The sequence below is a fragment of the Herminiimonas contaminans genome (genome assembly GCF_015645465.1).
GTDB classification, from domain to species: Bacteria; Pseudomonadota; Gammaproteobacteria; order Burkholderiales; family Burkholderiaceae_D; genus Oxalicibacterium; species Oxalicibacterium contaminans.
The window spans coordinates 1-57,671 of record NZ_JADOEL010000004.1; the positions used below are offsets into that span (position 1 = coordinate 1).

A 57,671-nucleotide genomic window follows, 5' to 3' on the forward strand; every position below is an offset into this window, starting at 1 on the left:
TTCTGCTTGCTTAAGGATGGCAATAATCTGGCTTTCCGAAAAACGCGACTTCTTCATGTAAAACTTCCTCAATTTCGATTGGAGAAAATTCTACTTTCAAATTCACTTCTTTTCCGGGGGGATTACCGTACTGCTTCTTTGCATGGGTATGCTTCGGAGCCCATTAATAGGCAATTGCGTGTGCCCTCGAGTTAAGCGAATGTTCGAAACAGAATCGCACCAAGGCCATAAAGCAAGGAATCTTGAGACGTCCATCTTTGCGTTTCCGAATGCGACTTAATTTCTATGCTGTGCCCTCCAAGATGCACATCAAGCGGCGGCTGTAAATGTATCAGGAAAAGACCAATAGTCTTGCATTAAAACATTAAAATATTCGCAACATTAGCAAAGAATTGATGCATCTCTATACTTAATTACTGCTTCATCCTTTTCGCTAGCCAATCGTGGTTAGATTGGCTAGCGCACTTTCAAGGTAAGTATGTGGGCCTGCTTTGAAAACCATGCTGATATGAGAAACGCGTGTTTATAAGGAATAACAGCAATTCGCAATGGCGTTAAATATTCGTTAATTGTATTTTAACGAAATCTTCATATTTCCATTGACAGTGGGTATCCGCTGGCCTATTTTGAAGCTAAGTAGTCGCCCTTAAAGGGGAGTAGCTTTACTGCAGAAGCCGTCATTACGGGATTTCCCCGGCCTGCAGGCAACGGCAACGTTGTAGCGAGACCTTTACCGATAGCAGGTAAAGGTTTTTTTTCGCGCAAATCTTTTCTGCATGCCGGCGGGCGAAGGTGGTCGGTCGCTTGCGAGGAGGAGACATGGACATGTTCTCGGCGGAATTCTTCTCGGCTTTGCTCGCGATCATCATCATCGATCTGGTACTGGCCGGTGATAACGCGATAGTGATAGCCCTGGTTGCGCGCAAGCTGCCGCACCATTTGCAACGCATCACCATCATCGGCGGTACGGTCGGCGCAGTTGCAGTGCGGATTGCCATGACGGTCGCGATAGTCTGGCTGTTGAATGTGCCTGGTTTGCTGCTGATAGGTGGTTTGCTGCTGGTCTGGATCGCCTACAAATTACTGGCGCCGGCCCAGGCAGAAAAGAAACATGGTGAGTTGTCGGGTTCGCGTGTCGGCTTGTGGGCTGCGATCCGCACCATCATCGTGGCAGATGCAGTGATGGGCATGGATAACGTATTGGGTGTAGCCGGTGCAGCACATGGTGATTTTCTGCTGGTGGTGCTAGGCCTGCTGATCAGTGTGCCGATTATGGTGTTGGGCAGCACGCTGATTTTGAAATGGGTCGAGCGCTATCCGGTCATCATTTATATAGGTGCAGGTGTGCTGGCGTGGACGGCGGCAACGATGATTTCGAATGAAGCGATGGTGCTGGAATATTTGCTGGAGAACAGAGTAGTGGAATGGTTGCTGTATGGCCTGATTGTAGGCGGGGTCATACTAAGTGGTTTGCTGAGGAATGCGCCTATCAAATCGACAAGCGGGGAGGCAACACCAAAACATCCATAAGAACACAGTTCACATCAACCGTTAACGTTTATACATTGCGAGGAAAGTATCATGCTAAACATTCTCATACCCGTAGATGGTTCGCGGAATGCACTGCGTGCAGTGGAATACGTTATTCAATATCGTGCCATGCATGACGAATTGATCAACGTGAAACTGGCGAATGTCCAACCGCGTCTGTCGAGATACATCACACGTTTTGTGCCTTCCGGTAACGTGCGTTTGCTGCAAGAAGAACGTGCCGAGCAAGCATTGCAAGGCGCTGTAGATATGCTGAGCAAAGCAGGAGTCGAGCACTCGGTTCATATACGCAAAGGTGATGCCGCTGAAGGCATAGTCGCTTGTGCACAAGAAACCGCGGCGCAGAAAATCGTGATGGGCACCACACGCAAGAATGCCTTGTCGCGTTTCTTCGAAGGCTCGGTCGTCAACAAAGTGATGGCGATGACTGAACTGCCTGTCGAAGTAATTGCGAAAGAAAACGGCAGCAAGCTGGAACGCTTCGGCATCCCGGTTGGTGTTGGCCTGGCATTCTTATGGTTAGCTATCGAATGAGGGATGCGTTCCCGAACTCACTCAATCTCAAGTTGTACCCAAGCCGGCGTTGATGCCGGCTTTTTTTATGCGCAAATTTATCTGCATTAGCTTATTCATTATCTAAATGCGCTTACGTCGCCTGCATGCAGCGTGACAAGCGCGTATATATCACTCACGCCGCAAAGCAAGACGTAGCAACGATCTCGCGCCTCCCATCGAATCAGGTCGGGCATATCTCACGTCTCATATCTATACGCATTTACTGTTGCGCCAATTTCAGAAAGTGGAATTTAGATATGAGGGAAAGCGGATATAGAAGTGAAATTTTGTTGGTATTGAATCGGAAAACACGATGCTATTCTGGCCTCGCTGGGGATACGGCAGTGTCTGCTTTTATCAGAGCAGGCTGACGATCATGGAGTCCAAGCTTCATGCCACAGCATACCAGCCCGGGTCATGAGCAGAGTTCACGGCGCTGGCGAGGTAGTGGATAACACGTGATGCGTGTCTATATCCCCAAATATTCATCGTAGAAATTTCGGTAATGAAGATAGCGCGCTGAACGAACAACTGTTCGCGGCGTATGGAGAAATAAAATGGATTTCGCCTTAGACAGACAACAGCAGTACTCGAACAAATCTATCGCCAGTATAGGCGTGACCGTCTTGCTGCATCTACTGATCGGTTATGCGCTGGTGACAGGCCTCGCACGTGATGTCATCAATGTCATCAGCAAGCCGATAGAGACCCGCATCATCGAAGAAGTGAAGTTGCCGCCACCGCCGCCGCAAGTCAAAACACCCCCGCCACCCAAATTCGTCAAACCACCTCCAGCATATGTTCCGCCACCTGAAGTGCAGGTGAATGTACAGCCTCAGCCTAATGTGATTGCAACTGTCAGCAGCGCGCCACCTGAACCATACGTTCCTCCTGCACCGACTCCTGCCGTCGCAAAAGTCGGTCTGGCTTGCCCGGACTCAACCCGCATCCGCCAATCGCTGGAATATCCACGTCAGGCATTGCAAAACAATATCTCCGGCAATGTGTTGGTGCAGTTTGTAGTCGGCACCAATGGCCAATCGCGAGACTTCAGCCTGATTCGTTCTGCTCACCCAGTGCTTAATCGTGCTGCGCTGGATGCGGCACAACGTTTCAACTGCGTGGGTCAGGGGCGTGAAGTTGTGGTGCAAGTACCTTTCGAATTCAAAGTTGAGTAGCGGGCGATCACCGGTAGTTGAGTGCGCCATCCGTCTTCAACTGCCTACTACCTTTATCTTCAGCTTTGTGCTGTGCAATTTTTAATTGGAGAAATCATGTTTAGCCGTAATCGTTTATCCGCAGTTGCCGTCTTCCTGGCAATTTTCTTTAGTGCTCCTGCTTACTCCGCTGGCAATACAGCGGCACCTGCCGTCGCTGCGGCGCCAGCCATCGTCGCCGCACAGGCCGCATCTGGCAGCGCTGCAGCACAAGCAGGTGAACATGGCAAGGAAGCGAATCCTTACGGCATCTCCGCGTTGTGGAATGGCAGTGATTTCGTCGCCAAAGGTACCTTGCTGATCCTCCTGCTGTTCTCGATCGGCAGCTGGTACATCATCGTCGCCAAGCTGCTGGCACAACGCAAGTTGCACAAACAGGCACGTGATACCGAACGCACCTTCTGGGATGCCGGCACGGTACGTCAAGGCCTGGATACTTTGGAAAGCGGCACGCCTTTCCATTTCATCGGTACCCTGGCATTGAAAGCAACCGAACATCACAGTGGCTTGCTGGCGCATGTGGATTTCAATACCTGGGTAGTACAGTCCCTGCACAGCTCGGTCGATACCGTGAAGAACCGCCTGCAGGATGGCCTGGCTTTCCTCGCGACGGTAGGCTCCACCGCGCCGTTCGTCGGTTTGTTCGGTACGGTCTGGGGTATTTATCACGCGTTGACAGCAATCGGTCTGTCCGGCCAGGCATCGATCGATAAAGTAGCGGGCCCGGTAGGTGAGGCGTTGATCATGACCGCGATTGGTCTGGCAGTGGCGGTGCCGGCAGTGCTGGGCTACAACTTGCTGGTACGTCGTAACAAAGCCGCGCTGGAAAAAGTGCAAGACTTCAGCTCCACCCTGCACGCTGTACTGCTCAGCTCCGCGCCGTCCAAAGCGAGCTAAATCATGGCGCTTACTTTTGGCAATGGCGGGGAAGAAGATAACGTGGTGTCAGAGATCAACACCACGCCGCTGGTCGACGTGATGCTGGTGCTGCTGATTATCTTCCTGATTACGATCCCGGTCGTCACCAATACGATAGCAGTGAATCTGCCACACGAAGAAAACCATGTGCGCGAAACCAAGCCGGAAAACATCAATCTGTCGGTTGATAAAAACGGCAAGATTTACTGGGATCAGGAATCGATAGCAGGTGCCGAAGCACTGACCAACCGTCTCAAAACTGTCGCCGTGCAACAGCCGCAACCAGAGATCCAGATACGTGGCGATGGCGATGCGAAGTATGAAGCAATCGGCCGTGTGATCTTTGCCTGCCAGCGTGCCGGTATCGTCAAGATAGGTTTCATCACCGAGCCAGCGCCGCGCGGTGCATAAATTCAAGTAAAGGATAAATCATGGGCATGAGCGTAGGCTCAGGCAGTGGCTCCGGCGAACCGGAAGTCATGTCGGAAATGAATACCACGCCGCTGATCGACGTGATGCTGGTTTTACTTATCATGCTGATCATCACGATACCGATCCAGCTGCATAATGTAGAGCTCAATCTGCCAGCCGGTAATCCACCACCGCAAACGGTAATTCCGGAAGTGGTTCAGGTCGATATCAATGCGGCAGGAGTGGTAAGCTGGAACGGCGAAACCATCGCAGATCGTGAAGTGCTGGACAGCAAGTTGTCCGGTGCGGCAGCGCAAGATGTGCAACCGGAACTGCACCTGCGTGCAGATCGCAATGCGCCATACAAGGCGGTGGCAGCGGTATTGGCGTCGGCACAGCGATTGGGCGCGAACAAGCTGGGTCTGGTTGGCAACGAACAATTTGCCCAATAGACTCTGGAACTATCTTGGGAAGAAAGCACGATAACGATGGCTGAAGTACTGAGTTTCAACAAACAGGGTGGCAAGGCAGATATCTATGCGGAGTTATTACCGCAGATAGCAGCATTGCTGGCGGCGGAGTCTGACCTGATTGCTAACCAGGCCAATATCGCAGCCGTCCTGCATCAGGCCTTCGGCTTTCACTGGGTAGGCTTTTATCGTGTGCAAAAGGACGAGCTGGTGCTTGGACCTTTCCAGGGGCCACTTGCCTGCACCCGCATCGCCAAAGGCAAGGGCGTATGCGGCAGCGCCTGGCAGCAGTCGGCAACCATCGTGGTACCGGATGTAGATCAGTTCCCTGGCCACATCGCATGCAGTTCCTTGTCTCGTTCCGAAATCGTTGTTCCTTACTTCGACCGTAACGGCGAGGTCGCGGGCGTACTGGATGTAGATAGTGAATATCCGGATGCATTTTCCGCCCTCGACCAATTGTGGCTGGAGAAAATCGCCGCATTACTCATCTAGATTTTACCTATAAACAAGGCGTGTAGTTTTTCATACGCGCCCACACCAATCATCGCATCCCGCAGTGCCTACCGGAGCCCATATATGCGCATCCGGCTACACCTTGCGCGCATGCTTTTACTTCAGAAAGATTTGTACTCATGGGACTGAAAGATTATCGTAACTTCGGACGCACCGGCGTCAAGATCTCACCACTGACTTTGGGCTGCATGATGTTCGGCAACAAGACCGAGCTGGATGACACGATACGCATTATTGATCGTGCAATTGATGCAGGCATCAACATCATCGATACCGCGAATGTCTATGCACGTGGTCGCAGTGAAGAGTTCACAGGTGAAGCACTGAAGCGCAATGGCAAGCGCAAGGATATCTTCCTTGCGTCCAAAGTCCATCTGCCCATGCATGATACCGATGGCAATCTGCGTGGGAGTTCGCGTCGTCATATCATCCAGCAGGTGGAAGACAGCCTGCGTCGCCTGCAAACAGATTATCTCGATCTGTATCAGATACACAGACCGGAACCGAGCACCGCGATAGATGAAACACTGCGTGCGCTGGATGACCTGGTGAAGTCGGGCAAGGTGCGCTACATAGGCTCGACGACATTCGCAGGCTGGCAGGTAGTCGAAGCGCTGTGGGCCAGCAAGGAGCTGGGCCTGAATCGCTTTGTGTCGGAACAGCCACCGTACAATCTGCTGGATAGACGCATAGAACGCGAGCTACTGCCTGTGGCGGAAACCTTTGGATTGGCAGTGATCCCGTGGAGCCCGATCGGTGGAGGTTTGTTGTCCGGCAAGTATCGCAAAGGCCAGCCTTTGCCACTGGACTCGCGTTACACCAATCCGAATCCTATGCAGGCGCGCCGCTTTGTCGATCGGGTGTTTGATGTGATTGAACCCTTGTCCGAGCTGGCAGCAGAAAAAGGTTTGCCATTGTCGCAACTGGCATTGGCCTGGGTTGCGCAGCAGCGTGGTGTTACCAGCGCCATCACCGGCCCTCGCACGCTGGAGCAACTGGAAGATGCATTGAAGGCGATAGAAGTGACGCTGACGCCTGAGGACTTGCAACGCATAGATGCCATCATTCCGCCTGGCACACATGTCGGTCCGTTCTATGAAGCTAATTTCGGCGCGAGTGCTTATCGCTGGTAACGCTCAGTCGGTGCGGTGCATGCAGCCAGCCTGTATGCACCGACTGATACTCCCTTGTCCTATCCACATATAAAGCTAAGCATTGCACCAGAGGAGTTTGAACTCCGAACCTAAGCGGAATATTGAAATGAAATTTGCTTGGTTCTTTAGCGAGCAATGAATTGATATTGTTCTCCGGTCGGACTGCTTAAGCCTCGCTATCACCAGCGATCCCGCTGCGTGATCGACGACAGAATAACCATCCCAGAAGTCTCTGCCGGTTTGCCGTATGTATCACGGTGCGCCGCTGCTATGGCTTTTTCACGCGCTAACAATTGTTGTACCCATCAGAGAATCCGGAATCAAGTATGAGCAAGAAGATACGCCTGAATGCTTTCAATATGAATTGTGTAGGCCATATACATCACGGCCTGTGGAAGCATCCGCGCGATAACTCCAGCGACTACACCAAACCGGAGTACTGGACTGAGCTGGCCAAGCTGCTGGAGCGAGGTTTGTTCGATGGCGTCTTCCTGGCCGATATCGTCGGTGTCTACGATGTGCTGGGTGACGGCATAGAAGCGACCGCACGTGAAGCGGTGCAGCTGCCGGTGAACGATCCGCTGTATGTCGTGCCGCTAATGGCGCAAGCGACCAAGCACCTGGGCTTTGGTGTTACTTGCAATCTCACGTATGAGCAGCCGTATCTGTTCGCACGTCGTCTCGCCACGCTGGATCATTTGAGTAATGGCCGCGTTGGCTGGAACATCGTGACCGGTTACCTCGATAGTGCGGCCCGGGCGATGGGATTGAAACAACAGATAGACCATGATGATCGTTATGAACGCGGCGATGATTTCATGGAAGTGTTTTACAAGTTGCTGGAAGGCAGTTGGGAAGACGACGCCGTCGTGCGCGACAAAGTGCGTGGCGTGTATGCCGATCCGAAGAAGATACATCGTATCCATCATGACGGTCCTTACTACAAGGTCGATGGTGTTTATAACCTGACCGAACCTTCGCTGCAGCGTACGCCGGTGCTGTACCAGGCGGGTGCCTCGCAACGCGGCAATGAATTTGCTGCCAAGCATGCCGAATGCGTATTCACAGGTGCGCCGAATCGTGAACTGCTGGCTAAAGGCATTGCAAATATACGTCGCCTGGCAGTGGGCGCCGGTCGGCAGCCGAATGACATCCTGGTCTTCTCCGGTCTCACCGTCGTGGTCGATAGCAATGAGAAGGCAGCACGTGAGAAGTATGAAGACTATAAGCAATACGCCAGTGCGGAAGGCTCGCTCGCGCATATGGCCAGCGGTCAGAGTATAGACCTCGAAAAACTCGAACTGGACGAAGAGATCACGCCGGAGAAACTGGAAGCGCTGTATCCGGGACGCCTGAAGCGGGTAGGTAGTGCGCGTGGCCGCAACTTCCTGGAAGGAACAACCCGCCGCAAGCTGTTGCAAAGCCGCGGCTTCGGCGCGCAGAACTCGGCGATAGTCGGCACACCCTCGCAAGTCGCAGATGAAATTGCCAAGTACGTAGAAGAAACAGATGTCGACGGCTTCAACCTGACACGTACCGTCGCACCGGAAACCTATCGCGACTTCATCGACCTGGTCATCCCTGAATTGCAAAGCCGTGGCCTGTACAAGGAAGCATATGAAGAAGGCAGCCTGCGGCAGAAGCTGTTTGGCCGTGGTGCCAAGCTGCCGGATAGCCATACCGCTGCGCAGTACCGGACCTGGAAATAACAAGCAAACAAGCACGGGCGATTGAGCGCCATTCTTAGCACGACAAGGAGTATCGTATGAGTACATCAAATACATTGCAGTACACCGACCACGGCGTAGTCCATCTGATCCGCAGTGATGAAGAAGCGCTGGCGACAGCGCAGGTACTCGCGGATGAATTTGCGCAGGAAGCATCGGTGCGAGATCGTGAACGACGCCTGCCGTTTGCCGAGCTGAAGCAAATCACGCAAAGCGGCTTGTGGGGTATCACCGTGCCGAAAGAATATGGCGGTGCTGGTGTGTCCTACGTCACGCTGGCGCAGATCTTCGCTATCTTTTCGAAGGCAGATGGCTCTATCGGGCAGATCCCGCAGAATCACTACTTCGTCATCGAGCTGATACGTGAGCACGGTAGCGACGAACAAAAGAAATTCTTCTTTGAGCGCATACTGGCCGGGGATCACTTCGGTAACGCGCTGGTAGAACTGAATGTGAAGAAGCCCGAAGACCGCAAGGTCAGCCTGTTTGCAGATGGCGACGAACACTATCGCGCGACCGTGCGTAAATACTATGCAACCGGTTCGCTGTATGCCGACTGGATACCGACCGCGTTGAATAGCGAAGACAAGGAAGAGCATCACCTCGCTTTCTTCTCGCGTCACGCAGAAGGCCTGACGATTATTGATGACTGGGCCGGGCTAGGACAACGTACTACCGCCAGCGGTAGCGTGATCCTGGACAACGCACGGATAGCGAAGAATCTGGTCGTGTCGCACCGTGAGAAGAAAGAACACGTCTCACCGGTCGGCCCTACCGGACAGATCATGCATGCAGCCATCGATACCGGCATTGCACGCGCAGCATTCGAAGCAACGATCGCATTTATCCGCGGGCGTAATCCGAAGAAAGCGGATGCAGCGCCGGATGCAGCATGGGAAGAAGATCAATTAACCATCCGTGAGATCGGTGACTTGTCGGTCGCCTTGCATGGCGCGGAAGCCTTGCTCGAACGCGCAGGCAGGATTATTGATCATGCGTATGTAACTGGTTTGCAGGCGGACTGGACCAAGGCATCTATTGCTGTGTCCGAAGTGCGTGCGGCCAGTACCCATGCAGCATTGCTGATTACGAATAAACTGTTTGAATTCTCTGGCACGCAAGCGACCGCCAGCAAGCACAATCTGGATCGCTACTGGCGCGACGCACGTACGCATACCTTGCACGATTCGGTGCGCTGGCGTTTGTACGATGTAGGCAACTATTATCTGAACGACAAAGTGCCGCTGCGCCGACGTTTTAACCAGATAGAGAAAAAGGCGGAAGAGCAAGCAGCAAATGCCGTCGCTGATGCGAATGTGATGGCAGCGAAGAATGAAGCACTGGCCAGCGTCTGATGGTTGAGAAAGACATCAGGTGCTGGTTCTTACCAACCTGATGGAAATAAATAAAGAGGTGTGAGATGCAATACGAAAATTTAGGAAAAAGCGGTTTGAAAGTATCGCGTCTGTGTCTGGGCACCATGATGTTTGGCGGTGCGAGTGACGAACAAACTTCGCATCAGATTATTCAACATGCGCATGAGCACGGTATCAATTTCATCGATACCGCAGATATCTACACCGGTGGCGAATCGGAGCGTGTAGTCGGCAGGGGTATCGCCGCACAACGCGATAAGTGGGTGTTGGCAACCAAGGTCGGAAATGGTTCCGATAAATGGCCGAATGAAAAAGGCTTGTCGCGTCGCCGCATCATCCAGGCAGTAGAGCAAAGCCTGCAGCGCCTGGGTACTGACTATATCGATATCTACTACCTGCACCGACCTGACCCGGCCACGCCTTTGCACGAAACTGTACGCGCACTCGGTGACCTGATTGCACAGGGCAAGATACGTTACTTCGGCTTATCCAACTTCAGTGCGTGGCAGCTGGCTGAAGTCGTACATCTGAGCAAGGAACTGGGCGTAGCGCCGCCTATCGTCTCGCAACCGTATTACAACGCTGCGAATCGCATGCCGGAAGTAGAGCATCTGCCTGCCTGCAATTTCCACGGCCTGGGCGTGGTGTCATATAGCCCGCTGGCACGCGGTGTACTGACCGGTAAATACCTGCCAGGCAATGAGCCGGATCAAAACAGTCGGGTCGGGCGTGGTGATAAACGTGCACTGCAAACCGAGTGGCGTCCGGAATCCATCGCACTGGCGCAAGCATTGCATGAGCATGCGCAAGCACATGGCACGACCAACGTTGCACTGGCATTGGCATGGGTACTCAATAATCGTCTGGTGACATCTGTCATCGGCGGCCCACGCACTTTTGAGCAGTGGCAAGCCTACCTGGATGCCTTGAACTATCGCTACACGGCGGAAGACGAAGCCTTGTTTGATCGCCTGGTGCCACCTGGCCACCCGAGCACACCCGGCTACACCGACCCGGAGTATCCGGTCATCGGTCGCGTTCCGCGCAATGCGCTTTGATCTTTCCTGAAGCGGAAGTATCAGCAGAATTCGCGGCAGGCTTGCATAGCAGTAGTACCAGGCAGTTAATTTTTTAGTCACACTATTTTGTGGATAGCCGTTCTATGAGTATTTCCTCCGCTCCTTCTGCTGACGACAGTGACGCTCCATCTGTCGCCCAGCCAGCAAACACTGCAACAAACAAGGCAAAGAAGCCGCGACCTAAAGCCTTGCCGCATCACTCGGAAGAGATTGACGTGCAGGCCATGCCGCAAGTACTGGGCCGCTTGACCAGGTTGGCGGTACGTTACCCATGGCATTGCACCTTCGCGATCCTGGCGGCGCTGGGTGCAGCCGTTTTCAACTTGCTGATGCCGCTGCTGCTTGGACATGCGGTGGATCAGGCCGGTCACTTGCTGGTAAATGCCCAGCTGGGTGCTGATGTGGTGCGCAAGGCCTTGCTGGTCACTGGCAGCCTGATCGTACTGGTCTGTGCCGTGCGCGGCATACTGACCGGATTGCAGGGTTATCTGGGTGAGACGCTGGCGCAAAAAGTTGGTTACGACCTGCGCATGGCTTTCTATGAAAAGCTGCAACGACTCAGCTTCAGCTATCACGACAAGATACACACCGGCGATCTGATCGCACGTGGCATGCTGGATCTGGAAGGCGTGCGTGCCTTCCTGGAATTCGGTGTGTTGCGTGTGATTACCCTGAGCTTGCTGCTGGGTGTAGGCTCATGGCGCTTGCTGAGCATAGATGTCACGCTGGGTTTGCTGGCATTAAGCTTTGTGCCGTTCGTCGCGTGGAATGCGGCGCGTACCGGCCTGCGTTTGCGTGTGAGCTGGCAGCGCTTGCAAAAGATGATGTCAGAGATGACGCTCAACATGGAAGAGAACCTGCAAGGTGTGCGTGTGGTACGTGCTTTCACTTCACGCTTGCATGAGATGGCCAAGTTCGACAAAATCTCCGACGTCGCACTGCGTCTATCGAATCAACGCATCACTGAGCGCATGGGCAATATGAGTGCGATGGTGCTGGCTTACTACACGTCTATGGCATTGGTGCTATGGGTAGGCGGCCAGCGTGTAGCCAGCGGCGCATTGACGGTCGGTTCGCTGACGGAGTTCCTGACCTTCATTACCATCCTGCAGCAACCGTTGCGCCAGATCGGCATGATCGTCAATGCCAGTGCCCGTGCGACAGGTTCCGGTGCACGCCTGTTCGAAGTACTGGATACCGACCCGGAAATCAAGGATGCATCGCAAGCGCATGAATTACAGCTCGATCAAGGTTTGTTGCGCTTTGACTCGGTCAGCTTTGCATACGGCCATGGACCGAATGACAGGACGATACTGCACGACGTCAGCTTCGAAGTGAAGAAAGGCGAAGTATTGGGCATAGTGGGCGCGCCGGGTAGCGGCAAGTCTACGCTGGCGCATTTGATCCCGCGTTTCTATGAAGTGAGCTCGGGCAGCATCACCATCGATGGTCAGGACTTGCGCTCACTCAAGCTTGCTTCACTGCGCAGTGCAGTCAGCCTGGTGCAACAGGAAAATTTCCTCTTCGATACTGCGGTACATAACAACGTTGCTTACTCCGAACCACAAGCCGGTGAAGAGCGCGTGATTGCTGCGGCATCGGTAGCGCAGATACATGAGCATGTAGAGCAACTGCCCAGGGGCTACACCACGCGTGTCGGTGAACGTGGTGTGGCCTTGTCCGGCGGGCAGCGTCAACGCATGACCATCGCGCGCGGCTTGCTGGATCAGCCTGCCATCCTGGTACTGGATGATTCGACCGCAGCGATAGATCCGGCAACCGAGCAACGCGTACGCGCCGCCCTGCAATCGTCGTTGAAGAATACGGCCACCATCATCATTGCGCACAGATTGAGTTCACTCAAGCACGCCAACCAGATCATCGTGCTGGATGAAGGTCGCATCGTGGAGCGTGGCACGCATGCTGAGCTGGCTGTCGCAGGCGGACGTTATGCCGAATTGTGGAATCTGCAGAATCGCGGTGCACAGAACGACGCAGATGTATCTGCAAATACATCCGTGTCTGGCGAGATTAAAAACAATAGCAATGTGGAGTTTGCATCTTGAGTACAACGCAGGCCAAGAAAGCCATAGATCTGAATGCAGAAGTACGTGGCGAAGATATCTTTGCACGCTACGACAGTCGCGTCGTCAGCAGGTTGTGGGCTTATATACGTCCGCATCGCTGGGCACTGGTGGCGGTAGTTGTTACCGTTGCCTTGTTCACCATCGTGCAAGTATTGATCCCGGTGACGGTGCGTTACGCGGTGGATAGTGCGGTCGGGAATGCGCAATTTGCGTTCAACACTATCCTGGCGGTATTCGTTTCGCTGATTATCCTGAACGCGGTATCCAATTTTTTCCAGGAGTGGGTAGCAGCGCGTCTGGCGCAAAGAGTGATCTTTGACCTGCGACGCGCCATGTTCAATCACTTGCAACATGTGTCCCTATCCATCCTTGATCAGACACAGGTAGGGCGCCTGATGGCGCGCCTGCAGGGTGACGTCAACTCCTTGCAGGAGTTTATGGAGACATCGGTATCCGCAGTCGGTGATTTCTTCCTGCTGATAGGTATCGTCGCCGTCTTGTTGCTGATGGACGTCAAATTGGGTTTGCTGACTTTGTGCGTGCTGCCCATGATGTTCCTGGTGCGCAAGATATGGCTGCCATGGGCGCGCAAGGCATTTACGCGTGCACGTGAGGCGTCATCCAGTGTGAACGCTGCGTTGGCGGAAAACATCAACGGCATACGCACGGTGCAGGAGAACCGTCGCGAGATCGTCAACTTCGAGCGCTACGATGTACGTGCGATAGAAAATTTGCAGGCGCAAATCGGTTCGTCGCGGGCATCGCAAGTCATGATGCCGACGGTAGATACATTGACTGGACTGGCAATGGCTATCGTCGTAGTAGTCGGTGGTTCATCCGTCGTATCGGGACAACTCGATGTCGGCGTCATGGTTGCCTTCATCTTTTGTGTACAACGCTTCTTTGATCCTATCCGCACGCTGACGATGCAATACACGGTGATGCAGCGCGCGATGGCATCCGGCCACCGTATCTTTGAAGTGCTGGATGTTGAAGTCACATTGAGTGACAAGGAAGACGCGCAGCAGTTGGCCGATGTGCCGCCAGCGATCGAGTTCAATCATGTGACTTTCGGCTATCGCCCGAATCAGCCTGTACTGCATGATCTCAACCTGCATATCCAGCCCTACCAGACAGTGGCATTAGTCGGCCCTACAGGTTCCGGAAAGACCAGTATCGCGGCCCTGATACATCGTTTCTACGATGTGTGGGATGGTGAAGTCAAAGTTGGCGGGCAGGATGTGCGTGACCTGACATTGGACTCGCTGGGGCAGTGCGTCGGCATGGTGTTGCAGGAGCCTTTCCTCTTCAGCGGAACCATCGCGGACAATATGCGCTACGGTTTGCAGTGGGCGACGCGGGCGCAGGTGATAGAAGCTGCAAAAGCCGTACGTGCACATGATTTCATCATGCGCCTGCCGGATGGTTACGACACCATGCTGGGCCAGCGCGGCCGCAATCTCTCTATTGGGCAACGCCAGTTGCTCAGCTTCGCACGTGCCTTGTTGGCGAAACCGAAGATCCTGATCCTGGATGAAGCGACCGCGAACATAGACAGCTTCACCGAACTGGAAATTCAGCGTGCCTTAAATGTATTACGCAAGGGGCGTACCACCATCATCATTGCGCACCGTCTGGCGACGATACGTGATGCAGATGTGATTGTGGTGCTGCAGAAAGGTCGCATCGTCGAAAAAGGTTCACACGATGAATTGCTGCTGAACAAAGGCTTGTACGCGAAGCTACATGCCAGCAGCAATGAGTCGTTTGACGACTTTGTTGAGGCTGAAGGTGAGCGGGTACCGAATAGTTGAAGTGTGACGAATAAAGATGCGCCGGTTTAGTTCCAGCGCATCTTCACTCTTAATTGCCACCCTATCCATAGCCCGCCGAACAGGAAGAGCGCAAAAATCCAGCCCGATGCCGCACCAGCTATAATGCCGGACAACAAGGTACCGACCGTGCAACCCAGCGCCACCATGGAGCCCCATCCCATCAGGATGCCACCGGCAAATGCGCGGCCGATTTCAGCCAGCTTGGGACGACGCGGTTTAAAGTCACCGGCAGAGATAGCGGCGGCCAGTGATCCGAGGATCAGGCTGATGACGAACACACCGTTTTGCGACCACAGGGTTTCCTTGATGACGGTTGCGCAGCCGGAGAAGGTATCGACACCTTCCAGGCGCGCGGGCAACCAGGACAAGCTATTCGCTGCCGTACGTGCGATGCTGCCCAGCTCCGCCGTCACACCCAGTGGCCCGATGCGGAAGTAGGAGAGCACGCCGACAAATCCGATCAGCAAGCCACCCACATACGCGGGCCAGCGTCGTTCCCATCGATTGCCGCTCCTTGCCTCTTGCGTTTTGTGCGCACGCCAGAGCCAGATCGCGAGTGCAGTCAATATCGAAAGTTGTAATACGACAGATCCTGCATAACCGAAATGATGTGGTAGCCAGACCACAGGTGCTTCCTGTATGCCGGACAGATACAACTTGTTCCAGCTGAGGAAGCCCAGTACGAAACCAAACAGCGCGCCAAGTAGTGCAAATGGCGAAACGGTCGAGCCTTCGCCCAGGCGATATAAATGTGCGCTGATGCATGAGCCAGAGAGTGCCATGCCTATGCCAAAGCTGAGTGCGCCTGCGGCCAGTACCCAGCTCACCGGACCGATATGCGCTTGTGGTGGCAAGCGACCGAGGGTAGGGATGGGCATGAATGCGCCGAAGACGAGGTGGTAGCCGAGTATGCCGACGACCAGTGCCACGATGATGCCGAGCAGGCCGCGTGCATCGCGTCGTTCTATGAAATCACGACTGACGCAAAAGAAACAGAAGCGCGAACGCTGTAAGAAAATGCCAAATGCAAGACCCAACAAGGCAGACAGTGCCAGTTCGCGTCCACCCCCGGCGATGCTGCCGAGGGTATGTGAGAAGCAGACTGCTGCCGTCAGGATAATGACAGAAGGCAAAAGCCGCCGTAGCGGCGGCAATGCCAGATCAGCCAATTATTTTCCGCCCCATACTGTGCCTGCCAGATTGGTAACCGGTACGCCTACTGCGTTGCCGTATTCAGTCCACGAGCCATCGTAGTTACGGACGTCGTAGCCGAGCAGTTTTTTCAGCGCGAACCAGGTGTGGCTGGAGCGCTCACCGATACGGCAGTAGGTGATGACTGGTTTGCTGCCATCGATGCCAGCTGCAGCATAGATTTTTTTCAGTTCATCGACCGATTTGAAAGTGCCGTCAGCCGCAACTGCCTGACCCCATGGCACGTTGGCTGCGCCAGGGATATGACCAGCGCGGATAGCGAGTTCCTGTACACCGGCAGGTGCGAAGACCTTGCCGCTGTATTCATCCGCCGAACGGATATCGACTAGCGCGACATTGCTTTTCTTTTCAGCTGATGCAACCACGTCGCTCAGGCGTGCGCGCAGTGCAGGATTCGCTGCGCTGATTTTGATATTGCCAGCAGCAGGTACTTTGGTCACGGAGGCCAATGGACGATTTTCTGTTTCCCATTTCTTGCGGCCGCCATCCAGCAGTTTGACGTCCTTGACGCCATAGATGTCGAATACCCATGCGCCCCATGCCGCGAACCAGTTGTTGGTGTCACCGTAGAGGACGATGGTGCTGTCACTATTGACGCCTGCGTTACGCAGCAATTTTTCAAAGTTTTGCTGGCTGGCGATGTCGCGACGTACTGTATCAACCAGGTCGGTATGCCACGAAAAATTCACCGCGCCAGGAATGTGCGCACGCTCGAATACGCCCGGATTGACGCTGACTTCGATCAGGCGCAATTTAGGGTTGTTGATGTTCTTTTCCAGCCAGTCGGTGCTGACCAGGAAGTCGCTCGGTGCGGCATGTGCGCTACCAAGCAACAGGCTGCCTGCGATCAGCAGGGACTTGATGATCTTCATTTTGATTCTCCTCGGTTTGTTAAGAAAGCGTTACGTGGTCACATTACCGAAGAGATTGCTGACGAACAACGAAGCTTTTTCAATATCGTTATTCAGAAAATGCATGTGGAGGAACGGGTGTTAAATACCTTGTTGCTTAGCTAGTTAAGATAGCTAATGCCATACGTATTACTCTTGCGCGTGCGGTGCGTCGTGATGGTGATTTTTCTTCGTGGAGAAGTGGGTTGCCGGGGGTGGCCCGGCGGCCACTCACTTTTCTTGCTTCGCCAAGAAAAGTAAGCAAAAGAAGGCGACCACGGCGCCGCTGCTCCTGCGGGGTCCCCGTTTGTGCAGGACAAAAAATGGGAAGTGGACGAAACTCGCTGCGCTAACGCTACGCTCAGACAACGTCCACTTCTTTTTCCATTTTCTGTCCCGCACAAACGGCATCGTCACAGTGGATAAGGTCTACAGCCTCTTTGCTTTTTCCTCAACAAGAAGTGCATCAGCCGCACTATGTACTTAAGCGCTTTTCAGATCTTCCAGCCGAAGATTAGGCGCGAACGTTTCCAGGAAGCGATAGGCGAACGACGGCAGGAACGTTCCATTGCGTACCGCAACCAAGGTGGTGCAGGAACCAAATAATGTGCCCTCTGTTTCCAGTACAGTCAGTCCGCTTTTCTCTATCCCATCCAGCGCCATCTCGGCCACGATGCCGACACCGAGGCCGCGTTCGACGTAGGTCTTGATGACATCGGCATCCATCGCCGTCAGACGGAAGTCCGGTACCAGCCCGGCCTGGCTGAATGCTGCATCCACGCACTTGCGTCCGGTGAATTGCGGGTTGTAGGTGATGAGCGGATATTCGGCGATGTCTGCCAGCGTCACGGGTGTCTTCTTCACCAGCGGGTGATCCTGCGGCACGATGACCTGGTGGTTCCATGAGAAGCATGGATAAGCCAGGATGTCAGGTGATTGATCGAGTACTTCGCTGGCGATGCCTATGTCTGCTTCGCCATTGCTGATCATCGCAGCGACCTGATTTGGTGTGCCTTGATGCAGTTCGAGTTTGACTTTGGGGAATTCGTTGTTGAATTGCTCGACCACGCGTGGCAGCGTGTAGCGGGCCTGGGTATGGGTGGCGGCGATGATGAGCTGGCCTGTATCTACGCCTGAGTACTGGCTGGCATAGCGCCGCAGGTTTTCTGTTTCCAGCAGGATGCGCTTGACGATTTCCACTGCGCCGTCGCCAGCACGGGTAACCGATGTGAGTCGCTTGCCGGAGCGTACGAAGAGGTCTATACCCAGTTCATCTTCCAGATCCTTGATCTGTTTGCTCACGCCGGATTGCGATGTATAGAGGACGGCAGCAACTTCGGTGAGATTGAGATTGTTGCGTATCGCTTCGCGTACGAATCGTAATTGCTGAAAATTCATGGACTCTTTCCCTGTTAATACTGATCGCTTCCCTGCTCTGAACGAGATGCAAGGATGTGCTTTTTATTTTTTGCTGCTGTGGTCGGTAATTTATTTGCGGCTGGCAAGTAACAGATGCCCGAATTTTTAGCATAACGAGCTGGGCCTGATATGCGAACCAATTAAAAATGATTTGAATATTTCTGGCTGCGTTAAAGATATTCAGTATTTGCATGTAGCCAGCAAATGCGCGCGAACCTTATTGCATCGTCTGAACAGCTATGGATCGTTACCAGCTTGTGCTAATCATAGAAATACCAGGCTGCGTGTGGCAACGAATTTGTCCGTATATGGATATCTGAAGTTTGTTATGCCTATCCCGCATTTATAAGTACGAAATGCTTCGTTGGGGCGCGCTGAATCGCCGCTTAAGATGCAGATGCATCCTCCTCCAATACCTCTCATGATTGGATTTAACCCGCACCGCAAGGTCTGCGGGTTTCTTTTTTTATGACGTCAGTAAACGTGTTTGCAGATGTGTTCGGAGGATCAAACGATATATCCAAACTTCTGCTAAAGATCGAATTTTTTATTGTTTGTGACGCGGCAGTGAAGGCGGTAACTTCTCAAAAAAATTAATCGTCTGTGCAGTCCGCATATCGCCAGACAGAGTATCGATAAGGAATGGAAATGGCATCGCCACCGCGTCAAATGAGCATAGGTATGAACATCCTCGGCCTGGGAGGGCACGGGGCCGCGTGGCGTTTGGCCGAAGTCCCGAGCAACTCTTTGCTCGGTGTCGAGTACTTCCAGAACATTGCACGTATCTCTGAGCGCGGCACGCTGGACGCGATCTTCCTGGCCGATGGCCCGGCACTGAACGGTAACGTCGCGACCAATCCGGTCGGTGGTCTCGAGCCCACCGTATTGTTGACAGCAGTTGCACTCGCGACCAAGTACATAGGTGTGATTGCCACCGCCTCCACGACTTACAACGACCCCTACAATCTGGCGCGCCGTATCGCTTCGCTGGATCACATCAGCGGCGGTCGTGCTGCATGGAATGTGGTGACCACCGCCGGTGACATCGCTGCACAGAATTTTGGATTGACCGGCGCACCCTTGCACCAGGATCGTTATGGCCGTGCAGCGGAGTTTCTCGATATCGCCATCAAGCTGTGGGATAGCTGGGAAGACGACGCGGTCATCAACGATTGGAAGAACGGTGTATTCGCTGATGCGAAAAAGGTACATACGATAGATCACGCAGGCGAACACTTCTCGGTACGCGGCCCGTTGAATGTACGACGTACACCACAAGGACGTCCGGTACTGGTACAAGCGGGTTCGTCGGAAGGCGGCAAATCGGTCGGTTCACGCTATGCCGATGCGATCTTCACCACTCAAACCACATTGGAAGATGGGCAAGCTTTTTATGCAGAGATGCGCAATCGCGCACGCGCATGGGGCCGCGATCCTGATTCCCTGAAGATCATGCCTGGTTTGTCCACCGTGATCGGCAGCACCGAAGCGGAAGCACATGCGCGTTGCGATGAGCTCGATAGCTATCAGGGTGAGCTGGGTCTGGCCGGGCAAATCGCCGCGCGTATCGGCATTGCTGTCTCTGATCTCGATCTAGATGCGCCGTTGCCGTGGGATCGCATCATCGATGTGCGCGCAGCACAACGGGATGCAAATACCCGTGCGCTGGGTGGCGGTTCACACGGATTCTTTGAGGCGCAGATCAATCTGGCACGACGTGAAAACCTGACCGTACGCCAGTTATCCAAACGCATACGCAGCGGCCATCGTCTCGCAGTCGGCACGCCTGAGCAAATCGCCGATACTCTGGAAGAGTGGTTTAAATCCGGCGCGGCAGACGGCTTCAACATCATGCCGGACATGTTCCCATCCGGCGCTGAAATCTTTGTCGATGAAGTAGTACCTCTCTTGCGTCGACGCGGCATCTTCCGTACCGAATACACCGGTACCACCTTGCGCCATCACCTCGGTCTGTCCCGCCCAAAAAGCCAATACGAAGACGAAGAGGACTGTGAGCGCCTGCTCGCCGTCTGACATTTTTTGTCGCATGCAAGTGCATGCAGCCACTCCTAATCACTTACCGCTATTTAATTCAGCCATCGAGGTTTACTTGCAATGAGTACTGGATCAACCGTTCAACTGGAAGCGCCTGACTTCGGCGCTACGCTGGCACCGTCGGCTGCGCCCACCGCGCGATTCCCGCTACGCCTGGCCGACTGGCGTCAGCTGCGTCCGGGTCTGGTACTGGCTGCATTGTTCGTGCTGTTTCTGATTGTGGCGGCGCTGCATCCTTCGTTGCTGACATTGAATGACCCGCTTGCAGCCTCTGCGCGCGAAGCTTTCCGCGCCCCCAGCGCTGCGCATTGGCTGGGTACAGATGAGAACGGACGCGATGTCTGGACCCGCCTGATCTACGGCGTACAACCTTCATTGCTGATGGGTTTGGCTGCCACCGCCATTGGCCTGAGCATAGGTATCGCAGTTGGCCTGTTCGCCGGGCTGGGTCATCGCATTGTCGATAACTTCCTGATGCGCCTGATCGATGTGTTGCTGGCATTCCCTGATTTGTTGCTGGCGCTGGTGATTATTACTTTCTGGGGCCAGGGCCTGGTCAATGCAGTTATCGCAGTAGGTGTGGCCAGCGTGCCACGCTACGCCCGCATGGTCCGTGCACAAACACATATCGTCCGTAATGCGCAATATGTGGAGGCTGCAGTCACATTGGGTTTGCGTCGCTCGACTGTGATCTTCCGTCACGTTTTACCGAATGCGATCAAACCTATTTTGATCCTCGCGACCATAGGCATAGGCGGCAAGATTGCAGCTGGTGCTGCGCTGAGCTTCCTCGGCTTCGGTGCGCCACCACCTTCACCGGAATGGGGCTCGATGTTGTCGGTTGGTCGCAACTTCCTGTCGAATGCATGGTGGCTGGTTGCGGCTCCCGGCGTTGCAGTTACCTTGACGGTGGTATCGATCACTGCGCTGGGACGTGAATTATTGCTGCGCAGCGAAGGCAAGCGCGCATGACCAGCCAGCTGGAAAACGGACGTCGACCTTTGGTCGAAGTGGAGAATCTGCATGTCCAGTTTGGTCTTGGTGGTCCCGCTGTCATCAAAGGTATTTCATTTGCCTTGCATCGTGGCGAATGCCTGGCGCTGGTCGGTGAGTCCGGCTCCGGCAAGAGCGTGACTTCGCGCACACTGGTTGGTCTGACCGGCCATCGCAGTACCTTGCAGGCAGATCGCCTGAGCTTTGATGGCGATGATCTGCGCAAGTTTAATGAACGCACCTGGCGCGATATACGCGGCCGTCGTATCGGCTTCGTGATGCAGGATGCACTTGGTTCTTTAGATCCGCTGCGCACAGTCGGTGCCGAAGTGGCTGAACCACTCAAGCTGCATGGCAAGTGGACCAGACAGGAGCGCGATGAAAAGGTAATCGCCTTGCTCCGCTCAGTCGGCATTCCTGAACCTGAATCCCGTTTGCTGCAATATCCGCATCAACTCTCTGGCGGCTTGCGCCAGCGCGCACTGATTGCTTCTGCAATTGCGTGCAATCCTGAACTCCTGATTGCCGACGAACCGACTACTGCACTGGATGCAGCGGTACAGGCACAGGTGCTGGATCTGCTGGAATCCTTGCGCACACCGGATAAAGCGATGCTGGTGGTGAGCCATGATTTTGCCGTGGTGTCACGACTGGCAGACCGCGTGGCGGTGATGTGGCATGGTGAAATCGTGGAGCAGGGGCCGCTCGATGCGATCCTGCATGATCCGCAACACCCGTATACAAAATCATTGTTGTCCGCCGTCTCATCGGTACAGCAACGCGGCCCGGCGCGACAGAAGATAGCGGTGGCCGATGACGGCCATCTGGCTACCTTGCCGACCGAACTGCCACCGGGCGTGATCAATACCAATCCGATCGCGGTAGAGGTGAATAACCTGACCAAGGTATTCTTCGCACCGGATGGCTCACGTCGCGTTGCGGTATCCGAGGTGTCGTTTGCCTTGCGCAAGGGTGAGACCGTCGGCATCGTCGGTGAATCCGGCTCCGGCAAGACCACACTGACGCGCATGGTACTCGGGCTAGAAACGCCTAATGTCGGCAATGTCCGTCTGCGTGATCAGATCTGGAGTGAACTCAGCGACGCGCAACAACGCGCAGAACGCAAACGCATACAAGTGGTGTTCCAGGACCCGCTCAGCTCATTCGACCCACGCTACACGGTGGAGCGCGTGTTGTTTGAAGCGCTCGGTGTAGCTGGCTATACCAATGTGGCGGAGACACGTGCACGCGCGATAGAACTGCTGCAGCTGGTACGTCTCGATCCAAGCTTCCTGCAACGCCGTCCTATCGAACTATCCGGTGGTCAGCGTCAGCGCATAGCGATAGCCCGTGCGCTGGCACCTGAACCGGAAGTGCTGATTTGCGATGAGCCCGTCTCTGCACTCGATGTGTCGGTGCAGGCACAAATCCTTGATTTGCTGATCGACCTGAAAGATCGCCTCGGCCTGTCCTGTCTCTTCATCTCACATGACCTCGGCGTCATCTACCGCGTCAGCGATCGCATCCTGGTGATGAAAGATGGTGTGGTGGTCGAATCTGGCGGCGTCCGTGAGGTATTTGAAAATCCGCAGCACGTTTATACGCAGACGTTGCTGAGTGCCATCCCGCAACTGGGACAAAGAAAACGCGTAGCTGAGTCAACTGATATCGGGAGTAGGGAAAGTGAAAAAGAAGGTGAGCTGGATGCAGCGTAATGCCAGGCAAATAAATTCGACCGCGATTACACGCGCCACCTTGTTGCGTACGCTCGGCGTCGGTGCTGCATTGTGCCTGTCCGGTGGCATCGCCGGCGCACAGGAAGCTGCACCGCAGGTAGAGGAAACCGTAGTCATCAAGGCGAAGGCACTAAAGGAAGCGGAAAGGGCGAAGGAACGGCTGAAGAATGTTGCCGGTACCGCCAGTGTCGTGAATAACGCTGAAGTCGAACGTGGTCGTGCGCAGAATGCGGAAGATGTACTCGCGTATCAGCCAGGCGTGTTCGCGGCTGCAACCAGTGGTACAGGTGCCAACAAAATCTCTATCCGCGGTTCCGGTCTCAATTCCTTTTATCAAGGCTATTCGCTTGGTATCAAATATTTGTTTGATGGCTTGCCTATCACCGGGCCGGGCGGGACGCAGGAAGATTTCCTGACGCTGACCGGCGTTGATTACACCGAAATCCTGAATGGTGCGAATGCCTTCGCCTACTCGGCGCTCTCGCTCGGTGGTGCAATCAACTTTGTCACACATACAGGACGCAGCGCACCAGGGAATTCCATCAGCGTGGAAGCAGGCAGCTTTGGTTATCGCAAATACCAGGCCAGCACCGGTGGTGTGTCGTCTTCCGGCGATACTGATTACTACCTGCAGTACACGCACAACCAGCGTGACGGTTTCCAGCGTAATAGCCCAAACTCCGGCGAAGACTACATCTTCAATCTCGGCCATAAATTCAATGATCGTCTGGAAACAAGACTGGTCATCCGCCATCGCGGTGAAGAGCTGCGCAACGGCAGCACATTGACACTGGCGCAACTCGAAGCGGATCCGCGCAACAGCACATCAACCGCATCGGCGCGTCGCAAGAAAGGCACGACACTGGTCACCAGCAGGACCACGCTTACGCTGGATGACAAGTCGAAGCTTGAACTGGGCTTCGCCTATAACGACTATCCGCTGGATAACGGCTGGATCTATTCCGATCAACCGGGCATCTGGCGTTCGAAAGACTTCACTACCTCGCTGCGCTATTTGCGTACCGGCGATACCTTGTTTGGCAAGCTCAGCGATACCACGGTCAGCTTCAGCGATACGCGTTTGCTGGATGGTGACGTGACCGGTTACAACCAGGTGAATGGCGTGCGCACCAGTGAGCGCCAGTACACCAAGTACAGCGGCTCACGCGACACGGTGCTGTCGGTCAGCAATGCGCTGCATCTGAATGAGCAGACCACCTTAAGCAGCGGATTGTCCTTGATTGAAATCGGACGCAATGTACGTATCGAGCGTTCGACCTTGCCAGCCAGCGCTTTGCCTTTCCCTCGTGCGGTGGAGTATACGGACAGGTCGCTGGCGCCGCGGCTGGGCTTGTTGTATCAGGCGACTCCCACTTTGCAGGTATTCGGTAATGTGTCGCGCTCGGTGGATCCGCCGGTAACCTGGCAAATGGCGAGTACCGGCGTTTCATACGTCCGTCCTTTGCGACCACAAAAAGCGAATACAGCAGAAATCGGTTTGCGTGCCAGCAGCGAAAACCACGATGGCAGCGTGACCCTGTATCGCTCCTATGTCAGTGATGAATTGCTCACATCGATTGCCAGTCCGGCGGTCGGTGCGACCCCCGCATTGGTCGCGAATACCAATGCCAGCAAAACCATACACCAGGGTATAGAAGCAGCGCTGACTTCCAAGTTGTGGAAGAACAATAGCGGTGATCGCCTCAGTTATCGCCAGGCGTATACCTTTAACGATTTCTACTATCGCAACGATCAGCGGTACGGCCAGAACGAATTGCCTAGCTTGCCGCGTCATGTGTATCAGGGTGAGCTGTTGTTTCAGCAGGCGGGCGGGTTCTATTCAGGTGTGAATGTACGTGCCATGTCCGGTTACTACGTCGACTATGCAAACACCTGGAGAGCACCATCGGCAGTGATCTGGGGTGCCAAGTTCGGTTACGAAGAGCCGGGCAAGAAATGGAAGGCTTATCTCGATTTTCGCAATATCGGCGACAAGCATTATGCCGCCGCAGCGAACACCACGGATAACGCGAGAGGACTGGATACACCCAACTTCTACCCGGGTGACGGCTTCTCCATCTATAGCGGCGTGACCTATCGCTTCTAAGTTTTTACCAAAAAAATATAAGAGGAATTCGAGGAGCGCAACGGCGACTACCGGTGCGGATGCGGGCTATTTGTCGCCGCATCACGCTGTGGTTGCAAATCATGCTCAGGCATACAGGTAGCAGACAGTTAGTTCATTCCATAAAAATATGCGCCGGCATGGATAGTGCCGGCACTCGGTACTGACCTTGGTCAGGCTTTACTTAAGGGGTTATTTTGAAACACGCACTTCCTCCATCCCGGATTACTTCGCGCCTGGTGGCTTCGGTCTTCCCACGCGGGCAACGTTCCAAACTATTGCATGCCACCGTCCTGTTCTGGCTCGCCAGCGGCCTGGTGTATGCGCAAGAAGCAACGACGCAGGTTGAAGATACCGTCGTCATCAAAGGCAAGGCGCTGTCCACCACAGAGAAAGCCAAAGTGAAGCTGGAGAATGTGACCGGCAACGTCAGCGTGGTGAAAAACGCAGATGTGGAAAAAGGCCGCTCCTCTACGCTGGAAGACGTGCTGGCTTTCGAGCCGGGCGTGTTCGCGCAAGCTACCGGCGGTAATGATGCGATCAAGATTTCGATACGCGGCTCCGGTATTGCGACTGCTGCCGGTGTGTTCCGCGAAGGTACTTCATTCCTGTTTGACGGCCTGGCGCTGACCGGCTCCGGTGGTACACCTTATGAATTGCTGGAAATGTCGGGCATCGATTACACCGAAGTGTTGCGCGGTGCGAATGCTTTCCAGTATGGCGCCTTGGCTTTGGGTGGTGCGCTGAATCTGGCGACGCATACCGGACGTACTTCGCCGGGCGTGTACGGACGATTTGAAGCAGGTAGTTTCGGCTGGCGCAAACAGCAGTTGAGCGTAGGCGGTGTAACGGAATCAGGAGATACCGATTACTACGTCAGCGTGACCAATTCCGAACGCCGTGGCTATCAGAAATGGACCAACGTGGAATCCAAGGGCATCGTCGGTAACTTCGGTTTCCGCCTGACGCCGCAATTGGAAACACGTCTCTACCTGCGTTACCGCGAGGAGTATCACCAAAATCCTGCACTGCTCACACTGGCCCAGCTAAAGGCAGATAGCAGCCAGACCACGGCAGCGACCGTGACTGGCCGCAATGACGGCACCAAGCCTGGTTCGACTTACGTCGGTAGCAAAACCACTTATACGATAGATGATGTATCAAAAATTGAATTCGGTCTCGCGTATCACGACTATCCGCAAATCCTGAATATCAATAGTGCGGCGACACCTAACTTCTGGACCTGGCGCGACATCAATGCTTCGTTGCGCTATCTGCGTAGTGAGCAATTGTTTGGTTTGCAAAGCGATACCACCGTCAGTTTCACCCGTACGCAAGCGATCAACTCCAGCGTAAAAACATACAACGGCACTACGCGCGCGCTGAAGAAGTACGCGACGTATGACGGCTCGTCCGATACGGTGCTGGCAGTCGGCAACGAGTTGCAACTGAATCCACGTACCTGGTTGTCCTCCGGTTTGTCGCTGGTGAATGTACGGCGTGATGTGCGTACGCTATACGGTGATATCCCGGTCAATAACGCAGCGACGACCTACAACCATCAGGACCTGGCGCCGCGCCTCGGCTTGCGCTATGAGCTGGCACCGAAAGTGGTGGCCTTTGCCAACGTCAGCCGCTCCATCGATCCGCCTGTGACCTGGGGCTTTACCGGTTCCGGCACCACTGCCACACAGATCGGAGTGAAGAATCTGACCGAGCAAAAAGCGAATACTGTTGAAATCGGTTTGCGCGGCAGCAATGACACCTTCAGCGGTAGCGTTGCGCTGTATCGCTCCGAAGTCCGCAATGAACTCCTGACCGCACAAATCCCGGGTGGCGGCCCGACCGATACCGAGAAGCGTAACGCTACGCCGACCGTACACCAGGGTCTGGAAGCAGGTCTGGATGCGCGTCTGTGGAAAGGCAAGGGCGGTGACAACGTCGTCTTGCGCCAGGCCTATACCTATAACGACTTCCACTACAAGAAAGATCCGGTCTACGGTGCCAACGAATTGCCTGGCCTGCCTAAGCATGTCTACACGGCGGAACTGCAATATCAGCATCCGAGCGGTTTCTACGTCGGTGTGAATGCACGTTACTCGGCGAAAACCTGGCTGGACTATGCCAACTCGCTGGCAGCACCGAGCTACACCATCTTTGGTGCCAAGGTCGGCTATGAACAGCCGGGTGGCAAGTGGAGCCTGTTCCTCGATCTGCGCAACCTGACCGACAAGGCGTATGCCTCGGCGATCAGTCCGCAGTACAACTTGCGCGGTCTGGATAACACCGGTGCCGTGTATGTCGGTGATGGCTTCGGTGCATTTGCCGGTGCGTCTTACCGTTTTTAATTGATCTTTACATGTAATAAATGAAGGGCTGGTGAATATGATACGGATAGACAAAGGCGTTGAACTACGATCTTTGCTGAACACGCTTTTACGTATCAGCTTGTTGGCAGGCGCTTGCATCCTGGGCGCCTGCTCTTCAGGTGATAGTGAGAAAACTGCAAGTCAGGGCGCAGGAGATGTGACCGGCAGTGCGATCCTGCGTGACGGGCAACTGAGTTATGCAGCGACTGACTATTACCAGCAGAGTGCAGGGAAACCGGGCGGCACCTTGCGTGCGACGGTGGCCCTCGACACCTCAACCTTCGACGTCCACGCCATCTCGCACGGCAACGTGCAGTGGCTGGGACGCATACTGTATGACGGGCTGGTGTATCAGGATGAACAAGGGAACATCTCACCATGGCTGGCCAAGTCATGGGACATTTCACCGGATGGAAAAACCTATACCTTCCATTTGCGCGATGACGTGACCTTCAGCGATGGCGTGCGTTTCAATGCGGAAGCGGTACTGGTGAATCTCGAACATATGCGGGATCCGAAAACCAAGTCACCGCTGGCAGCAGCGTATATCCGTCCGTATCAGCGTGGTCGCATCGTTGATGAATACACGTTTGAAGCCACACTGAGTGAGCCATACTCGCCTTTCCTCGATGTGCTGGCACAATCCTGGCTGGGCATGATTTCGCCGAAGCAGATTAAGGAAAACCCAAAGTCGATCGCAGAACATCCGATCGGCTCAGGCCCTTTCGTACTGGAAAGCTATGTCCGGGCGCAAGGTGCAAACTTCGTCAAGCGCGCGGACTACAACTGGGCGCCGCCGGTAGTCAGGCATCAGGGGCCGGCTTATCTGGATCGCATAGAGCTGAGCTTTGTGCCGGAAGCGATGATCCGTTACTCGTCGCTACAAAGCGGCCAATCCGATTTCACACTGGATGCACCTGCGCAAAATGCCAAGGCAATACGTGCCGATCCGAATCTGCGCTTTCATAGTCGGGTACGCAAAGGCAATCCTTTCCGCAGCCTGACACTGAATGTAGAAAAAGCACCATTCAACGATGTGCAGGTGCGCAAGGCATTGGCACTGGCCATAGACCGCGAAGGCGTAGCCTGGATCACCGGCTTCGGTGAATACGCGCCCAAGGGTGATTTCCTCGCGGCGAATTCGCGTTACTACGATCCGTCGTTCAAGGATGCCCTCGCTTACAACGTGGCCGAATCGAATCGCTTGTTCGATCAGGCTGGCTGGACAGCGCGGGATGACAAAGGTTATCGCGTCAAGGATGGTCAACGCCTGTCAGCTACTTTGCTGATCACCGAGAATCCGGCTTTCCCGAATAGCGTGGCAGTGGCGATCCAGTCCGATGCCCGCAAGGTCGGGTTTGAATTGAATATCGATGTGGTGCCGACCGCGGTAGCGACCGACAAGCGCTATGCCGGTGATTACCAGGCACTGGGTGGCGGCTACTGGCATACGAATACACCGGATGGTTTGTACATCCTGTATCACAGCAACTCGATCGCCAGCGAAAAGCTGATCGGACAAAACAGCTCGCGCCTGCGTGATCCTGAATTGGACGATGCGCTGGACCGTGCGCGCAGATCCAGCGATCCGGTTGAGCTGAAAGCACTGTACAGCCAGGCACAACGGCGCCTGACCGAGCTGGTGCCAGCGGTGCCGTCGTACGAAAGCATCCATATGATTGCCTATCGCAGCAATGTGAAAGGCGTGATTTTCGATACTTCGCATAACACGCCGCTCTTCATCGGCGTCTGGCTCGACAAGGAGGGATCATGATTTCTCTCAAGCGCATCCTGTGGCGTTTGCTGGCTGGCCTCGGCGTACTGTGGGGCGCAGCGACACTCACCTTTATTGCGATCAATATCACCGCGGGTGATACCGCGCTGGCGATCGTCGGCGGGCCGGATGCGATGCCGACTGCTGAAGTGCTGGCGCAAGTGCGACGTGAGTACGGACTCGATGATCCTTTGCTGACGCAGTACGGCAACTACATCGCCCGACTTGCCAAAGGTGATCTCGGTGAATCCTATCGTCTGCGCATACCGGTACTGAAGGCGGTGACCCAGCAACTGGGCGCGACTGTGCAACTGGCCTTGAGTGCCGGGGTCTTGTCCATCGTCTTGTCAGTACTGATCGCATTGCTGACGGCACGGCGTGCACCGTGGATACGGTCGCTGGTCTCCGGCGTGGAATTGACGGTTACGTCCGCACCATCGTTTGTGATCGGCATCCTCTTATTGCTGCTGTTTTCGTTTTACTTCCACTGGTTCCCGCCATCCGGTTCGCAAGGCTGGCGTGCGCTGGTATTGCCAACGATTGCTTTGGCATTGCCTGTAGTTGGCGTGTTGACGCAAGTCTTGCGGCAAGAACTGGAGGACGTGTTGGAGCAGCCTTTCATCCTGACTGCGCGGGCTCGTGGCATGTCGGATGCAGGTGTGCGCCTGCGCCATGCCTTGCGTCACGCACTGGTTCCGCTGGTGACCTTGTCCGGCTTTGTTTTTGCCAGCCTGCTCGGCGGCGCCGTCGTGGTTGAGTTGCTGTTCGCACGACAAGGCGTAGGGCGTCTGATGCTGGACGCTGCCAGCAGCAAGGACGTACCCATCGTGCTTGGTATCACCTTGTTGGCGGCTTTCATCTACGTGATCGTCAACATCGTGGTCGACATCCTGTACAGCCTGATCGATCCACGCGTACGCGCTACATAAATAAATTGATTTGATTGCCGTGTGCGAGCACCGGCCCACCATTTTTAAAAGAAGCAAACATCATGACTAATACCGCTACCGCCACTATCCATCATCTGGAAACCAAAGCTGCTGCCAGTCCGACTTACGAAGAGCTCGCTGCTCGCTTCCGTCCTATCTTTGCACGTATCGCGGAAGATGCAGTACGCCGCGAACAGGAGCGTGAGCTGCCGTATGAGGCAGTGCGCTGGTTGCGTGACGCAGGCTTTGGACGCGTTCGCATTCCGCTCAAATACGGCGGCTTCGGCGCGACGATCTCGCAATTCTTTCGTTTGCTGGTGGAGCTGGCAGAAGCGGATTCCAATGTGTCGCATTTATTGCGTGGACACTTCGCCTTCCTCGAAAGCCGCATCAACCACACCGACGAATCGGTACGTGAATTCTGGTTCCCGAAAATCGTTGAAGGTGCACTCATCGGTTACGCAATGGCGGAGCTGACCGAAGTAACTGGCACCAGTGCCACCATCAAGCAGGAAGATGGCAAGTGGTTCCTGAACGGTAAGAAGTATTACAGCACCGGCACCATCTATGCGGACTGGATAGTTGCATCGGTGGTGGATGGCGAAGAACGCGTAAGCGTGTCGCTGCCAGCGACAGCGCCAGGTGTGACACGCATCGATGACTGGGATGGTTTCGGTCAGCGCATGACGGGTAGCGGCACGACTATTTTTGAACAGGTCGAAATTCTGCCTGAACATATCAATCGCCGTTTAACCGGCAAGGATAGCTATGCGCAGTCTTATCAAAAGGCTTTCCTGCAATTAATTTTGCTGGCATCGATCGCCGGTGTAGGTCGTGCGGTCAAGCGTGATGCCATCGCTTTCGTACAACGCAAGACACGTGCATTCGGTGTGCTGGGTGCGTCCAGCCCGCGTGAAGATCCTTTGGTGCAACGGGTGGTGGGTCGTCTCGCGAGCTTGTCGTTTGCGGCCGATACGATAGTTGAAGGGATCGCACGTACGCTGGATGAAGTGCATCTGGCGCGGCTGGCGGATACTGCCGATGAAGCATTGTATGTCGATACCGAGATCAAGGCCTTCCAGGCGCAGCAAGTTGTCATCGACCTGGTGCTGCAAGCCAGTACTTTGCTGTTTGAAGTTGGTGGTGCATCGGCTACTAGTGAAACACGTCGTCTCGACCGTCACTGGCGTAATGCGCGTACCGCGGCTTCGCATAATCCGGCGATCTTCCGCGAACGTGCGATCGGTGACTACTACCTGAATGGTACGGTGCCGGATGCGGCCTGGATAGCAGCGGAAAAGGAACAGCAAGAGGCGCGGGAGAAAGCGGAAGCCGCCAAGGTGGAGCAGTGATACGCAAGGCGACGGTAGCAGACGCGGAAGCGATAGCGACCATCCATGTACGCACATGGCAAACCGCGTATGCCGAAATTTTCCCCGCCGAGTTTCTCGCCAATCTATCGGTGGAGCGACGGGTCGCTGCATGGCGCGAACAGCTGGCCAATAATCCCGGCCTTACCTTCTTCGCCGAAGAAAGTGGATTGGTAACCGGCTGGGTCTCGGGTGGACTGAGCATAGATGCCGATGCTGTCGGTGCATCCGAGGTACAGGCGATCTATGTCTTGCCCGAGTATTGGGATAAGGGTGTGGGCGGGGAGCTGATGCAGGCGATAGAGCAGGCCTTGCCACCGTCACCCAGCACGATCTTGTGGGTGCTGCGCGATAACCAGCGCGCGCTGCGTTTTTATGAAAAGCTCGGCTATAAAGCGGATGGTGCGGAAGAAGAACTGGAACGCGGTGGCGTCAAACGCTGGAAGATACGTTTGCGTAAAAAGCTGGCGCTTGCGGCTTAAGAACTAGTCTTTACTTTCCCATGCCTGCGCACGTTCGACTGCTCTATGCCAGGTGTGCAGCCTGTGTTCACGTTCGTCAGCGGACATGCCGGGTTCGAAGCGCTTATCCATTTTCCATTGTGCAGTGATTTCTTGCTGTGAACTCCAGTATCCGACTGCCAGCCCGGCGAGGTAGGCCGCACCCAGTGCGGTAGTCTCCGTCACGACAGGGCGCACGACCGGCACATTCAAAATGTCGGCTTGGAATTGCATCAGCAAATCATTACGCGATGCACCGCCATCGACACGCAATTCCTGTAGCGCCAGTTGCGCATCTTTTTGCATCGCATCCAGCAAGTCCACGTTTTGGTAGGCGATGCTTTCCAGCGCCGCGCGCGCGATGTGTGCCTTGTTGCTGCCGCGTGTCATGCCGAGTATGGTGCCGCGTGCATAGGAATCCCAGTAGGGTGCACCAAGTCCGCTGAAGGCCGGAACGAATACCACGCCGCCGTTATCCGGCACGCTGGTCGCTAACGCTTCGACATCAGCCGAGCGATGGATGATGCCGAGTTCATCACGCAACCACTGCACGATGGCGCCACCCATGAAGACACTGCCTTCCAGCATATAGCTGGTGTGGCGTGCGCCTTCTGCTTCCAGTGCCCAGCCTATGGTGGTGAGCAAATTGTTTTGTGAACGTATCGCTTGCGCACCGGTATTGAGCAACATGAAGCAACCGGTACCGTAAGTGTTCTTCGCCATGCCGGGTTGGTGGCAGGCCTGGCCGAAGGTTGCCGCGTGCTGATCTCCGGCGATACCAGCGATGGCAATCGGTGCGCCGAATAACTCAGCATGGGTATGGCCGACCACACCGCTGCTGGTGACAACTTCCGGCAGCAGGGACGGAGGGATGCCGAGGATGGTCAGCAACTCTTCATCCCATGCTTGCGTGTGGATGTTGAACATTAACGTGCGCGAAGCATTGCTGCTATCGGTCAGATGCGCGCCGGATAATTTGTAGATCAGCCAGCTGTCTATCGTGCCGAAAGCCAGTTCACCGCGTTCTGCTTTTGCGCGTGCACCGGGGATGTTATCCAGCAGCCATTTCACTTTGGTGCCAGAGAAGTAAGAGTCCAGTATCAGCCCGGTCTTGTGCTGGAACAGCTCCGTTTTGCCATCGGCGCGTAGCTGGTCGCAATACGCTGCGGTACGCCGGTCCTGCCAGACGATGGCATTTGCAATCGGTATGCCGGTTTTACGATCCCAGATGACGGTAGTCTCACGCTGATTGGTAATGCCGAGCGCGGCAATGTCGGCTGCCTTGAGGTCGTGCTCTTTTAATACCTGCTGTGCCACTGCCAGCTGGCTGTTCCAGATCGCCGTCGCATCATGTTCCACCCAGCCCGGCTCCGGGAAAATCTGCGGATATTCCTGCTGCGCCAGGCCGTGTATATGACCTTCGTGATTGAACAGGATGGCACGCGAACTGGTAGTGCCTTGATCGATAGCGAGTATGAATTTGCTCATCGTAAGCGTTATGCAGGTTTAGGCGAGATAGACATGTTCGGGCAGGCCGGCGACGTCGACGCGCACGCTGAGCAGGCTGCCGGATAAAGGATATTGCTCCAGCTCTGCCGCCGGGCGGTTCTTGCTGACGGTGGTGATGTAGAGCGTGCGCAAGTCGTCACCGCCGAATGCCATCATGGTCGGGCAGCGTACCGGCAGCGTGATTTCGGACAGGATATTGCCTTGCGGTGACAGGCGCAGCAGGCGTCCGCCTTCATACATGGCGCACCAGTAGTTACCCTCACTATCCACCGCCGCACCGTCAGGACGACCGCCATAGTTATTCAGTTTGTCGGTAGAGAACTGGTGCAGCACGCGACTGCCACCCAGTGCCGCTGTGCGCACATCGTAGTCATAGGCAAAGATGCGGTGGGTGGTGGTATCGGCGTGATACAGGGTTTTGTTATCCGGGCTGAAGGCGACGCCGTTGGAGACGGTGGCACGCTTGCCGCTGTCGCTGATCTCGTCACGCTCTATGCAATACAGTGCGGCATGTGCATGATCGCGCGGTTCATATATCGAGCCTACCCACAGGCGACCGGCGGCATCACAACGGCCATCGTTGAAGCGGGTGGTGCTTGGGTCATACGGCGCATCGGCAACTGGCGTCAGTTCACCGCTACGGGTGTTGAGCGCGGCCAGGCCGGAACGCAAGGCGACCAGCAAGCCACCTGCGGCTCGAATCGCGATACAGCCCGGTTCGGACGGCATGTCCCACTGCTGGTGCGCGCCGCTCGCCGGAATATAGCGATGCACGGCGCGACCATCGATGTCTATCCAGTACAGGGCAGCCTCTGCTGCGTGCCATAAAGGGCATTCACCCAATTGCATACGGATGGGCAGGACGGGCTGGATATTGTGGGTCGACATGGCAGTTGCTTTTTAGGTGGTGTATGCGCCATTATGCAGTGAAAATCTTGTGCATAAAGGAGTTTGAATTGAAGCAATCTGCATCGAAACCGGTCATCGCTTTCCTCGGCATAGGCCTGATGGGCAAACCGATGGCGACCCGCCTGCTGCAGGCAGGTTACCAACTGACCGCATGGAACCGTACCCGCAGCAAGGCCGATGAGCTGGCGCCGCTGGGTGCCAAGGTGGCGGAACAGGTGGCGGATGCAGTGATGGGTGCGGACATCGTCATCACCATGCTGGAAGCCGGACCTATCGTGGCGCAAGTGGTGGATGCGGCCATCCCGGGCCTGAAGCGTGGTGCACTGGTGGTGGATATGAGCTCGACCCGTCAGTCCGAAGCGCAGGAAGTGCATGCCAAACTGGCAGCGCAAGGCGTGCGCTTTATCGATGCGCCGGTCTCGGGTGGTGTGGTCGGTGCCGAAGCCGGTACCCTCGCCATCATGGCAGGTGGTAGCGCAGACGACTTCGCCGACGCGCAAACGGTGCTGACCGTGATGGGTCGTCCTACCCTGGTCGGGCCTGCCGGTTGTGGTCAGATCGCCAAGCTGTGCAATCAGCTGATTGTTGGCGGTACGCTGAATATCGTGGCGGAAGCCTTGTTGCTGGCGCAAGCTGGTGGTGCGGACCCGACCGCGGTACGCGCAGCGATCCGTGGCGGTTTCGCCGAAAGCCGCATCCTCGAGGTGCATGGTCAGCGCATGCTGGATCGTAACTTCATGCCGGGTGGCCAGGTGAAGAGTCAGTTCAAGGATCTGGAAAACGTGTTGATCGCAGCGAACAATGCCGGACTGCGTTTGCCGGTGACGGAACTGGTGACACAGAATTATCAGCAGGTATTGAAGGAAGCACCGCAAGCGGATCAGTCTGCCGTGTTGCTGGCGCTGGAACAGGAAAATCCGGGCTTGCGCCTGGGGCAGCAGGCAGACCAGTTGCCGGGCTAAACCAGAAGCGGCATTCCTGTACAAGTATTTTTGAACATATGTGCTCAGGCCCGGTCTATGGATAACCGGGCCGACATATCCAAGTTGATGTTGTCAGTCCCATCGCTTTTAGCAATGCATTAATACTGCTCACTCATGCCTAAACAACGTATAGACTGGCGCGCCGTCTGGCAACTCATCAAGCCATACTGGGTCTCGGAAGAAAAATGGAAGGCGCGCGGCTTACTGTTCGTCATCGTGGCGCTGGCATTGGCGGCGGTCTACCTCGAAGTCTTGTTCAATACCTGGAACCGCGAGTTCTATAACGCGCTGGAAACCAAGAATTACAAAGTCTTTACCGAGCAGTTGTGGCGCTTCAGCTATCTCGCCTTTACCTTCATCGCAGTCGCTATTTATCGTATTTACCTGACGCAGTCATTGCAGATGCGCTGGCGCATGTGGTTGACGCGACAGTATATGGATCGCTGGTTACAGCATCAGGCCTATTACCGGATCGAGCAGACCGGTACCGCTGATAACCCGGATCAGCGTATCGCCGAAGATTTGAATTTGTTGACGTCTGCAACACTGTCGCTGACCCTGGGTTTGCTCTCCAGTGTGGTGACGCTGATTTCTTTCATCGGCATCCTGTGGTCGGTCAGTGGGCCGATTTCTTTCATGCTCGCATCACAGGAAATCACGATACCTGGTTACATGGTGTGGTTTGCGATTGCGTATGCCGGTGTTGGTTCGCTGGTAGTGGGCTGGGTCGGCTGGCCGCTGGTTTCGAAAAACTATTTCCGTCAGCGCTTTGAAGCGGATTTCCGTTTCGGCCTGATACGGGTGCGTGAAAATGCCGAGGCTGTCGCCTTGTATCGTGGCGAGACCGAAGAGGCTGCGCAACTGGGCGGGCGCTTCCAGCGCATACGTGACAACTGGTGGGGCATCATGCGCACCACCAAAAGCCTGAACCTGGTCTCTACTTTCTACTCGCAGTTCGCGAATATCTTCCCTTTCCTGATGGCGGCACCGCGTTATTTTTCCGGTGCGATTACGCTGGGTGGCCTGATGCAAATCAGCTCCGCTTTCGGTCAGGTGCAGGGGGCGCTGTCATGGTTTATCTCGGCTTTCAGCGATCTTGCCGAATGGAAGGCCAGCGTCAATCGTCTGGCTGGCTTCCATGCCGCCGTGGATGCAGCGCATGAAGAACGCGAAGGCGTGCTGGTCACCGCGAATAATGTGGGCGCTATCCTGATAGATCGCTTGATACTGAATGTGCCGAGTGGCCCGGCGCTGACGAAAGAACAGACCGCCGATATCCAGGCCGGGCAGCGCATCCTGGTGGCAGGCCCTTCCGGTTGCGGCAAGTCGACGCTGATACGCGCGATCGCCGGTGTCTGGCCATATGGTGCAGGCAGCATAGAAGTGCCGCAGCAGTGGAAGCTGTTGTTCCTGCCGCAGAAGAGTTATTTGCCGATAGGGACGCTGCGTGCCGCGGTTGCTTATCCTGCGAGTGAAAATACCTATACCGATCTGGCAATCAAGCACTATTTCGACTTGTGCAAATTGTCACACATGAAGAAATTCCTTGATCACAGTGACAACTGGAGTCAGCGCCTGTCGCCGGGTGAGCAACAACGTCTCGCCTTTGTACGCGCCTTGCTGACACGGCCGGATGCCTTGTTCCTGGATGAAGCCAGCAGTGCGCTGGATACGGAAACAGAAGAACTTGTTTATCAATTGATATTGCAAGAATTGCCAGACGCCGTAATAGTCAGCGTCGCGCATCGCGAAAGTGTCGCGAAATATCATAAAATGCGCTGGCAGTTTGTCGCGGATGGCACAGCGACGGTTGATGCTGACGATGATAGTGAGCGCAGCATTTATACGATACAACACATGAAGCCCGGCAAAGCTTAAGCGGTCGGGATTTCCCAGAGCAGGCGACAAGTATTTGCCATGCATCGCAAGGTGCATGGTCATGACCATATGCATATGAAATTACTTTCCACACTTATTTTGCTGTCCCTGCTCACTGCATGTGCACAACTGCCGAAGAGCGGCGATACCGCTGCCTATACTCCAGAGGGGAAGATACTGCCATTCTCGGTGAATGCAGGAAGCGGCTTGCCTGAGCGCTGGGAGCCGATGATTATCAATCGCACCAAGAAGCTCACCGAATACAATCTGGTCGAGGATGAGGGCCAGACCGTATTGCATGCACGCGCAGTCGCAGCCGCATCCGGCCTGATGCAGAAAGTGGATATTGATCCCTTGCTGGAATCGCATTTGAGCTGGCGCTGGCGCATCAGCGGCCTGGTAGAAAAGGCAAATAATTTTGATCGTGGCCTGGAAGATTCACCGGCGCGCATCATCCTCGGTTTCGATGGCGATAAGGACAGCTTGCCCTTCGCTGACCAGATCATGTTTGAAACCGCGCGCTTGGTCACCGGACGTGACGTGCCGTATGCCACCCTGATGTATATCTGGGGACGCAAGGCGCCGGTCGATACCATCATTACCAATACCCGCAGCAATCGCGTGAAGATGGTGGTCGCGGAAACCGGTGCCTCCGGCGTTGGTGAATGGCATAGCTTCACGCGCAACATTGTTGCCGATTATGAAAAAGCATTTGGTGAGAAGCCAGGCAAGCTGATTGCTATCGGTGTTCTGACCGATACCGACAACACCGGCGAGACTGTTGAAGCGTGGTATGGCGACATCAAACTTTCGGCCGATGAAAAACATGACGAGAATTTTGCGTTAAAATAGGCGCGGGTCTGACAGGAGGCCCGCTCTCGCAAAAGCCGATGCACCTGTAGTTTGTCATTTTCCAGTTCGGATAAATCACAAGTTAGCACTAGCGTTTAAACCTTGATGTCGTAGCGAGAAACGACAATATGAAAGGAACGTTATGTGGTCTACATCTCTTGCTGTCGGCGTGACTGATACCGATGGCTACAACAACAATCTCAGTAACAGTGATTTCCTGCGCAGGTATGCGCGTCGCTTGTTGCGTCAGGCGCGAGCGGACGAGCCGCTTAAAACCCTGCCGGTACTGCGCCGCATTATTGCGACGCAAGTCATGCCCGAATTGCGCGTGACCGATCTGTATGCGGTGCGCGCATCCATCCAGCTGAAACACGTGTTGCACATGCTGGCACGGGAACTGGAGTTCCCGGCATGGGAAGTCTGCAAGCACAGCATAGACAGCATGTCTGCGGCAGTGCTGGATCGTTATCGGCTGGAGCTGGGTATGTTTGGCGACTACGAGAAGAACTGGTTTCCCGATATGCCAACTGCGCGTGCCTGGCAACAGCAGCACGGTGGTTATCTGGTGAGCTATGGCCAGCAGGTCGTGGCCTTGCTGTCTTAGCTTATGCCGGTCGCGCAGTGTGATGCTGCGCGACCGGTGTGCTGCCTTAGTTCTTGAGGAAGCTTTCTGCCAGGCGTACCCAGTAGGTCGCGCCTATCGGCAGTAAATCATCATTGAAGTCATAGCTGGGGTTGTGCAGATTGCATGGCCCCAGTCCGTGTCCGGCTGAGCGGTGATCACCTTCGCCGTTACCGATGAATACGTAGCAGCCGGGTTTGCCCTGTAACATGAACGCAAAGTCTTCGGCGCCCATGGTTGGTTCTACCTGCGCATCCACATGCTCGGCACCGACTATGCCTTGCAACACCTCCACCGCAAATGCAGTTTCCTTCGCATGATTAATCAACGGCGGATAATTGCGCTTGAAGTTGAAGCTGACCTTGGCATCGAATGCTGCTGCCGTATGCTCAGCGATGGCGCGCATGCGGTTCTCTATCAAATCCAGTACTTTCAGATCAAAGGTGCGCACCGTACCAACCAGCGTCGCATCATCCGGAATCACGTTGGTGGTGCTGCCGGCATGGATTTGCGTGATCGACAATGCTGCCGCATCGATAGGACTCTTGTTGCGCGTGATGATGGTTTGCCAGCTTTGTGCGATCTGCACCGCCACCATGATGGGATCTATGCCTTTGTGCGGCTGCGCGGCATGCGCGCCTTTGCCGCTGACCACGACTTCGAATTCATTGCTGGACGCCATCATCGGGCCAGGTGTCACACCGAAGTGACCGACCGGAATGCCGGGCCAGTTATGCATGCCGAATACGGCTTCCATCGGGAATTTTTCGAACAGGCCTTCATCCATCATGCGCTTGGCACCGCCACCGCCTTCTTCTGCCGGCTGGAAGATCAGGTAAATCGTGCCGTCGAAATTCTTGTTCTGCGACAAATAATGCGCGGCACCCAGCAGCATAGCGGTATGACCGTCGTGACCGCAGGCGTGCATCTTGCCCTTGTTTTTTGATGCGTGCGCGAAAGTGTTGAGTTCCAGTATCGGCAGTGCATCCATATCGGCACGCAAACCGATTGCGCGCTGGCTGTTGCCGTTTTTCAGGATGCCGACCACGCCGGTGACGCCGAGGCCACGGACGACGGGTATGCCCCATTCGGTCAGCTTTTTGGCGACCAGTTCGGCGGTATCGTGTTCTTCAAAGCAAAGCTCGGGATGAGCATGGATTTCACGACGTATCGCTTGGATTTCGTTGTGAAACTGAATGATGGGGTCGATCAACTTCATGGCGTCTCCACTTTCCTGCGCGCTAGTGCTGCAGTGGTTTTGTCTTGCAACAAGGATGGATATTCTTGCAGCAAGAGTGCCCTATCTTACGCCAACTAGGCTGCCTGCGTAATGGGGCAGCAGGCGTAATAGAATAGATGCAGCAAAAAAATCCGGCGCAGCTGGCTGCATATGCGATTTTGTAAGAACGAATAGGAAAAATGAATATATCCCGCACATCGCTTGCTGCTCCCTGGTCACGCTGGCGCGCGGGCCTGCTGCTGGGTGCCTTGCTGCTACTGGGCGGATGTGCGCAGCTGAGCTACTACGCGCAGGCGACACACGGCCAATCATCTTTGATGGCAGCGGCGCAGCCGATAGATGATTTATTGCTGGATCCTGAGCTGGCACCGAAGCTGCGGCAACGTCTGATGCTGGCGAATCAAATCCGCCAGTTCGCAGTCGATGAGCTGGCCTTGCCGGATAACGGGACCTATCAAAAGTATGCCGACCTGAAGCGGCCTTATGCTTTGTGGAATGTGGTGGCGACGCCTGAGTTATCGATGCAGCCTTTGCAATGGTGTTTTCCTATTGCTGGTTGCGTCAGCTATCGCGGTTACTACAGCGAGGCCGATGCGCAGGCCTTTGCCTCTGAATTACGTGCTTCCGGTCATGACGTGCAGGTGATGGGTGTGCCTGCCTATTCAACGCTGGGTTGGTACAAGGACCCGGTGCTGTCTAGCTTTATCAACTATCCGGATGCCGAGGTAGCGCGCCTGATGATCCATGAACTGGCACACCAGGTGGTGTATGTGCAGGGCGATACGCAATTCAATGAATCGTTTGCGACGGCGGTAGAGGAGGCGGGGGTGGATCGCTGGCTTGCACGTCATGGTGATGAAAAGGCGCGGCAGGCCTATCTGACGACACAGGTGCGCAAGCAGCAATTCCTCGCGCTCCTGATTCAATACCGGAAAAAGCTGGTCGAGAACTACGCGTCGGATCGCACTGATGTAGCCAAGCGCAAGGCCAAGCAGGAGATATTTGCTGCGTTGCAGGACGATTATCAACAATTGAAAGCAAGCTGGAACGGTTATGCCGCCTATGATCGCTGGTTTGCGCAAGGCCTGACGAATGCCCATCTGGTATCGGTCGCGACCTATAACGGCCAGGTACCGGCGTTCCGTGCCTTGCTCCGGGAGCAGCAGAATTTCACCGGCTTTTACCGTGCCGTCATTGCCCTGGCGCAGCAGGACAAGATGCAGCGTGACCAGCGGCTGGCCAGCCTGGCCGCGGCTTTGCCGCAGGTATCGCATACAGAGGCAGGCGGACGCTGAGGCAGGCGTCATCAAAGTGCTTGCACATCCTCGCTCTGCCCGATAGCATCAGGCTATCTGGGCAGCATAGTGAGCAGTGGCCTTAAATGGGTCCATGTGCAATAGCTAAAGCAGCATGCAAGCAAAATCAGCGGGCAATCACTCTAACCACAAAAAAGAATAGAGGTGGAGATGGACAAGTTTTGGCTCAAGTCATATCCAGCAGGCATACCGGCAGAAATCGATCCTGCACGTTACGGTTCCTTGGTTGAATTACTGGATGAATCCTTCCAGAAATATGCAGATCGCAACGCGTGCGTATGCATGGATAAAGCCCTTACCTATCGTGAGGTGGATCATCTTTCCGCCGAAGTCGGCGCGTGGTTGCAAAGCCTGGGTTTGCAAAAAGGTGCGCGTATCGCACTGATGATGCCCAACGTTTTGCAATATCCGATCGCCATCGCCGCCGTCCTGCGTGCCGGTTACGTGATCGTCAATGTGAACCCGCTGTACAAGCCGCGTGAACTCGAGCACCAACTGACCGATTCCGGCGCGGAAGCCATCATCATCCTGGAAAACTTTGCTGCCACACTGGAGAAGGTGATCGCCAGCACACAGGTCAAGCATGTGATCGTCGCGACCATGGGCGATTTGTTTGGCGGGCTGAAAGGTGGCATCGTCAATTTCGTAGTGCGCCATGTGAAGAAAATGGTGCCTGCTTATTCCCTGCCACAAGCGGTGCAGTTCAAGGATGTATTGCGCCAGGCTGCAGGCATGACCTTGCAACGCCCGACGCTGACACATCAGGATCTCGCTTTCCTGCAGTACACAGGTGGTACGACCGGCACTGCCAAAGGCGCGATGCTGACCCATCGCAATATCATCGCCAATGTATTGCAGAACGAAGCGTGGATTTCGCCAGTGCTCAATACACTGCCTAAAGATAAACAGCTGATCTTTGTCTGCGCCTTGCCGCTGTATCACATCTTCGCGCTGACCACTTGCGGCATGCTGGGTACCCATCTGGGTGTGATGAATCTGCTGATCCCGAATCCGCGCGACATCCCTGGCTTCATCAAGGAATTGATGAAGTACAAGGTGCACTTTCTGCCTGCGGTGAATACCTTGTACAACGGCTTGCTGAACAATCCGGATTTCGCCAAGGTCGATTTCTCGGAACTGAAGCTATGTAACGGCGGCGGCATGGCGGTGCAGCAGGTGGTCAACGATAAATGGAAAAAATTGACTGGCTGCGCGATTTGCGAAGGCTATGGTTTGTCGGAAACTTCACCAACGGCTACGGCGAATCCACCGACCACCAATGAATTCACAGGGACTATCGGCTTGCCGGTCTCGTCGACTGAACTGAAGATCATAGACAGTAACGAAAACGAAGTGCCGCATGGCAGTGCAGGCGAGATTGCGATCCGCGGGCCGCAAGTGATGGCGGGTTACTGGAACAACCCGAATGAGACTGCGCAGGCTATGACGGCGGATGGCTTCTTTAAGACGGGCGATATCGGCATCATGGATGAGCGCGGTTTTACCAAAATCGTCGATCGCAAGAAAGACATGATCCTGGTCTCCGGCTTCAATGTGTATCCGAGCGAGATCGAAGGCGTGGTCGCAGCACATCCAGGCGTGCTGGAGTGTGCCTGCATAGGTGTACCGGATGAGCACACCGGCGAGGCTGTCAAACTCTTCGTCGTGCGGCGTGATCCGGCACTGACCGAGGCTGAGCTGATGGCGTATTGCAAGGAGCAGTTCACCGGTTACAAGAAACCGAAGTCCATCGAGTTCCGCACCGAATTGCCGAAGTCTAATGTCGGCAAAATCCTGCGCCGTGAATTGCGCGACGAGATAAAAACGAGCTGACTAAAAAACATGCGCCATAACCCCAGTGACGGGAATGGCGCATGATGTTTTGTAACTACTGCACTACTTGTTTATGGTCGTGCCAGCTTGTATTAATTTTATTTATGCGGCGGGATCGCTGGTGGCAAATGGCGTGGTTTGCGATCAGCATTGGTTGCGACATAAGTCAGCGTCGCTTCCGTTACTTTCACGATTTCCACTTCCAGACGATTGCGTTCTGCATAACATTCGACATTCACGGTAATCGAGGTATTGCCGACCTTGACGATCTCGGCATAGATAGATAGCAGGTCGCCGACGAATACCGGATGTTTGAATAAGAATGAGTTCACCGCAATGGTGACGACGCGGCCATTGGCGCGGCGTGTGGCACAGACTGCTCCTGCCAGATCGACCTGCGACATGATCCAGCCGCCGAAAACGTCGCCGTGCATATTGGCGTCGTTCGGCATGGGGACTACCCGCATCTGTGGAATTTTGCCTGCGGGCAGGTCTGTGTGGTGTTCGCTTGCCATGTTGTCTCCTGAGGATGATTTCTGTCGATAAAGTTCCGTAGTGACGTTCTGTGTTTATTTTTCGTTCTGTGTCTATTTTTATTAACGGCTACAATCCGGAACCCGAAGCATAAACTATCTGAGCAAACCTTACCTATGCGCCGCCATTCCGTCCCATCCGAGCCTGTTTCATCTGTCAGCAATCGCAGTGACTGGAGCACGCTCAAGACCCTGATTCCGTATTTGTGGACCTACAAATGGCGGGTCGGACTGGCACTCGCATTCCTGATCGGTGCGAAGATGGCCAACGTCGGTGTACCGCTGGTATTGAAGCGCCTGATCGATAGCCTGACGATAGCGCCCGGCAGTACGCAGGCGATGCTGGTATTGCCGGTCGGGATATTGCTCGCTTATGGTGCGTTACGCCTGTCGACGACTTTATTTACCGAGCTGCGTGAATATACATTTGCCAAGGTCACGCAGCGCGCAGTGCGTACCATCGCGCTGAAAGTATTCCGCCATCTGCATGCACTGTCACTGCGCTTCCACCTGAATCGCCAGACCGGCGGCATGACGCGTGATATCGAGCGTGGTACCAAAGGCATCTCTTCGCTCATCTCATACACGCTGTTCAGCATCTTGCCGACGCTGATCGAAATCCTGCTGGTACTCGGCTACCTGGTGCTGCATTACGATATCTGGTTCACCGTTATAACCGGCGTGGCACTGGTCAGCTATATCGCCTTCACAGTCATCGTTACCGAATGGCGTACCCACTTCCGGCGCACCATGAATGACCTGGATTCCAAGGCGAATACCAAGGCCATCGATTCATTGATCAATTACGAGACGGTTAAGTATTTCGGTAACGAAGATTACGAAGCACAACGCTACGATGAAGGCTTGAAGCGCTACGAAACTGCGGCAGTCAAATCGCAGACTTCGCTATCGCTGCTGAATACAGGACAATCCAGCATCATCGCCATTGCAGTGACGCTCATCCTGTGGCGTGCGACCCAAGGTGTGATCGCAGGCACCATGACGCTGGGTGATCTGGTGCTGGTGAATGCCTTCATGATCCAGCTGTATATACCGCTGAATTTCCTCGGTGTGATTTATCGCGAGATCAAGCAAAGCCTGGCCGATATGGAGCGCCTGTTTTCGCTGCTGGATCAGAATAAGGAAATCGCGGATAAGCCGGATACCCAGGCACTGGTGACGCAGGGCGCGGAAGTATGTTTCTCGCATGTCGATTTCAGCTATGAAGAGAAGCGCCAGATCCTGTTCGACGTCGACTTCACCATCGCCGCGGGCACTACTACAGCGGTGGTCGGGCATAGCGGTTCCGGCAAGTCGACGCTATCGCGTTTGCTGTTCCGCTTCTATGATGTGAACCAGGGAGCGATCCTGATAGACGGGCAGGACGTGCGTGATGTGACGCAGGCCTCATTGCGCCAGGCAATAGGCATAGTGCCGCAGGATACGGTGCTGTTTAACGACACGATTGCCTACAATATTGCCTATGGCAAACCGGGTGCGAGCCATGACGATATCGTGGCTGCTGCGCGTTCCGCTTACATCCATGAATTCATTGAATCCTTGCCGGACGGTTACAACACCATGGTCGGCGAACGTGGCTTGAAATTATCCGGCGGTGAAAAGCAGCGTGTGGCGATCGCCCGTACCTTGCTCAAGCATCCGGCTATCCTGATTTTTGATGAAGCGACCTCCGCGCTGGATTCCAAGTCCGAACAGGCGATCCAGGCGCAGCTCAAGGAAATCGCACAAAACCGTACCACCCTGATCATCGCGCATCGCCTGTCAACGATTGCTGACGCCGCGCAGATATTGGTGCTGGATCGCGGTCGCATTATCGAGCGCGGTACGCATATGCAATTGCTGGCGGCGGATGGCGCGTATGCGCAAATGTGGATGCGCCAGCAAGCCCGGCCGGACGACGCACTGGCATCGTCGCCAGACGGCATTGACGGCGAGGCGGGCGAGGGTGACGATAAGGCAGCCGCCAAATTGCCGTTCGACCTGTATTGAGATTCTGCCGCCTGGATGGAACTCCATAGGAGCGGCGCGCTCTATAAGAAAGATTCAGTTCAGATCATTACTCATGCGGGCGATAAGAGATTAGAATAAATTGCCTGCATAATCCTGTAACTTGCTTGTAGCCTGCCTGCATTAGCCTTGTATGCATCGCAGGTTTCGCTGTCCTGTTTCTGATGCTTGTCGCCATGACGTATGGCACTGCTTGGTAAATATAGGAGCGCCCGCATGTCCAGTCCGCACGCAGTACCGTCTTACCTGACACCGCCCGACATCGGGGCATGGGGTGTTTATCTGGAGCAAATCGACCGCGTTACGCCTTACCTCGGCTCGCTGGCGCGCTGGGTCGAAACCATGAAGCGACCCAAGCGCATCCTTATCGTCGATGTCCCTATCGAACGTGACGACGGCACGGTTGCGCACTTTGAAGGTTACCGGGTCCAGCACAATACCTCGCGCGGCCCGGGCAAGGGCGGTGTGCGTTTCCATCAGGATGTGAGCCTGTCTGAAGTGATGGCACTGTCAGCCTGGATGACGATCAAAAATGCAGCGGTGAATGTGCCGTATGGCGGTGCGAAAGGCGGCATACGCGTCAATCCGAAGACGCTCTCCAAAGCCGAGCTGGAACGCATGACGCGCCGCTATACCAGCGAAATCAATATCATCATCGGCCCCACCAAAGATATACCCGCGCCCGACGTCAACACCAATGAACAAATCATGGCGTGGATGATGGATACCTATTCGATGAACCAGGGCAGTACCGCATCCGGCGTCGTGACCGGCAAGCCGGTTTCACTGGGCGGCAGCCTGGGACGGCATGAAGCGACGGGTCGTGGCGTGTTTGTGGTCGGCTGCGAAGCGGCGGTCAAACGCGGGCTGGAAATCAAGGGTGCGCGGGTTGCGGTGCAAGGCTTTGGTAACGTTGGTGGTGTCGCAGCGCGCCTGTTTGCCGAGGCTGGTGCCAAGGTGGTGGCGGTGCAGGATCATGCGGCAACCGTGGTGCGCAGCAGCGGCCTGAATATCCCCGCCTTGCAGGCTTATGTGACACAAAATGGCAGCGTGGCCGGTTTTCCCGAGGCCGAGCAACTGGAGGATGCGTCCCGTTTCTGGGGCCTGGAGTGCGACATTCTGGTGCCTGCTGCACTGGAACAGCAAATCGACCGCGACAATGCCGCGCAAATCCGCGCCAGCATCGTACTCGAAGGTGCGAATGGTCCGACCACGCCGGAAGCGGATGATATCCTGCATGACAAGGGTATATTGCTGGTACCGGACGTGATTGCAAATGCAGGCGGCGTGACGGTCAGCTATTTTGAATGGGTGCAGGATTTCTCCAGCTTCTTCTGGACTGAAGATGAGATCAATTCGCGCCTGACCCGCATCATGCGGGAAGCCTTTGCCGCGATATGGGCGCTGGCGGAAGAGAAGAAAGTTTCTTTGCGTACGGCGGCCTTTATCGTGGCATGTACGCGTGTATTACAGGCGCGCGAAATGCGTGGCTTGTATCCTTAAAGCCGTAGCTGCATAGTCTGGAAATCTGCCGTATGAATTAGCAGGCGTTGATGACGAAATGAGCTGGCCTGAAATTTGCCAGATACTTTAAAAACTGATGATATGCCTCAAGGAGACATCATGAATCTGAAAAAATTACTTGTAGTGACTGCTGGAGCGGGGCTGATGGCCAGCTCGTTTGTGACAGTGCAGGCGCAGGACCTCGGCGGCACGCTGAAGAAGATCAAGGATACGAATACCATCACCATCGGTTATCGCGAATCATCGATTCCGTTTTCGTTTCTTGATGACAAGCAACAACCGATAGGTTATGCGATCGACCTTTGCATGAAGATCGTCGATACCGTCAAGGCCGACCTCAAGCTGCCTAACCTGAAGGTGGCGATGCAACCGGTGACTTCCAGCAATCGCATTCCTTTGTTGCGTAACGGCACTATCGATCTGGAGTGCGGCTCCACTACCAATTCCAAAGTTCGTCAGGAACAGGTTTCCTTCGGCCCTAGTTACTTCGTGATCAACGTAACTGCAGCTGTCAAAAAATCGTCGAATATCAACACGCTGGCCGACCTCAACGGCAAGACGATCTCCACCACTTCCGGCACGACTTCGGTACCGCTGCTGAAGGGCTACAAGAAAACTGAAAACATCCAGGTCAAGGAAATCTACGGCAAGGATCACGCCGAAGCCTTCCTGCTGATGGCCGATGACAGGGCCGTTGCCTTCGTGATGGATAACATCTTGCTGGCCGGGCAGATCGCCAACTCCAAGCGTCCGTCGGATTACAAGATCCTGCCGGAATCGCTGAGCCAGGAGCCATACAGCATGATGCTGCGCAAAGACGATCCGCAGTTCAAGGCGCTGGTGGATAAATCGATAGGTACAGTCATGAAATCTGGCGAGATCAATAAAATCTACGCCAAATGGTTCACCACTCCGATTCCACCTAAAGGCTTGAACATCAACTTCCCGATGACGCCGCCTATCGAGGAAGCATTCAAGAATCCGAACGACAAGGGCGTATAACGCAGTACATGCGAGCATAGCTAATAAGCTAGATAAGCAATCAGCTAAGGGAGCGGCAGCATGGATCTTGGAATCTTTCTGGAGCAGGTGCCTGATGGCGACGGCACGTGGATAGAAAGCTTGCTGTCAGGGTTGGGCTGGACCCTGGCAGTGGCTTTCTTTGCATGGATATTCGCCTTCGTGGTCGGTTCGATAGTGGGCGTCGCGCGTACCAGCGAGAAGCGCTGGCTGGTACGTCTGGGCGGTGCTTACGTCGAACTGTTCCGCAACATCCCTTTGCTGGTGCAATTCTTCGTCTGGTACTTCGTGATACCGGGCATCGTACCGGCGGTGAAGGCGTGGGTCATTACGCTGGATCCGACCGAGCATCAATTCGTGACAGCAGTCGTGTGTCTCGGTTTCTTCACTTCATCACGTATCGCCGAGCAAGTGCGCTCCGGTATCCAGGCCTTGCCGCGTGGCCAGCGTAATGCTGGTTATGCGCTGGGTTTGACCACGTCGCAGACATATCGCTATGTGCTGCTGCCCATGGCTTATCGGATCATCATTCCGCCGCTGACTTCCGAGCTGATGAACCTGATCAAGAATACTGCGGTCGCGTATTCGATCGGTCTGGTTGAACTCTTCTTCCGTACGCGGGAGATGGGTGAGATGACCTTCCGTTACTTTGAAGCGTTCGGCGCGGCTACCGTGATTTACGTGGTCATCGCGATGACGGCGAATCGTCTGATGGCCCTGGTTGAACGTCGCCTTGCTGTCCCTGGCTATATCGCGGGAGGCAAACATGGGTGATCTTGATTTCGAAATCATCACGCGCACCTGGCCGTATTTGCTGTCGGGCTTGCAGTACACGCTGCAGTTGACAGTCGTTGCGGCATTGGGTGGCGTCGCCTTCGGCACCTTGCTGGCGATGGCGCGCCTGTCCAGCAACAAGACCTTGTCCCTGATCGCTGCCGCTTATGTGAATCTGATGCGCTCAATTCCATTGCTGCTGGTGATCTTCTGGTTCTACTTCCTGATGCCTATCGTCCTGCAGAAGATCACGGGAGCCGAACGGCCGGTGCAGCTGGGGGCGGATCGCTCGGCCTACATCACCTTCATCATGTTTGAGGCGGCTTACTTTTGCGAAATCATGCGCGCCGGGATACAGAGTATTTCCAAAGGGCAGGTGAATGCAGGATATGCGCTGGGACTGACCTATAAGCAATCGATGCAACTGGTGATCCTGCCACAAGCTTTCCGCAACATGCTGCCGATCTTGCTGACGCAAACCATCGTGCTGTTCCAGGACGTGTCGCTGGTATCACTGCTGAACGTGACTGACTTTGTCGGTGCTGCGGTCAAGGTTGCGCAGCGTGACAGTCGCGTAGTTGAGATGTACCTGTTTGTCGCCGTCGTGTATTTCGTGCTCAGTTTTGCACTCTCGACGTTGGTCAAGCAGCTGCAAAAACGGTTTGCCATCATTCGATAAGGACAACAACATGATAGCTATGGACAACGTGAGCAAGTGGTACGGAAATTTCCAGGTGTTGACCGATTGCACGACCCAGGTCGCCAAAGGCGATGTGGTGGTGGTGTGCGGTCCGTCTGGTTCCGGCAAGTCCACACTGATCAAAACCGTCAACGGCCTGGAACCGTTCCAGCAGGGCAGCATTACGGTGGATGGCATTTCGGTAGGTGATCCAAAAACCAATCTGTCCGGCCTGCGTTCGCGCATAGGCATGGTGTTTCAAAACTTTGAATTATTCCCGCACCTGTCCATCAGCGAAAACCTGACGCTGGCACAGGTCAAGGTCTTGAAGCGCAGCTTGCCGGATGCAACCGAGCGCGGCCTGAAGTACCTCGATCGGGTTGGCCTGATTGCGCATAAGGATAAATTCCCGGGCCAGCTCTCCGGTGGTCAGCAGCAACGGGTCGCGATTGCACGTGCGCTGTCGATGGACCCGATAGCCATGTTGTTCGATGAGCCGACCTCGGCGCTGGATCCGGAAATGATTAATGAAGTGCTGGACGTGATGGTGGGTCTGGCGCAAGAAGGCATGACCATGATGGTGGTGACGCATGAAATGGTTTTCGCCAAGAAGGTGGCGAACCGCGTGATCTTCATGGACAAAGGCCTGATAGTTGAAGATTGCACAAAAGATGAATTTTTTGGCACGACCCGCTCGGACCGGGCGCGCGACTTCCTGGCCAAAATTATTCACTGATACGGACTTTTTGCCCCGTAGCCGTCCCGCCGTAAGGCCGGGGCGGCTTTTTTTCGGGACGAACGGGTAAAATAGCGGCAGTCCCAAGAAAGAGCCGCCATGACCACTACTTCCGCTACAAATCGTCCTTCCAGCATCACCATTACCCGTCCAGACGACTGGCATCTGCATTTGCGCGATGGCGCAACGATAGCTTCGGTCCTGCCCGATACTGCGCGCCAGTTTGCCCGCGCCATCGTCATGCCTAACCTGAAGCCGCCGGTCACCACGACCGCACAGGCCGTCGCCTATCGTGACCGTATCCTGGCGGCATTGCCAGCCGGCATGCAATTCGAGCCGCTGATGGTGCTGTACCTTACCGACAATACGCCGCCGGAAGAAATCCAGCGCGCGAAGGAAAGCGGTGTGGTACACGCAGTGAAACTGTACCCGGCGGGTGCCACCACCAATTCGGATGCCGGTGTCAGCGACCTGGCCAAATGCTATAAAACCCTGGAAATGATGCAGAAAGTCGGCATGCCTTTCCTGGTACACGGTGAAGTGACTGATCCGGCCATCGATATCTTCGATCGTGAAGCCGTGTTCATCGACCGCGTGATGAAGCCTTTGCGTCGCGATATGCCGGAACTGAAAGTAGTGTTTGAACACATTACCACCAAGGATGCTGCGCAGTATGTGGCCGAGGCAGATCAGTATGTCGGCGCAACGATTACCGCGCACCACTTGCTATACAACCGCAATGAATTGTTCAAGGGCGGTATCCGTCCGCATTACTACTGCCTGCCGGTATTGAAACGTGAATTGCATCGCCAGGCTTTGGTTGCGGCAGCGATTTCCGGCAGCAAGAAGTTCTTCCTCGGTACCGACTCAGCACCGCATGCGAAAGGCTTGAAAGAACACGCTTGTGGCTGCGCTGGTTGTTATACCGCCTTGCATGCGATGGAACTGTACACACAGGCGTTTGACCAGGCGGATGCGTTGGATAAACTGGAGCAGTTCGCCAGCTTCAACGGCCCTGATTTCTACAACTTGCCACGCAATACCGGCACCATCACTTTGCAACGCGAAGAATGGCAAGTTCCGGCAGAAGTACCTATGGGTAACGCTACGCTGGTGCCTTTGAATGGCGGCGAAACCATAGGCTGGAAATTTGTCTGAACATTGTTCTGACTGCATTTGCCCTTGATGCCTGGTTGATGCAACCATGAACGCTTCCTTCCTGTCTGTCATAGACTGGTCGCGCCCGTGGTTGTCCTGTGTACGTGCCGTCGGTGTAGAACTGGCACGCGCAGACAACTGGCAACGGGAACTGAATCGGCGCGCAACGGAACTGGATTTGCGCAATCACCGCGACCTGCCGATACGTTTTGTACCGCAAGCCGAACTACCCGCCGACAGAGCATACGAAGCACACATCAGCCAGACCGGGCATGTCCCGACGCGGGATAACCTGCATGATTTTTTCAATGCACTGGTCTGGCTGACTTTTCCGCAGATCAAAGTCCAGCTGAATTTATTGCAGGCGCGCGAGATTGAGCGCAATGCATCAGCTAATGCAGTCGCACCGCGTGGCAAAGTGCGTGATGCAGCCACTATCTTTGATGAAAATGCCGTGTTGCTGGTGAGTGCCAATAATGACCTGATGCATGCCTTGCGTGAACATGCGTGGGAAGAAGTATTCGTGACCCGTCGCGCTGAATTCGAACGCGATAGCCGCGTCTATTTATTCGGTCATGCCTTGATGGAAAAATTGGTACAGCCCTACAAGGCGATTACCGGTCATACCTGGATAGTCGCGTATGCCTGTCCACCTGCTGACCTGCCCCTGGCTGAACAATGCGCGTGGGTGGATCAGATCGTTGCGCAGCAATTGGCACAGGGTTTGACGACTGCAAATTTTTCGCCTTTGCAGATGCTGGGCGTGCCGGGTTGGTGGCCGGATCAGGACCGGGATTTTTATTGTGATACGACGGTGTTCCGACCCAAGCGCAAAAATTAAAAAAGGCAGTACAGCATCACGCTGTACTGCCTTTTTTGCGACTACATCGAACGATTAGTCAGCGGTTTTATTTGCCAGCGCTGGTTCCAGTGCTGCAGTCTTTTCTTTATCAACTCTATGCCACCAGCCGCCACCAAGTGCCTGGAACAAGGCCGCAGTGTCACCCAGGCGCATGGCACGTGCTTGCGCGACGTTCAATGATGCCTGGCGATATCCTTGTTCCGCATTGATCAGAACGACTCTATCGATGTAACCACGGGCATGCTGCTTCTGGGTGAGGGTCAATGTGGTTTTGGCAGTCTCCGCCAATGCCGCACTTGCCTTTAGCGCTTCTGCATCTGCATGGATCGCATGCAGGGTGTCAGCCACGTTCTGGAAGGCGGTGATGACGGTTTCCTTGTACTGCGCTGCCGCCTGCTTGTACGACTCTTCTGCTGCGCGTTGACGATGACGCAGCACGCCACCATCGAGCAAAGGCATGGAGATATTGGCAGCTAACTCAAAGAAACGACCTGAGTTCCAGAACATCTGGCTGAACTTGCTGGCTGCGCCACCCCAGGTGCCATCTATCGAAAACTGCGGCAAGCGATTCGCCAGTGCGACACCAATTTGCGCGCTGGCTGCATGCAGCTGTTCTTCTGCTGCGCGTACGTCCGGACGCTGATCGATGACTTGCGACGGCAAACTCAAAGGCAAGTCTTCCGGCAACTGTAGTGAAGCGAGATCGAAGGATTCCGGCAAGTCACTGTCTTGCATGCCACCCGCCAGTGCGCGTAATAGATTACGGGTTTGTTCGAACTGCTTTTGCAAAGGTGGCAATTGTTCTTTCGCTTGCAGCAGGGTGGTTTGTTGAATGCTCAGATCAAGACGTGATGCATAACCGGCCTTGAATTGACGCTCGACGATTTCCACCGATTTTTCATTCGAAGCGATGATGGTTTGCAGGATGCCGATTTGCTCGCGCAGCAGCGCTTCCTGTATCGCCGCTGCCGTGATGTTCGAAGCGAGCGTGATGTAGGCCGCTTCGAGTTGCAGCTTTTGATACTTGGCTTGTGCTTCCAGTGTTTCCACTTGTCGACGATTGGCACCGAATACATCCGGCGTAAAGCCGACCGTCAGTTGTGTGGTGTGGAAGTTATAAATCACCGGTGCATTGAACGGTGCTGTACCGCCTTGTGCCGCCGATGGATTGGCGACGGTACTGATATCCCTGCCATTGCCCTGTACGCCCGGCGAATTGCCACCGAGGTTACCAGCAATCTTGGTACGGGAAGGCGAGTATCCGGCACTCAGGCTAGGGAAGAAGAAACCTTGCTGTGCGTAGACGTTTTCCTGCGCCACGCGCAGCGCAGCTTGCGCCGACTCTATGCTCGGATTGGCGGCAAATGCTTTTTCGATCAGCGCATTCAATTGCGGTGAACGGAACAGCTTCCACCAGTCAGCCTGGATATCTTGCGCGACGACAAAGCGCTGCGCATTGCCGCCACTGACTGGCGCAGTGCTCGTGCTCTCCGGCAATGGCTTGGGCGAAAACGCTTGCGATGGCGTCAGCTCCGGCCGTTTGTAGTCGGGGCCGACAGCGCAGCCGGTCAACAGCAGCAATGCGCCTGCTGCTGTCGCGGAGTAGAAAGTCTTATTCATTTTTTTCATGATTACTCCTAGCTCGCAGTGGCAGTTGGGCCAGCGGGCAATTCGTCTTTGCTGTCTTCGTTTTCAGTGAAGTTGGCAAAGCGACGGATGGCGACAGGCAGGATCAACAAGGTGAAGATGGTGCCTGTGATCACGCCGCCGACGATGACGCATGCAAACGGACGTTGAGTTTCACTACCAATACCGCGCGACAGCGCTGCTGGCAACAAGCCGAGGCCCGCCATCAAGGCCGTCATCAGGATAGGGCGCAGACGTACGACCGCACCTTGCACGATGGCTTCGGTCACTGCTGCACCTTCACGTACGCGCAGCAAGACTTCTTCCACCATGATCACGCCGTTTTGCACCGAGATCCCGGCAACGGCGATGAAGCCGACCGCGGCGGATACCGACAAGTGCAAACCGGACAGACCGAGTGCTGCTAGGCCGCCTATCAGTGTGAAGGGCACCATGCCGATCACCAGGCTGGCCAGGCGTACCGAGCGGAAGGCCCAGAACAGCAGCGAGAAGATCAGGAAGATAGTCAATGGAATGATGACCATCAGGCGTTTCGCCGCGCGTTGCGAGTTTTCGAACTGGCCGCCCCAGCTCAGGTCGTAACCTGGCGGCAGGGAAACTTGTTCTGCCACTGCGCGTTGGGCTTCTTCAACGAAGCTACCCTGATCGCGACCCAGCAGGTTCATCTTCACAATCACGCTGCGTGAGCCGGATTCGCGCAAGATACGCGATGCACCCTGACGCACTTCTATGGTTGCTACATCGCTGAGTGAGATGGTGCCAGGGCCGTTACCGACTTGGGTGCCGGGTACCGCGAGTTGCAGATTACCGATCGCATCGATGCTGTTGCGATTCTTTTCCCCGATACGGACGACGACATCAAAACGTTTGTCTTCTTTGTACAGGCTGGTGACTGCTGTGCCTGACATCGCTTGCGTTACCAGATTGTTTACGTCGTTGATAGAGATGCCGTAACGTGCCAGCTTGGTACGATCCGGTGTCACCACCACTTCCGCCTGGCCACCGATGCGGGTGGCCTCAACGTCAGTCGCGCCGCGTATGCCTTCCACGACGCTAACGACTTGTGACGCCTTGTCTTCCAGGATGTCGAGGTTGTTGCCACTGATTTTGGCTACGATTTCACCGCGGAAACCGGACAGCGATTCTTCCACGTTGTCCTGGATGACTTGCGAGAAGTTGGTGGTAATGCCGGGTATCGCCGCGAGGTTTTCCGACATATGGGCAACCAGCTCCTCCTTGCTGCCGTAACGCCATTCCTTGCGTGGTTTCAGGTCGACCAGGCTTTCCAGGTTATTAGGGCCTTTTGGATCGGAGCCGTCATCCGGACGACCTGCCTGCGTGATGATGCGTGCCACCTCAGGATAGGTCAGCAGTTTGGCGCGTACTATGCGCTCGATATCCTTGGTCGTTTCCAGTGAGGCAGAGGTCGGCAGTGTGATGGTCAGCCAGATATTTCCTTCGTCCAGCTTGGGCATGAATTCACTGCCTAATCGCGGCGCGAGCAGGAAGGCGATGACGACCGGGATCGCGGAAAGCCACAAGGACTTGCGCGCATTCTTCATCGTGAAGTCGAGCACACGCTGATAGCGTACTTGCAGCCATTCGAGCCAGGGTTTGTGCTTCTCGGCCAGCGTCCGTTTTTGCAGGACGTAAGACAGCAGCGTAGGCAAGAGCGTGAAGGTCAGCAGGACCGCACCTATCAGTGCAAAGGTCAGCGTCAGTGCCACCGGCGTAAAGATTTTTCCTTCTACGCGCTGGAAGGTAAAGATAGGTACGAAAGCAAGGATGATGATCGCTTTGGCGAATAGCACCGGATGCGACATGTCCTTCATGGTTTTGTACAAAACCTGCAGGCGATGCGAACGTGCATCATGCGGATTGGCATCGTGTACGGTTTTGACTGCCAGGCGCACCATCAATGCTTCGACGATGACGACCGCACTATCGATAATGATACCGAAGTCGACTGCGCCCAATGAGATCAGGTTGGCCGATACGCCGCGTGCATTCATCAGGATAAATGCGAACAGCAGTGAGAGTGGAATCACGGTGGCCACGATCAGCGCCGCCACCCAGCTCGACAGGAAGACCACCAGCACGGCGATAACCAGCAGCGCGCCTATGATCAGGTTTTCTGCGACAGTGCTGACGGTATGACGTACCAGTTCGGTACGGTCATAGATAGGGATGATCTTGGCACCTGCAGGCAAGCGTGGTTGCAGTTGCGCAATCCGTTCTTTCAACTCGGCATTGATTTTCGAAGGATTGCCACCCTTGGTCATCGAGACGATGCCTTCGACGATGCTGTCCTTTTCACCGGTTGCAACAATGCCGAAACGAGGACGTTCGCCGGAGCGTACGGTAGCGACATCACCGACCGTAATGGCACGGCCCTGACGGGCGGTGATGACGACTTTGCGGATGTCTTCGCTGTTGGCAAAAAGACCGGCCGAGCGCACCACCAGCGAAGCGTCACCTTGTCGCAACAAGCCACCACCAGCGCTGCCATTGCCGTTGTTGACGGCCTGGCTAAGCTGATCCAGCGTGATTTGATATTTGCGCAAGGCCAGTGGATCGACTTCGATCTGGTATTCCTTGATCGCGCCGCCAAAGCTGACGACATCGGCGACGCCGGGTGTCATGCGCAGCACCGGACGTATGGTCCAGTCCTGCAGCGTACGGATTTCAGTATCGGTCAGGCCTGGTGCTTCGATGGTGTAGCGATAGACTTCACCGACTGCAGTCGAGAGCGGTGCAAGTTGCGGTTGTACGCCGCTCGGCAAGTCGACGGTTGAAAGCTTTTCGGTTACCTGCTGGCGTGCAAAGTAGTTATCGGTATCCTCGGCAAAGGTGAGGGTAACGATGGACAGGCCGGTCATGGTGACCGAGCGCACATTGGTCAGGCGCGGTATGCCCGCCATTTCACGTTCGATAGGCAGGGTGACCGAGCGCTCCATATCTTCCGGCGCCTGGCCAGGCAATTGTGAGATGACTCGTACTTGTACGTCCTGTACATCAGGGAAGGCTTCAATCGGCAGATTGGATAATGCGTAGCCGCCGAAACCGATTAATGCACCTATCAGGACAAATACAAAAATCCGCTGCGTCATCGCGAAGACGATGAGACGATCAATCATGGTTATCGCTCACATTCAATTCAGCGTCGAGTAAGAGGGCGCCTTTGATAACGATGCTTTCCGAACCTTTCAGACCTTCACCGACGTAGCTGATATCGCTGCCGCGCGTGATGAGCTTGACCTTGCGTTGCTGGAATTCACCTGGCGCGTTTTGTACGTAGAC

46 protein-coding genes (1 of these 46 running past the window's edge) are annotated in these 57,671 nt (G+C 55.0%); 36 read left to right on the forward strand and 10 right to left on the reverse strand.

The window, feature by feature from the left end; translation table 11 throughout:
* The first annotated feature begins 819 nt into the window (after positions 1 to 819).
* From IXC47_RS06710 to IXC47_RS06770, 13 genes are all read left to right on the forward strand, one after another.
* The gene (locus IXC47_RS06710) at positions 820 to 1,530 is read left to right on the forward strand and encodes a TerC family protein (RefSeq protein ID WP_195875087.1); all 711 of its coding nucleotides are present in this window, start codon (positions 820 to 822) and stop codon (positions 1,528 to 1,530) included.
* A gap of 51 nt (positions 1,531 to 1,581) precedes the next feature.
* The gene (locus IXC47_RS06715; RefSeq protein WP_175626881.1) at positions 1,582 to 2,085 is read left to right on the forward strand and encodes a universal stress protein; all 504 of its coding nucleotides are present in this window, start codon (positions 1,582 to 1,584) and stop codon (positions 2,083 to 2,085) included.
* A 578-nt stretch (positions 2,086 to 2,663) separates the two neighbouring features.
* Complete coding sequence (locus IXC47_RS06720; RefSeq protein WP_195875088.1) at positions 2,664 to 3,284, forward strand: TonB family protein; 621 nt, start codon at positions 2,664 to 2,666, stop codon at positions 3,282 to 3,284.
* A gap of 96 nt (positions 3,285 to 3,380) precedes the next feature.
* Entirely contained in the window at positions 3,381 to 4,220 is an 840-nt protein-coding gene (locus IXC47_RS06725) for a MotA/TolQ/ExbB proton channel family protein (protein WP_195875089.1), read from the forward strand.
* Positions 4,221 to 4,223: 3 nt separating this feature from the next.
* Positions 4,224 to 4,652, forward strand: a complete 429-nt coding sequence (locus tag IXC47_RS06730) for an ExbD/TolR family protein (protein ID WP_195875090.1) — start codon at positions 4,224 to 4,226, stop codon at positions 4,650 to 4,652.
* A gap of 20 nt (positions 4,653 to 4,672) precedes the next feature.
* Entirely contained in the window at positions 4,673 to 5,104 is a 432-nt protein-coding gene (locus IXC47_RS06735; RefSeq protein ID WP_124574719.1) for an ExbD/TolR family protein, read from the forward strand.
* Positions 5,105 to 5,140: 36 nt separating this feature from the next.
* Complete coding sequence (locus IXC47_RS06740; protein ID WP_175626884.1) at positions 5,141 to 5,617, forward strand: GAF domain-containing protein; 477 nt, start codon at positions 5,141 to 5,143, stop codon at positions 5,615 to 5,617.
* A 140-nt stretch (positions 5,618 to 5,757) separates the two neighbouring features.
* A complete protein-coding gene (locus tag IXC47_RS06745) occupies positions 5,758 to 6,771 on the forward strand; it encodes an aldo/keto reductase (protein WP_195875091.1) in 1,014 nt (337 codons plus the stop codon).
* 347 nt (positions 6,772 to 7,118) lie between these two features.
* Entirely contained in the window at positions 7,119 to 8,501 is a 1,383-nt protein-coding gene (locus tag IXC47_RS06750; protein ID WP_195875092.1) for an LLM class flavin-dependent oxidoreductase, read from the forward strand.
* Between the two features lie 56 nt (positions 8,502 to 8,557).
* Positions 8,558 to 9,874, forward strand: coding sequence for an SfnB family sulfur acquisition oxidoreductase (locus IXC47_RS06755; RefSeq protein ID WP_195875093.1), 1,317 nt, complete (start codon positions 8,558 to 8,560; stop codon positions 9,872 to 9,874).
* A gap of 65 nt (positions 9,875 to 9,939) precedes the next feature.
* A complete protein-coding gene (locus tag IXC47_RS06760) occupies positions 9,940 to 10,953 on the forward strand; it encodes an aldo/keto reductase (protein WP_175626888.1) in 1,014 nt (337 codons plus the stop codon).
* A gap of 104 nt (positions 10,954 to 11,057) precedes the next feature.
* Positions 11,058 to 13,040: an ABC transporter ATP-binding protein gene (locus IXC47_RS06765; protein ID WP_195875094.1), complete on the forward strand. Its 1,983-nt coding sequence runs from the start codon at positions 11,058 to 11,060 to the stop codon at positions 13,038 to 13,040.
* A complete protein-coding gene (locus IXC47_RS06770; protein ID WP_195875095.1) occupies positions 13,037 to 14,875 on the forward strand; it encodes an ABC transporter ATP-binding protein in 1,839 nt (612 codons plus the stop codon). Before IXC47_RS06765 ends, IXC47_RS06770 begins: the two co-directional genes overlap by 4 nt.
* Before the next feature lie 26 nt (positions 14,876 to 14,901).
* Here the strand turns inward: IXC47_RS06770 and IXC47_RS06775 are convergent, their stop codons facing one another.
* The 3 genes from IXC47_RS06775 to IXC47_RS06785 form a co-directional block, all read right to left on the reverse strand.
* Complete coding sequence (locus IXC47_RS06775; protein ID WP_195875096.1) at positions 14,902 to 16,065, reverse strand: YeeE/YedE family protein; 1,164 nt, start codon at positions 16,063 to 16,065, stop codon at positions 14,902 to 14,904.
* Positions 16,066 to 16,980: a sulfurtransferase gene (locus tag IXC47_RS06780; protein WP_195875097.1), complete on the reverse strand. Its 915-nt coding sequence runs from the start codon at positions 16,978 to 16,980 to the stop codon at positions 16,066 to 16,068.
* A 501-nt stretch (positions 16,981 to 17,481) separates the two neighbouring features.
* Positions 17,482 to 18,396 carry a CysB family HTH-type transcriptional regulator gene (locus tag IXC47_RS06785; RefSeq protein WP_195875098.1) on the reverse strand — a complete coding sequence of 305 codons (915 nt, stop codon included), beginning with the start codon at positions 18,394 to 18,396 and terminating at the stop codon, positions 17,482 to 17,484.
* Between the two features lie 669 nt (positions 18,397 to 19,065).
* On the opposite strand from IXC47_RS06785, the gene IXC47_RS06790 reads away from it, so the two are divergent.
* The 9 genes from IXC47_RS06790 to IXC47_RS19470 all read left to right on the forward strand — a co-directional run bounded on the left by IXC47_RS06790 (position 19,066) and on the right by IXC47_RS19470 (position 32,250).
* Entirely contained in the window at positions 19,066 to 20,451 is a 1,386-nt protein-coding gene (locus tag IXC47_RS06790) for an LLM class flavin-dependent oxidoreductase (RefSeq protein WP_175626894.1), read from the forward strand.
* A gap of 81 nt (positions 20,452 to 20,532) precedes the next feature.
* On the forward strand, positions 20,533 to 21,444 hold the full coding sequence (locus IXC47_RS06795; RefSeq protein ID WP_230089442.1) for an ABC transporter permease: 912 nt from the start codon (positions 20,533 to 20,535) through the stop codon (positions 21,442 to 21,444).
* Complete coding sequence (locus IXC47_RS06800) at positions 21,441 to 23,180, forward strand: dipeptide ABC transporter ATP-binding protein (protein ID WP_195875099.1); 1,740 nt, start codon at positions 21,441 to 21,443, stop codon at positions 23,178 to 23,180. The genes IXC47_RS06795 and IXC47_RS06800 overlap by 4 nt, the downstream gene beginning before the upstream one ends.
* Positions 23,149 to 25,308, forward strand: coding sequence for a TonB-dependent receptor family protein (locus IXC47_RS06805; RefSeq protein WP_326838383.1), 2,160 nt, complete (start codon positions 23,149 to 23,151; stop codon positions 25,306 to 25,308). The genes IXC47_RS06800 and IXC47_RS06805 overlap by 32 nt, the downstream gene beginning before the upstream one ends.
* A 215-nt stretch (positions 25,309 to 25,523) precedes the next feature.
* Positions 25,524 to 27,674 (forward strand): TonB-dependent receptor family protein, encoded by a 2,151-nt coding sequence (locus IXC47_RS06810; RefSeq protein ID WP_195875100.1) that lies wholly within the window; start codon positions 25,524 to 25,526, stop codon positions 27,672 to 27,674.
* Between the two features lie 37 nt (positions 27,675 to 27,711).
* Positions 27,712 to 29,469: an ABC transporter substrate-binding protein gene (locus tag IXC47_RS06815; RefSeq protein ID WP_195875212.1), complete on the forward strand. Its 1,758-nt coding sequence runs from the start codon at positions 27,712 to 27,714 to the stop codon at positions 29,467 to 29,469.
* A complete protein-coding gene (locus IXC47_RS06820; protein ID WP_195875101.1) occupies positions 29,466 to 30,398 on the forward strand; it encodes an ABC transporter permease in 933 nt (310 codons plus the stop codon). The genes IXC47_RS06815 and IXC47_RS06820 overlap by 4 nt, the downstream gene beginning before the upstream one ends.
* A gap of 62 nt (positions 30,399 to 30,460) precedes the next feature.
* Positions 30,461 to 31,750, forward strand: a complete 1,290-nt coding sequence (locus IXC47_RS06825; RefSeq protein ID WP_195875102.1) for an acyl-CoA dehydrogenase family protein — start codon at positions 30,461 to 30,463, stop codon at positions 31,748 to 31,750.
* Positions 31,747 to 32,250, forward strand: a complete 504-nt coding sequence (locus tag IXC47_RS19470) for a GNAT family N-acetyltransferase (RefSeq protein ID WP_195875103.1) — start codon at positions 31,747 to 31,749, stop codon at positions 32,248 to 32,250. Before IXC47_RS06825 ends, IXC47_RS19470 begins: the two co-directional genes overlap by 4 nt.
* A gap of 3 nt (positions 32,251 to 32,253) precedes the next feature.
* Here IXC47_RS19470 and glpK read toward each other — a convergent pair whose 3' ends face one another.
* The gene (gene glpK, locus IXC47_RS06835; RefSeq protein WP_195875104.1) at positions 32,254 to 33,756 is read right to left on the reverse strand and encodes a glycerol kinase GlpK; all 1,503 of its coding nucleotides are present in this window, start codon (positions 33,754 to 33,756) and stop codon (positions 32,254 to 32,256) included.
* A gap of 18 nt (positions 33,757 to 33,774) precedes the next feature.
* Positions 33,775 to 34,665 carry an SMP-30/gluconolactonase/LRE family protein gene (locus IXC47_RS06840; RefSeq protein WP_195875105.1) on the reverse strand — a complete coding sequence of 297 codons (891 nt, stop codon included), beginning with the start codon at positions 34,663 to 34,665 and terminating at the stop codon, positions 33,775 to 33,777.
* Between the two features lie 68 nt (positions 34,666 to 34,733).
* Between IXC47_RS06840 and IXC47_RS06845 the strand changes: the two genes are divergently transcribed.
* From IXC47_RS06845 to IXC47_RS06860, 4 genes are all read left to right on the forward strand, one after another.
* On the forward strand, positions 34,734 to 35,648 hold the full coding sequence (locus IXC47_RS06845; RefSeq protein WP_195875106.1) for an NAD(P)-dependent oxidoreductase: 915 nt from the start codon (positions 34,734 to 34,736) through the stop codon (positions 35,646 to 35,648).
* Between the two features lie 135 nt (positions 35,649 to 35,783).
* The gene (locus IXC47_RS06850) at positions 35,784 to 37,547 is read left to right on the forward strand and encodes an ABC transporter ATP-binding protein/permease (RefSeq protein WP_195875107.1); all 1,764 of its coding nucleotides are present in this window, start codon (positions 35,784 to 35,786) and stop codon (positions 37,545 to 37,547) included.
* A 75-nt stretch (positions 37,548 to 37,622) separates the two neighbouring features.
* The gene (locus tag IXC47_RS06855) at positions 37,623 to 38,399 is read left to right on the forward strand and encodes a DUF3047 domain-containing protein (protein ID WP_195875108.1); all 777 of its coding nucleotides are present in this window, start codon (positions 37,623 to 37,625) and stop codon (positions 38,397 to 38,399) included.
* A gap of 142 nt (positions 38,400 to 38,541) precedes the next feature.
* Positions 38,542 to 39,003, forward strand: coding sequence for a hypothetical protein (locus IXC47_RS06860; protein WP_195875109.1), 462 nt, complete (start codon positions 38,542 to 38,544; stop codon positions 39,001 to 39,003).
* A gap of 46 nt (positions 39,004 to 39,049) precedes the next feature.
* On the opposite strand, the gene IXC47_RS06865 is transcribed toward IXC47_RS06860, so the two are convergent.
* On the reverse strand, positions 39,050 to 40,240 hold the full coding sequence (locus IXC47_RS06865; protein ID WP_195875110.1) for a M20 aminoacylase family protein: 1,191 nt from the start codon (positions 40,238 to 40,240) through the stop codon (positions 39,050 to 39,052).
* A gap of 200 nt (positions 40,241 to 40,440) precedes the next feature.
* On the opposite strand from IXC47_RS06865, the gene IXC47_RS06870 reads away from it, so the two are divergent.
* The gene (locus IXC47_RS06870) at positions 40,441 to 41,556 is read left to right on the forward strand and encodes an aminopeptidase (protein WP_195875111.1); all 1,116 of its coding nucleotides are present in this window, start codon (positions 40,441 to 40,443) and stop codon (positions 41,554 to 41,556) included.
* A 171-nt stretch (positions 41,557 to 41,727) separates the two neighbouring features.
* A complete protein-coding gene (locus tag IXC47_RS06875; protein WP_175626908.1) occupies positions 41,728 to 43,410 on the forward strand; it encodes a long-chain-fatty-acid--CoA ligase in 1,683 nt (560 codons plus the stop codon).
* Between the two features lie 98 nt (positions 43,411 to 43,508).
* Here the strand turns inward: IXC47_RS06875 and IXC47_RS06880 are convergent, their stop codons facing one another.
* A complete protein-coding gene (locus IXC47_RS06880) occupies positions 43,509 to 43,925 on the reverse strand; it encodes an acyl-CoA thioesterase (RefSeq protein ID WP_175626909.1) in 417 nt (138 codons plus the stop codon).
* Positions 43,926 to 44,060: 135 nt separating this feature from the next.
* Here IXC47_RS06880 and IXC47_RS06885 point away from each other — a divergent pair, with 135 nt between their 5' ends.
* From IXC47_RS06885 to IXC47_RS06920, 8 genes are all read left to right on the forward strand, one after another.
* Positions 44,061 to 45,953: an ABCB family ABC transporter ATP-binding protein/permease gene (locus IXC47_RS06885; RefSeq protein ID WP_195875112.1), complete on the forward strand. Its 1,893-nt coding sequence runs from the start codon at positions 44,061 to 44,063 to the stop codon at positions 45,951 to 45,953.
* A 234-nt stretch (positions 45,954 to 46,187) separates the two neighbouring features.
* Positions 46,188 to 47,474 carry a Glu/Leu/Phe/Val family dehydrogenase gene (locus IXC47_RS06890; RefSeq protein ID WP_175626911.1) on the forward strand — a complete coding sequence of 429 codons (1,287 nt, stop codon included), beginning with the start codon at positions 46,188 to 46,190 and terminating at the stop codon, positions 47,472 to 47,474.
* A gap of 120 nt (positions 47,475 to 47,594) precedes the next feature.
* Complete coding sequence (locus IXC47_RS06895; RefSeq protein WP_370458630.1) at positions 47,595 to 48,497, forward strand: amino acid ABC transporter substrate-binding protein; 903 nt, start codon at positions 47,595 to 47,597, stop codon at positions 48,495 to 48,497.
* A gap of 60 nt (positions 48,498 to 48,557) precedes the next feature.
* The gene (locus tag IXC47_RS06900) at positions 48,558 to 49,289 is read left to right on the forward strand and encodes an amino acid ABC transporter permease (protein WP_175626912.1); all 732 of its coding nucleotides are present in this window, start codon (positions 48,558 to 48,560) and stop codon (positions 49,287 to 49,289) included.
* Positions 49,282 to 49,968, forward strand: a complete 687-nt coding sequence (locus tag IXC47_RS06905) for an amino acid ABC transporter permease (RefSeq protein ID WP_175626913.1) — start codon at positions 49,282 to 49,284, stop codon at positions 49,966 to 49,968. Before IXC47_RS06900 ends, IXC47_RS06905 begins: the two co-directional genes overlap by 8 nt.
* A 10-nt stretch (positions 49,969 to 49,978) precedes the next feature.
* A complete protein-coding gene (locus IXC47_RS06910) occupies positions 49,979 to 50,704 on the forward strand; it encodes an amino acid ABC transporter ATP-binding protein (protein WP_195875113.1) in 726 nt (241 codons plus the stop codon).
* 99 nt (positions 50,705 to 50,803) lie between these two features.
* Positions 50,804 to 51,862, forward strand: a complete 1,059-nt coding sequence (gene pyrC / locus IXC47_RS06915) for a dihydroorotase (protein ID WP_175626914.1) — start codon at positions 50,804 to 50,806, stop codon at positions 51,860 to 51,862.
* A 46-nt stretch (positions 51,863 to 51,908) separates the two neighbouring features.
* On the forward strand, positions 51,909 to 52,703 hold the full coding sequence (locus tag IXC47_RS06920) for a DUF3025 domain-containing protein (protein ID WP_195875114.1): 795 nt from the start codon (positions 51,909 to 51,911) through the stop codon (positions 52,701 to 52,703).
* 54 nt (positions 52,704 to 52,757) lie between these two features.
* Here IXC47_RS06920 and IXC47_RS06925 read toward each other — a convergent pair whose 3' ends face one another.
* The 3 genes in view from IXC47_RS06925 to IXC47_RS06935 are tightly spaced (at most 8 nt apart) and all read right to left on the reverse strand, a layout consistent with a single transcriptional unit that may run on beyond the window.
* Complete coding sequence (locus tag IXC47_RS06925) at positions 52,758 to 54,353, reverse strand: efflux transporter outer membrane subunit (protein ID WP_195875115.1); 1,596 nt, start codon at positions 54,351 to 54,353, stop codon at positions 52,758 to 52,760.
* Between the two features lie 8 nt (positions 54,354 to 54,361).
* Positions 54,362 to 57,508: an efflux RND transporter permease subunit gene (locus tag IXC47_RS06930; protein ID WP_195875116.1), complete on the reverse strand. Its 3,147-nt coding sequence runs from the start codon at positions 57,506 to 57,508 to the stop codon at positions 54,362 to 54,364.
* Positions 57,501 to 57,671 carry the 3' end of an efflux RND transporter periplasmic adaptor subunit gene (locus tag IXC47_RS06935; RefSeq protein ID WP_195875117.1) on the reverse strand. It continues 996 nt past the right edge of the window, so the window shows 171 of its 1,167 coding nt (coding positions 997-1,167); its start codon lies off the right edge, out of view; its stop codon occupies positions 57,501 to 57,503. The genes IXC47_RS06930 and IXC47_RS06935 overlap by 8 nt, the downstream gene beginning before the upstream one ends.

Bases quoted from the DNA above. Each gene is read 5' to 3' on its own strand.
- IXC47_RS06870 (WP_195875111.1), top strand. From the start codon at position 40,441: ATGAATATATCCCGCACATCGCTTGCTGCTCCCTGGTCACGCTGGCGC.
- IXC47_RS06880 (WP_175626909.1), bottom strand. From the start codon at position 43,925: ATGGCAAGCGAACACCACACAGACCTGCCCGCAGGCAAAATTCCACAG.
- IXC47_RS06930 (WP_195875116.1), bottom strand. From the start codon at position 57,508: ATGATTGATCGTCTCATCGTCTTCGCGATGACGCAGCGGATTTTTGTA.
- pyrC (WP_175626914.1), top strand. From the start codon at position 50,804: ATGACCACTACTTCCGCTACAAATCGTCCTTCCAGCATCACCATTACC.
- IXC47_RS06760 (WP_175626888.1), top strand. From the start codon at position 9,940: ATGCAATACGAAAATTTAGGAAAAAGCGGTTTGAAAGTATCGCGTCTG.
- IXC47_RS06925 (WP_195875115.1), bottom strand. From the start codon at position 54,353: ATGAAAAAAATGAATAAGACTTTCTACTCCGCGACAGCAGCAGGCGCA.
- IXC47_RS06910 (WP_195875113.1), top strand. From the start codon at position 49,979: ATGATAGCTATGGACAACGTGAGCAAGTGGTACGGAAATTTCCAGGTG.
- IXC47_RS06780 (WP_195875097.1), bottom strand. From the start codon at position 16,980: ATGAAGATCATCAAGTCCCTGCTGATCGCAGGCAGCCTGTTGCTTGGT.
- IXC47_RS06905 (WP_175626913.1), top strand. From the start codon at position 49,282: ATGGGTGATCTTGATTTCGAAATCATCACGCGCACCTGGCCGTATTTG.
- IXC47_RS06750 (WP_195875092.1), top strand. From the start codon at position 7,119: ATGAGCAAGAAGATACGCCTGAATGCTTTCAATATGAATTGTGTAGGC.
- IXC47_RS06790 (WP_175626894.1), top strand. From the start codon at position 19,066: ATGGCATCGCCACCGCGTCAAATGAGCATAGGTATGAACATCCTCGGC.
- IXC47_RS06815 (WP_195875212.1), top strand. From the start codon at position 27,712: ATGATACGGATAGACAAAGGCGTTGAACTACGATCTTTGCTGAACACG.
- IXC47_RS06825 (WP_195875102.1), top strand. From the start codon at position 30,461: ATGACTAATACCGCTACCGCCACTATCCATCATCTGGAAACCAAAGCT.
- IXC47_RS06875 (WP_175626908.1), top strand. From the start codon at position 41,728: ATGGACAAGTTTTGGCTCAAGTCATATCCAGCAGGCATACCGGCAGAA.
- IXC47_RS06725 (WP_195875089.1), top strand. From the start codon at position 3,381: ATGTTTAGCCGTAATCGTTTATCCGCAGTTGCCGTCTTCCTGGCAATT.
- IXC47_RS06900 (WP_175626912.1), top strand. From the start codon at position 48,558: ATGGATCTTGGAATCTTTCTGGAGCAGGTGCCTGATGGCGACGGCACG.
- IXC47_RS06720 (WP_195875088.1), top strand. From the start codon at position 2,664: ATGGATTTCGCCTTAGACAGACAACAGCAGTACTCGAACAAATCTATC.
- IXC47_RS06800 (WP_195875099.1), top strand. From the start codon at position 21,441: ATGACCAGCCAGCTGGAAAACGGACGTCGACCTTTGGTCGAAGTGGAG.
- IXC47_RS06765 (WP_195875094.1), top strand. From the start codon at position 11,058: ATGAGTATTTCCTCCGCTCCTTCTGCTGACGACAGTGACGCTCCATCT.
- IXC47_RS06735 (WP_124574719.1), top strand. From the start codon at position 4,673: ATGGGCATGAGCGTAGGCTCAGGCAGTGGCTCCGGCGAACCGGAAGTC.
- IXC47_RS06840 (WP_195875105.1), bottom strand. From the start codon at position 34,665: ATGTCGACCCACAATATCCAGCCCGTCCTGCCCATCCGTATGCAATTG.
- IXC47_RS06745 (WP_195875091.1), top strand. From the start codon at position 5,758: ATGGGACTGAAAGATTATCGTAACTTCGGACGCACCGGCGTCAAGATC.
- IXC47_RS06820 (WP_195875101.1), top strand. From the start codon at position 29,466: ATGATTTCTCTCAAGCGCATCCTGTGGCGTTTGCTGGCTGGCCTCGGC.
- IXC47_RS06730 (WP_195875090.1), top strand. From the start codon at position 4,224: ATGGCGCTTACTTTTGGCAATGGCGGGGAAGAAGATAACGTGGTGTCA.
- IXC47_RS06755 (WP_195875093.1), top strand. From the start codon at position 8,558: ATGAGTACATCAAATACATTGCAGTACACCGACCACGGCGTAGTCCAT.
- IXC47_RS06740 (WP_175626884.1), top strand. From the start codon at position 5,141: ATGGCTGAAGTACTGAGTTTCAACAAACAGGGTGGCAAGGCAGATATC.
- IXC47_RS06920 (WP_195875114.1), top strand. From the start codon at position 51,909: ATGAACGCTTCCTTCCTGTCTGTCATAGACTGGTCGCGCCCGTGGTTG.
- IXC47_RS06715 (WP_175626881.1), top strand. From the start codon at position 1,582: ATGCTAAACATTCTCATACCCGTAGATGGTTCGCGGAATGCACTGCGT.
- IXC47_RS06860 (WP_195875109.1), top strand. From the start codon at position 38,542: ATGTGGTCTACATCTCTTGCTGTCGGCGTGACTGATACCGATGGCTAC.
- IXC47_RS06865 (WP_195875110.1), bottom strand. From the start codon at position 40,240: ATGAAGTTGATCGACCCCATCATTCAGTTTCACAACGAAATCCAAGCG.
- glpK (WP_195875104.1), bottom strand. From the start codon at position 33,756: ATGAGCAAATTCATACTCGCTATCGATCAAGGCACTACCAGTTCGCGT.
- IXC47_RS06710 (WP_195875087.1), top strand. From the start codon at position 820: ATGGACATGTTCTCGGCGGAATTCTTCTCGGCTTTGCTCGCGATCATC.
- IXC47_RS06850 (WP_195875107.1), top strand. From the start codon at position 35,784: ATGCCTAAACAACGTATAGACTGGCGCGCCGTCTGGCAACTCATCAAG.
- IXC47_RS06890 (WP_175626911.1), top strand. From the start codon at position 46,188: ATGTCCAGTCCGCACGCAGTACCGTCTTACCTGACACCGCCCGACATC.
- IXC47_RS06885 (WP_195875112.1), top strand. From the start codon at position 44,061: ATGCGCCGCCATTCCGTCCCATCCGAGCCTGTTTCATCTGTCAGCAAT.
- IXC47_RS06895 (WP_370458630.1), top strand. From the start codon at position 47,595: ATGAATCTGAAAAAATTACTTGTAGTGACTGCTGGAGCGGGGCTGATG.
- IXC47_RS06795 (WP_230089442.1), top strand. From the start codon at position 20,533: ATGAGTACTGGATCAACCGTTCAACTGGAAGCGCCTGACTTCGGCGCT.
- IXC47_RS06855 (WP_195875108.1), top strand. From the start codon at position 37,623: ATGAAATTACTTTCCACACTTATTTTGCTGTCCCTGCTCACTGCATGT.
- IXC47_RS06785 (WP_195875098.1), bottom strand. From the start codon at position 18,396: ATGAATTTTCAGCAATTACGATTCGTACGCGAAGCGATACGCAACAAT.